The organism is Streptomyces incarnatus (assembly GCF_001027185.1).
In the GTDB taxonomy this organism is placed as follows: Bacteria; Actinomycetota; Actinomycetes; order Streptomycetales; family Streptomycetaceae; genus Streptomyces; species Streptomyces puniciscabiei.
This window is the reverse complement of the sequence record NZ_CP011497.1, coordinates 300,038-355,738: the sequence shown is the minus strand read 5'-3', so window position 1 is coordinate 355,738 and position 55,701 is coordinate 300,038. Positions and strand designations below refer to the sequence as shown.

The window sequence follows — 55,701 nt, the reverse complement described above, 5'->3', positions numbered from 1 at the left end:
CATCCTGACCAGGGCGCTTGTCACCGCCACGACCGCCGTCGCCCTGGCCGCCGGCAGCCTCGCCGCCGCGGGCACCAGCGTCGCCGCGCCCGCCGCCGCCCACCCGGCGGTGACCACCGGGGCCGTCACTCCGCAGGCGGTGAACAACCTCGGCCTGAACGCCACCCAGGCCAAGAAGGTGCAGCGCTGGCTGAGGACGTACTGGCACTACACCGGGGCCATCGACGGACAGCTCGGCCCCAACAGCTGGAAGGCCTTCCAGCGCTGCCTGAAGCAGTACTGGGGCTACACCGGCCCGATCGACGGCATCGTCGGCAAGGGCACGATCCAGGGCCTGCAGCGCCTGCTGAAGCAGTACTGGGGCTACACCGGCCCCATCGACGGCATCGCCGGCTCCGGCACCAAGGCCGCCTTCAAGCGGTTCGCCGACGGCCACTGAGGTCCTCGCCGAGCCGTGTGACCGGCTTGTCGTCCTCCGCCCGCCCCGGATCAGAACTCCGGGGCGGGCACAGGCCGTTCCCCGGTCCCGACCAACCCCTGCGCGAACCTCTCCCCGCTCCCGGCTTCAGGTCTCCCGCCGCGCCGTTCCCGCCCGCAGGCCGTGGACCTCGGCCCGCTGGTGCACCCAGGCCGGCGCGACCCGCACGCCAGAACGTTCAAGTGCGCTTGAAGCAAGTGCGTTCCGCGCGGTGACTCAGGGATGGAGCTTCTGCTGCGCGGCGAGCATGGCGACGAACTTCTCGATGCGGGCCGCCCGGGTCTGCGGCCTCTTGGCGTCCTGGATCCGGTACAGGATCGCGTACCGGTTGCGGCTGTCCAGCGTCGCGAAGAAGTCCCGCGCCTCCGGGGCCGCCTCCAGCGCCACCCGCAGGTCATCGGGCACGGTCGCCGTGCGCTGACCCTCGTACGCCGCCTCCCAGCGGCCGTCCGCCCTGGCCCGCTCCACCTCCCGCAGGCCGGCCGGGCGCATCCGGCCCTGCTCGATGAGCTCGGTGGCCTTCTCCCGGTTCACCTTCGACCACTTGCCGCCCGGCCGGCGCGGGGTGAAGCGCTGCAGCCAGTGCCGCTCGTCCAGCTTCTTCTTCTGCCCGTCGATCCAGCCGAAGCAGAGCGCCGACTCCAGCGCTCCCGCGTAGTCGACGCCGGCAAGGCCGGAGTCCCTCTTCGGGATCATCAGCCAGATGCCCGGCACGTCGGTGTGGTGCTCCTCCAGCCACCGCTCCCACGCCTCCTGCGTGGCGAAGGCCAGGACCGGATCGGCCCCGTTCCGTGCTCCACCCGTCTGCGCTGCACCCGGCATGGCCCACATCAAAACCCACCCCGGCGACCCGGTCAATCGGCAGGCACGCCGGTCCGCCGGTGACGCGCGGTGCCGCTCTCAGTCGGTCAGCTCCGGCTTGCCGAACAGCGCGGCGTAGCTCGACGGGAGCTGGCTGAGGACCTGGTTCAGCTCTCCTCCGCTGACGCTGTCGGCGACCGTGGTCAGCACGGCACCGGCGTCCCACTGGGCCGTGCGCGGCCTGCCCCCGACCCGCGCGGCGACCCGGCGGTGGAACTCCTCGATCCCGAAGCGCTCCGGCTGCGACTGCTTCGCGCCGGCCAGGCCGGGGCCGAGGGGCCCGGGCAGCTGGGAGGCGAGGTCCTCGATCTCTCCCGGGCCGATGCGCTGGGCCAGCACACCCAGCACGGCCTCCGTGACCTCCGCCGCTTCGTGCGGGCTGTCGTACTCGCCGCGCTCGCGTACACGGGCGAGGAACTCGTCGTACCTCATCGTCACCTCCACTTCCGCGCTTTCCCACCGCTGTGCTGTCTCCACGGCACCGAGCCGTCTCAAGGCGTCCGCCGACGACCACCTGGGCGTCGTCCGTACACCGCACTTCGTCCGCACACCGCACTTCTCGCTCCCAGTACCCCGCGCGTCAGGGGCTGCGCGGCAGAATCCGACGGTTTCGCTGCGTGAGAGCGCGGGCCGCGGTTACCCGGACGGTATGCCGAAGCTGCATCTTCCCGGGCGCCACCACGGCGGCGCCGACGGTTCGCGTGTGCCGGCGCCGGAGGAGGCCGGGCCGGGTCCGCAGGTGGAGCGGGCCGCGCCCGACACGCCGGCACACCTGCCCAGAGGGGCCTGGGGCGCCGTGCTGAAGGGTTCTCTGCGCGAGTTCAAGGACGACGAGCTGACCGACCGGGCCGCCGCCCTGACCTACTACGGGATCCTCGCCCTGTTCCCGGCGCTGCTGGTCCTGGTGTCGCTGCTGGGCATCGCCGGCCGGTCGGTCACCGACAAGGTGCTGGCCAACCTCAGGCACTTGGCGCCGGGCTCCGCCCGGGACATCCTCACCAGGGCCGTGGAGCAACTGCAGAACCACGCCGGCGCCGGCTCGGTCATGGCGGTCGTCGGGATCGTCCTGGCCGTCTGGTCGGCCTCCGGGTACGTGGCCGCCTTCGTCCGGGCCGCCAACGCCGTCTACGACATGCCGGAGGGCCGCCCGGTGTGGAAGATCCTTCCGGTGCGGGTCGGCGTCACCGTCGTACTGATGCTGCTCGCCGTGGCCGGTGCCCTGATCGTCGTCTTCACCGGCAGCCTGGCCCGGCACGCGGGGCAGGCGCTCGGTGTCGGCGACACGGCCCTGACGGTGTGGTCGATCGCGAAGTGGCCGGTGCTGGTCCTGCTGGTCACGGTGATGATCGCGATCCTGTACTGGGCGACGCCGAACGCCAGGGTCAAGGGCTTCAGGTGGATCACCCCGGGCAGCGTCCTCGCCCTGGCGATCTGGATGGCCGCCTCCGCCGGGTTCGCCTTCTACGTCGCCAACTTCGGTTCCTACAACAAGACCTACGGCACCATGGCCGGCGTGATCGTCTTCCTGGTGTGGCTCTGGATCAGCAATCTGGCGATCCTGCTCGGCCTGGAGTTCGACGCGGAGACCGTCCGCCAGCGGGCCATCGCCGGCGGACTTCCGCCCGGGGCCGAGCCCTACACCCAGCCGCGCGACACCAGGAAGTGGGACGAGGACGACGTACGCCGGCTGGACGAGACATGACCCGGGCCGCCGGGCGCGACGGGACGGGGCGCACCGGAGGCCGCTGCGGTACGGTGCGCCGCAGCGTACGGGCCGCCCCGCTCGCTCACGCCGCGTACCCGCCGTCCACGGAGAGCTCCGCTCCCGTCACGTACACCGCCTCCGGCCCCGCCAGGTGGGCCACCGCGGACGCCACCTCCTCGGCCGTGCCGAAGCGGCCGAGCGCGGTCATCGCCGCCTGACCGTCCGCGAAGGGACCGTCCGCGGGGTTCATGTCGGTGCCGGTCGGGCCCAGACGCACGACGTTCGCCGTGATCCCGCGCCCGCCCAGCTCGCGGGCCGGCGCCTTGGTCAGCCCGACGACCGCGGACTTGCTCATCGCGTACAGGGTGGCGCCAGGGCCCGGCGCCTGGTGGGTGACACAGCTGCCGACGCCGATGATCCGGCCACCCGGTGCCATGAGTGCGGCAGCGGCCCGCGCGGCCAGGAACATCCCGCGGATGTTCACGGCGATCAGGCGGTCCACTCCGTCGCACCGGCGTGACGCGACGAGAGCCGGCGGCGAACGGACCTCGACCGGGCGAGCGGCGGACGCCGTACCGCCGCGGACGGCGAACTCGCGCACCGGACGGTCATGCGTGTGGGCGTCGCCGGTCTGCTCAGCCACGCGCTGCCCCGAGCAACCGGAGCCGCGTGCCCGGGCCGTTCGGTCACCCGGCCGGTCTCGTGGAGCGGGCGCGCCGGTGGGCCGCGACGCGTTCCCGGGTCGCGCAGCGCCTGGAGCAGTAGCGGCGTTCGGGGCCGGGGCCCTGGGTGATGAAGACGTTCCCGCAGGCGGCCGACGCACAGATCCTGCCGGGAGGGAGCTGGCGGTCCCAGACGAGAACGGTCAGGGCCAGGCAGGACGAGGCGAGGAGCCACTCACCCCAGGGAGCGTCGTCGTCGTGGTCGAGATGGGGATGCCAGGGCGTGCCGCCGCCGTGCGAGGTGAGGCGAAGCGGCCCGGTGTGCTCGCCCAGCAGGCGGTTGAGGACGGCGGCGGCGTCGTCGGCGTTCTCGGCGGCGAAGACCTCCCGGAGCCGGAGCGCCGCCTCGCGCATCTGCGCGACATCCCTGGCGGTGAGGTCCACGGCACCCTTCTCGCCGTAGGCGCGGAGCACCTCCGCCACATGGCCCGGGTCGGGGCGGTCCGCCGCGAGCGCGTTGACGAGAGCGGCGGTGCGGCGGGCCATGGTCAGGACGGAATGCCGGGTGGACCAGTCGCCGTCGGCGCCGTTGCTGGGGGACACCACCGCACTGTAACGCATATTGCGGAGTTTTGAGTTACCTGCGTAACGTCACTCACGTGGCGAAGCGTTACGCGATGGTCCGCTATTTCGCGGGGGCGGTGGTGGCCCGCGTCGGGGACGAGATGTCAGGACCGGCGCTGCTGCTGGCGGGATACACCGTCGCGGGCTCGGCCTCCGAGGCGTCGGCGCTGCTCGCCGGCATCACGGTCGCGGCGGCGGCAGGTGGCCCCGTGCTCGGGGCGGTACTCGACAGACGACAGCGCCCGGGACGGCTGCTGGCCGTGGCGCTCGTCCTGTACGCGACAGGCCTCGCGGTGATCCTCACCGGGCTCGGCCGGCTGCCGTTCGGCGTCACCATGCTGATCGCCGTCCTCACCGGCCTGCTGGGGCCGGCGCTGTCCGGCGGCTGGACGGGCCAACTGCCGAGGGTGGCGGCGGGGGACCGGCTGCCACGGGCCAACGCGCTCGACGCCATGACGTTCGGCATGGCGAGCCTGTCCGGTCCGGTCCTGGCCGGCGGCCTGGCCGAGGCGCTGGGGACGTCGGCGGCCGTCGTGGTGTCGGCGGGGCTCATCGGTTCGGCGGCCCCCGCGGCGTGGACGCTTCCGGCGCGCGGGACGCGGGTGCCGCGAGCGCGGCCCGGTGCGCTGCTCGGCGACCTCGCGGCCGGTGCGCGGGTCGTCGTGGGAAATCCCCGGCTGGCCCGGGCGACCCTGGCCTCGGTCGTGTGCTGTGCCGCGCAGGGCATGCTCACGGCCTGCGTCCCGCTGCTGGGGGAACGTGTCCTCGGCGGTGCGGGACGCGGCGCCCTGCTGCTGTCCTGTACGGCTGTCTCGGCCCTGGCGGCCAACGCCGTACTGGCACGGTTCCCGCAGGGCATCGCCCCCGACCCGGTCATCTGGGCCGGCGCCCTGATCCAGGCCGGCGCGTTCGCGCTGGCGGCGACGGGCCGCCCGGCCACGCTCGTCCTGGCCCTGCTGCTGGCCGGGGCCGGTGAGGGGCCGCAGCTCACCGCACTGTTCGCGGTACGCCACCGGGAGGCCCCGGACCGCCTGCGCGGCCAGATCTTCACCACCGGCGCCAGCCTGAAGATCACCGCCTTCGCTGCGGGCGCGGCGATCGCCGGCCCACTGGCCACCTGGTCCCTTCCGGGAACCCTGGCCACGGCAGCGGGCGTGGCGGCCTGCGCGGCGCCGGCCTTCTTCGCCGTACCACTGCGCGCCGGCGAACCCGCCGAGGCGTCTCCGCGGCCGGAGTGATCGTGCTCCGCTTGATCCGGTTCCCGCTCACCCGCCCCTGTGCTTGACCCGGTTCCTGCTCACCCAGTCTCCGCTCGACCCGGTTCCCGCTGCACCCGGTTCCCGGCTGGTTCAGATCTCCGCCCGGGACCTAGGTAGCCGTTGCGCCGTCCGGAGAGGTGAAGTCCGCGAGACTGCGGAGATACGTCAGACCGGGGCGACCGGAGAGCCGGGTCTCGCCGACGACGGTGAACCCCGAACGGGCCAGTACGGCCCGCGACGCCGCGTTGTCGAGCCTGGCCGCGGCACGCAGCACCGTCAGCCCGTAGCGGTGGGCGGCCAGGCCGCAGATCTCCCGCACCGCCCAGGTGGCGAGCCCCCGGCCCGCGGCACGCTCCGCGATGCGATACCCGAGGTCGGCGCCGCCGTCCGCGACATCCACCAGGTTGATCCGCCCCAACACCTCGCCGTCGGTGCCCACCAGCACATGGAAGTAGCAGACACCGGCCTGCTGCTCGGCGAGCAGGGCGCGGTGCCGCTCGTCGAACCGGGCGAAGTAGTCATCGCCCCGGTCGGGGACGGACGCGGCGAAGTAGGCCCGGTTCTCCTGCTCGAAGGCCAACAGCGCGGGAGCATGAGCCGGACGGAGCAGCTGTATCTCGGGCATGGACGGCAATATAGGCAACTTGTATAAGCAACTTGTACGTGTAAACCATAACGATCTCGGCCCAGCCCTTGCATGCCCGCCGATCCGCCCTAGCCTCCGGACATGGCATTTCTCTCCAGTCGCCGCAGAAGGGTCCGCCTGGCTCCGGAGCTCGACGACCAGGACCTGGGCAAACTTCTGAAGTCACTCGTGGCGACCACCAGGACCGGCACCATCGCGACCAGTGACCTGTGTGTGGCGCAGATGTCCCGCCTCCTGGAGCAGGACCCCGGTGACTGGGACCGCCGGACGCACCGCATGGACGTCCTGGCGGAGTACCTCGTCGGATCACATCTGTCGCGGGCCTGGGTCACGCGCGAGCCCCGCAGCGCGGACGCACTCGTCCTGCACGCCTGGACCCAGGTCGCGCAGGCCCGCGCGCAGGGACACCTGGAAGACCCCGCCGGCACCGTGGAGACCTGTCTGCGCGCCGCCGAGATCGCCCCGGAAGACCCCACGCCCTGGGTGGCCCTCCTAGCCGCTGTCCGCATGGAGCGCCGTGCGCAGTCGCAGGTCTTCGGGGTGTGGAACGAGGTGCTCGCACGCGATCGCTGGAACCGCGAGGCCTATCTGAACATGCTGGCCTACCTCAGCCCGGACGAGGCGGGGTCGCGCATCCAGGTGCTGGAGTTCGTGGACACCCTGCGCGCCCGCATGCCCGCCAACGCGCCATGTGTGGCGACCGAACTCACCGCTCAGGTCCACCAGTACCACGCCATCCTGGGCCGCGGCGGGCTCGAGGCACTGGTCGCACGGAACCACTGGTCCCACGCCATGGCCGCGCAGGCCATCGACCGCGCGGCGCACACCTGGAGCCAGCCGGGGTTTCTCCGCCACGCCAAGGCACTTGCCGACCTCAACCTGCTCGCCTACGCACTGGTGGCCGCGGACCGGCGTGCCGAGGCGCGTGCCGTCTTCGAGCAGATCGGCGGTGTCGTCACCGCGTGGCCCTGGCGGACCGGCGGCGACCCGGTGACCGAGTTCGACCAGACGCGGCAGAAGGCCACGGCCGGTGTGTGAGCCGCACAAGGTCTTCTGACGGACCGTCACTCAACGGTTTACCGGCACCGACGGCAGCGAGGTCACCCGCGCCGGATCGCCCCGTCCGGAACTCGTCCACCCTTGCCGGTGCGGGACGGGGCGATGTGGCCACGGCTCACTCGGCAGCGTCGGGCCCGGACCCCTTCGTGTCCGCCGCCGCCGAATCCGACGCGGTGGCGAGGGTGTAGAAGACGGACGAGCCCTGCTTGCCGCGCTGGACGGCGTTGCGGGCCACGAGGTTCTCCAGAGTGGTGCGGATGACCTTGGTCTGGATCTCCCGGCCCGGATGTGCCTTGCCGAGCGCCTCGGCGACCTCCGCCGCGGAGCGGGGCTCCTGCTGTTCGGCCAGATGGCGCCGGACCAGTTCGATGAGGGTGGGCTGAGCGGACTGGCCGGTCGTCTTCTTCGCCGCCGGGACCTTCTTCGCCGCCGGGGCCTTCTCCGCTGCGGGCTTCTTGGTGGCCTGCCTCCTGCGGCCGGACGGCTCCGGGACAGCCGCCTTCTTCGGTGCCCGGCGCTTGTCGGACACGGTGGTGGTCTTCTTGCGCGGGGCCGGTACCACGGCGCCCTCGGCCGGGGCGGGTGCGCCGACCGAGGCAGCGACACCGAGCGCCTGCCGCATGTTCACCAGAATCGTCTGGTCGTGCTGCAGAGCCGCCAACTGCTCCTGAAGCGCCGCGATTTCGGCCGTGATGCGTTCCTGTTCCTTGACGTTGTGCTCGAGGTCGTTGGTCACCTGGCTGACGTACTGCGAGGTCAACTCGGTGACGGGGGCGGTGGGCTCAGGCATCTGTGGCTCCTATCGTGACTCTGGTGCGCTCCGTCGCCTGCGGCTCGGCAGGCGGGGAACGGGAGTTGTCCTGCGGGTCCCCCGACACATGGATGATACGGATGGGCCCGCGGGTTTCTACCGAGTGAACCCTGTGCGTTGCCCGGCGGTGTGCCGTTCCTCCCGCTGTCATCCCTCCGTGTCATCCCACAGTGTCCTCCCTCCGATGTGCCCTGCCGAGTCTCGTCGGGGCGGGCGCGGCAGCACTTCGGGCCATCGCACCGTCGTGGTACGGCTGTTGGGGCGGGCGAGTGCCGCCCAGGGGCACAAGGCAGCGGAGGACGAACACCTGAACCGGGACCTCGTGGCACCGGTGCTCCGTCGGCCCCGGAGCCGGGGCAATCCCGCTGCGCTAGCATCACGATCATGGCGGACTGGCAGATACGTCCCGCATCGACGGCGGACGTCGACGCGGTGGCCGAGCTGAGGGCCGTGGTGCTCAGAGCGGACCTGGAGCGTCTCGGGCGCTACGACGAACACCAGGTCCGGCAGCGGCTGCGGAACGAGTTCGCAGCGGAGCACACCCTGGTGATCGAGGCGGGCGGCGCCCTGGCCGGATGCGTGGCACTGCGGCCCGCGGCCGACGCCCACTGGCTGGAGCATTTCTACCTGGACTCGGGCCTGCAGGGCAGGGGCATCGGAACGGCCGTACTGCGGCTGCTGCTTCAGCGGTGCGACCGCGACGGCACCCGGGTCCGGCTGAACGTGCTCCGGGACAGCCGGGCCATACGGCTCTACGAACGGCACGGCTTCCGCGTCGAGACCGAGGACCCGGTGGATGTGTTCATGGTCCGCGAGCCGGAGTCCGCCGATGTGCGGGCAGGAGATGTCGAATACAGCCGGGGGACGCCATCGCCGCGCGGGCGTCACCACGTGTGCTCCGCACACGGTCGAGGTCTCTCGAAGTAGCCCTTCTCCAGACCTCGGAACTCGGCCATGCCGGATCCACCGGGAGCGGGCAGCCTGGCCCTGCTCGGATGCCCGCGGTGCGTTCCGGTGGTGCCTACAGAGGGTTCCCGCGCAGCCAGGTCAGCACCTGCTGGGCATGCTCGTTCGGCGGGAAGACCGGATGGAAGACATGCTCGATCACACCAGCGCGGAGGACCAGTGTCAGGCGCCTGAACAGCCGCATCCCCTGGACCTCGAAGGTGGGCAGACCGAGCGTGTCGGCCAGACTGAGGCCGGGGTCGGAGAGCATGTCGAAGGGGAGGGCCAGCCGCTCCACGACCTCGCGTTGATAGTCGGTGTCCTGGCTGGACAGCCCGTAGACACGGCCCGCGCCGGCTTCGAGCAGGTCCTGGAAGTGGTCGCGGAAGCCGCATGACTCGGGCGTGCAGCCACGGGCGCCGGGAATCGAGTTCCAGCCTTCCGGCAGGTCGGTGCCGGGCCGGCCGGTGAGCGGGTAGACGTAGACGACCGTGCGCCGGGGGCCGAACACGTCCAGGTGGACCGTACGGCCCGCCGTGTCGTGCAGCGCGAGGCCCGGCACCTTCATGCCCGGCAGGTGGTCCGCCGCGCCGTCGTCCTCGGGGACGGGCAGGTCCGCGGGCAGCGTCAGATAGTCCATGCTCCTGGTGGCCCTGCCCTCGGGCGGTACGACGCCGCTGCCCCGGTGGGCGGCGGCGTTCAGGTTGGCGATCAGCGTCGCGCGGCGGGCGGTCAGGGACTCGATGCGCTCGGTGAGTTCGTCGATGGCCTCGCGGTAGCCGGCGAGCGAGGCGGGGCAGTCGTCGGCGTGCGCGCGTCCGGCCGCCAGGCACTCGAGGAACGGCCGGGTGCGCTCGACGGGGATTCCGAGCCGGTGCAGCGTCCTGATCTCCCGCACGAGGCGTACGTGGTCCTCGCCGTAGTCCCGGTAGCCATTGGGCAGGCGCTCGGGTGCGATCAGCCCGAGCGACTCGTAGTACCGCACCGCCTTCGTCGTCGTATCCGCCCGACGCGCCAGCTCACTGATTCTCATGCCGTTCACCTCGCCCCCACGCTAAACCCTGCCCTCGGCGGCAAGGTCAAGGCGCCCGAGGGCGCGGCCCGACGTTCCCCGTGGCGCGAACAGGCGCTGGCCGGATCTGGTGGTGCCGACAGGTCAAGTGGCCGTCACACATGCCGCGGAGGGCGATGCGCGCCTGTTCCATGGCATGGTCCTCAGCTGCGCCTGGCCCGCACCAGCAGGACGCTCCACCCGTCTCGACCGCCGGTCCCGCGTCCGCCCGGGTGTGCCGTCACAGGAGGGGCTCCTCGGGCGGTGAGGCGGCTGCGTCCAGAATGCGTTCGCGTAGTCGGCTCTTGTCCTGGGACACGGTGTCCAGGACGATCTCGTTCCACACCTGGGCCAGCCGGTCGACCCTGTCGGTGAAAGCCTCGCGCAGCCGGTTCCGGAACAGCAGGAGAGCGACCGCCGCGACGGGGCGGAGGAACGAGCGGCCGCGGAGCGACAGCTCCAGCCGCACCTTCCAGCGGCCGGCGCCGTGCGGACGGGGCACCGCCCACACGGTGGCCTCGGCGAGTCGGTGCTCCAGGCGCGCCTCGAACGGCGTGCCGGAGACGTGCCGCCCCGCGGCAGCCTCCCACCACGCCCGCAGACCGACACGGGCCTCCCCGTGCACCCGCCGCAGCGACCCCCAACGGCCGAGCCCCCGTACGGATCCGCGCAGTTGGGCGGCGACAGGCCGCTCGATGCCCTGGAGCGCGCCCTCCACGACCGTGACCGTGCCTTCGTCCCCGAGGACGTGCTCCAGCCGCACCGCCGGATCGCTTCCCGCCCGCCGCTCGACGATCCGCAGCCGCTCCGGGTCCTGCCGCCGCCCGTCCTCGTCCTCGGCCTCGTACACCGCACCCGGTGCCAGATGTTCGCCCTCCACCAGCCGCACACCGGGCAGCGCACGCCCGTCGGGAAGCAGCACCTGCCCCGCCTCGGCACGGGTCCCGCGCACCACGTCGAAGAACACGACCACCGCCTCCTCGAACCAGGTACGGGGCACGGACGCGACGATCACCGAATGACTGATGCGGCTCATCGGTACACCATGGCTCGCACCGCGGCCCACGGGTAGGGGCGTGACGCGGCAGCCAGGCATCGAGGAGACGGGCGCGCTGGGCTCGTCCCCGGCGTACGCCGCGCGGGCGATGCCCGGGCTCGGAGGGCGTTGAAGCCCTCCCCGGGAACCGCCCTGCGAGGTCAGGAAGAGGCGCGGGCCAGCTGTCGCAGGACGTCCACGGCCTCCTCGGCCCGTTCGTAGGGCACGAAGAGGTGGTCGTGGTGGAAGCCCGCGACGACGTTGCAGCTCAGCTCCGCGTCGGCGAGGGCACGGGAGACGGCGGCGGTCAGCCCGATCGAGGCCAGCGCGGAGTGGACCCGCAGGGTGATCCAGCCGGCCACATAGTCGTACGCCATCCCCGCCGCGTCCGCCTCCGCCTGGGGCACGACGAGGGTCAGCCCCTCGTGTTCGGCCACCGTCACCACGGGGGTGACACCGGACGGCACGCCGCCCTCCGCCATGGTGAAGACATAGCGACCCGGATTCAGTTCCGGACGCATGCCGCTGAGCAGTGTCTGCAGATCAGTCTCGCCGGTCACGGACCCACCCTACGGGCCGCCCGGCCGCTCGCCGCGGAGGCGAGCGGTGCCGGTCATGGCGTCGCCACCGCCGCCCCGGTGGGAGTCAGCCGGATGCCGGTGTGCCGGCCGTCGTGCCGTCGCTGATGTGCAGCACCGCGTCCACCGCACCGAGTGTCGCCCGGTCGAGCGGGAAGTAGCCCTGCCTCGGGTGCGTGTCGGTCCGGGGACGGGCGGACGGGTCCGCCGCGGCCGGTTCCAGGCCCCAGGAGGTGATACGGCTCTGAAGGCGGCCCTCGTGGGTGTCCGGGGCGGGGTCCCGGAGCCCCAGAGCCGCACTGCGGCCCAGGCTGCCGGCGACGCAGACGTACCGCTCGCCGAGCAGAGACGCCACGATGGCGCCGGCACCCGACCACTGCGCACTCAGGTCATCGAGGCGCCACGCACTCGCGTTGCGCTGCAGGTGGAAGGTGTGCGCGAAGACCAGGGTCGCGCCCCGCTCCTCCTCCATGGCCCGGATGTCCAGGAGGTTCTGGGCCATCAGCGCGTCGCGGGCGGCGAGCAGCCCGGCTATCCGGGGACCCGGTTCCAGGGGCTGGGCCGACTGCTTGTGGTAGCGCAACAGGCCGAGGCCGGCGGTGAGGTGTGTCCTGGCCCTGAACCAGTCCTCGCGGGAGGTCGCCGCGATCAGTTCCGGGGCACGGCCGTAGAGCGCGACATACAGGTCGTCCGCGATGACCCGGAGCCGCTCGGCCTCGGCGGTGGCGCCGGGGGACATGGCGTGGTCCAGGACCGCCTCCGGCCGGCTCCACCGTGTGTCGTCGCCGGTGAGCGCCGCGAGGTCGAGGTCGAGCCCCAGGTAGTCGCGGGCGTGTTCCAGATAGGTGCGGGGGCTGGGTGCGCAGGTGTTCTCCAGCGGGGCGTCGAAGCCGTGGAAGGCCAGGCGTTCGGCCGGCGGCCGGTGCTGGTTGTGGTCGCGCATCCAGCTGACCAGCCGCCTGTTGGCGTCCTGGTCTCCGAAGCCGTGGGAGAAGCCCTCGCGCATGAGCGCGTCGAGGTTTCCGGCTCCTCCCTGGACGTAGTCGTTCACGGCGAGCGCCGCCACGCGGTCGCTCTCCAGGGCGATCGACCGGAAACCGTGCTCGGCCAGCTGGGCGAAGAGTTCGTTCCGGATCCGCCCGAAGGCCGGTTCCTGGTGTGTCGGCTCACCCAGGCCCAAGACCTGGCATGACGGGGTGACGAAGTCTCGGATGTCCTGACTCATGGGCCTCAATCGTATCCTTGAAAGGTCGGTTGAGACTTTGCCGGAGCTCCCTCCGCCATCTGAACCGTAAGCATGGTCAGAACCTGCGCTAAAGTCTCAACCGGTGAGCACCTTGCGACCGACCGACCTCGCGCGCGAGCACGGCATCTCGACCCAGGCCGTGCGCAACTACGAGCGGCACGGATTCATCCCGCCCGCCGAACGCACCCCCAGCGGCTACCGCGTCTACACCGAGGTGCACGCGGCAGCGCTCCGCGCCTACCTCTCACTCGTCCCGGCCTACGGGTACGCGGCCGCCGGCCAGATCATGAACGCCCTTCACCGGGACGAACTCGACGAGGCCCTGACGATCGTCGACCGCGGGCACGGCCTGCTGCTGCGCGACCGGGACACCCTCGCCGCGGTACGTGCCGCGGTGTCCCACCTGACGGCGGAGTCCGAGGCCACCCCGGCTCCCGCCCGGGATCCCGGTACCCGCACGGTCGGCGAACTCGCGCACCAACTCGGTGTGACACCCGCGACCCTGCGCAACTGGGAGGACGCCGGCATCCTCAGGCCCGCCCGGGACCCGGCCACCGGATACCGCGTCTTCGGCGCCGACGACATCCGTGACGCCGAGCTCGCCCACCTCCTCCGGCGCGGAGGTCATCTCCTGGACCACATCGCCGGCGTGGTCCACCAGATCCGCACGGCGGGCGGCACGGACGCGCTCGTCTCCTCACTGGAGGCCTGGCAGGACAAACTCACCGCACAGGGCCTGGCCATGCTGCACGCGGCCACGCGTCTCGACGCCTACCTGACGCACATCAGTCCCGATCCCGGTGCTCACAAGCACCGTGCACCCGAGCCGAGCTGACCGGGCCTTGTCGGCAGGGCGCCGAGGCCGTGATCCCAGAGTGATCCGCATGCCGGTAGCCAGCCGTACATGCCCTCGCCCACCGTCCCCTGACCGTCGAGGCCGTTGCCGAATTCGTCGCCCTGCCCCATGGGCCGCACGTCCCCGAAGACGTCGGCGCCGTTGACGAGGAGATACGGCGTCGCGGCTGGAACCGGCAGAACGAACCGGTCTGCGACTCCTTCCGACGCGTCCCTGGCCAACGGCCGTGGCTGTCCAGCTATATGGACGGCTGGCAGCAGCTGCCCGGATGGACCACCCGACCTGTGGTCCGGACCTGCCCCCGGCGGCCGACGAGGACGGCCTGGCCGAATGGATCACCGCACACGTCGACTGGTGACCACCGGCACCCGGAGGGCGCGGAACGGGCCGCCACCAGGCGCCGGTTGAGCACCGCGCCGAGACCTTCCGCCGGGTACCCTGCCGCAGGTGGGAGTCGGTACCGAACAGACCCGGCTGGTGGTGCTGCGCGGCAACAGCGCCTCGGGCAAGTCGTCCGTCGCGGCGGGCGTCCGCGACCGGTTCGGCCGTGGGCTGGCCCTGGTGGCACAGGACAACCTCCGCCGGGTCGTGCTGCGGGAGCGGGACCGCCCGGGAGCGGCGAACATCGGCCTGATCGACACCGTGGCCCGCTATGCCCTGGACGCCGGCTACCACGTGATCGTCGAGGGCATCCTGTACGCCGACCGCTACGGCGACATGCTCGCCCGGCTGCGTGCCGAACACCGGGGGCCGACCCACGGCTACTACCTCGACGTGCCGTTGGAGGAAACCCTCGCCCGCCACGCCACCAAACCGATCGCCGACCACGTGGGCGAGGCCGACCTGCGGGACTGGTACCGGCGGCGCGACCTGCTGCCCGGGGGAGTGGAGACGGTCATCGGCGCTGACAGCACCCTCGCGGAGACGGTCGAGCGCATCATGAGCGACACAGGGCTGGCCGGCCTTCCACCCCGAGCCTCCTGACCGCGCCCCTCCGTTCGCTGCCCGTTCCCGCCGACGGGCGCGCGACCGCCGCCGGGCTCCAGCGCCACCGCGGCGCACCGTCTCCTGCCGCAGGGCACCCGGCGTCCCACCCCTGGGTCGACGGAATCGCGTCAGGCGCCGGCTGCAGGAGCGTGGAAGTAGTGTCCCTTGTCCAGGTCTTCCAGCAGGCCCGGTTGGGTCGGCTTCCAGTCCAGCAGTTCGCGGGTCAGCGCGCTCGACGCAGGGACGTCGAGGCCGTAGAAGCCGGCCAGCCAGCCGAAGTGCCCGGCCGCCGCCTCGGGTGCCAGGGAGACCACCGGCACGTGGAGGTGCCGGCCGATCACCTCGGCCACATCGCGGAGCGCGATGCCCTCCTCCGCGACCCCGTGCAGCACCGATCCGGCCGGGGCGTGCTCGACAGCCAGGCGGAACAGACGCGCGGCGTCGAGGCGGTGGACGGCCGGCCAGCGGTTGGCGCCGTCGCCGAGATAGGCGGAGACGCCCTTCTCGCGGGCGAGGGCGACCAGCATCGCCATGAATCCGTTGTCTCCCTCGCCGTGACAGGTCGGCGAGAGCCGCACCACGGAGGAGCGGATCCCGCGTGAGGCGAACGCGAGGACCTCCTGTGCGGTGACGGCGCGGATGTGGACCGGTGAGCCGTCGGGCGTGGGCATGTCCCGCTCGGTCGCGGCCCGCCCGAGGGCGAGGCCGGCCAGGCCGGAGGCCAGGACGAAGGGCCGGCCGGTGCCCGCGAGCGCCTCGCCGAAGACGTCGACGGCGCGGCGGTCGGCCTCGGCGGCGCCCTTGAAGTCGCCGCCGAAGGCGATGTCGTGCTTGAAGGCGAGGTGGATCACCCCGTCCGACGCGGCGGCCGCGTCCCGCAGCAGGTCGAGGTCGTCGACGGTGCCGCGGACGACCTCCGCGCCCGCCGCGGTGAGCGCGGCGGCGGACGTCTCGGAGCGGGCGAGCCCGACGACCTGGTGTCCCGTGTCGATGAGTTCGGGTACGACGGCGGATCCGATCCAGCCGGAGGCGCCGGTGACGAAGATGCGCATGGGAGACCCCAGACGGTTGATGTCAGTGACTGTCATAGACGCTAGCACCTGATGTCAGTCTCTGTCATCACGTAGGATCCCGGCATGGGTAGATGGGAGCCGGACGCGCGAGGACGCCTGGCGCAGGCCGCACTGGAGCTCTATGCCGAGCACGGCTACGAGCAGACCACTGTGGCCCAGATCGCCAAGCGGGCCGGGCTCACGGAGCGGACCTTCTTCCGGCACTACGCCGACAAGCGCGAGGTCCTCTTCGCGGGCGCGGGCGAACTGGAGGAGCTGATCGTGCGGGCGGTCGCCGGCGCCCCGGAGACAGCGGTGCCGCTCGACGCGCTGTCCGCCGGGCTCGACGCGGCCGCCGAGGTGTTCGCCGACCGGCGGGAGTTCGCGCGCCGGCGCCATGCCGTCATCACCGCGAACGCCGAGCTCCGGGAGCGCGAGCTGATCAAATTCGCCTCGATGGCGGCCGCCCTCGCCGGTACCCTGCGCGGCCGTGGCGTCGCGGAGCCGACCGCGAGCCTCGCCGCCGAGGCGGGGGTCGCCGTCTTCAAGGTCGCCTTCGAACGCTGGATCGCACCGGGCGAGGAACGCCCGATGCGGCAGCTGATCCGGGAGTCACTGACCGAACTGAAGACTGTGGCCTCGGGCGTGTAGGCGACACCCGCAGCGGTGCTTGGTCCAGCGGACGGCTGAACTTCCCGCGGTGGGCGGCCGCCGGGGGCAGGCCTCAGGCCGGGCCCGGTCCGCCGCCGGCGACGGGAGCGATGACGAGGCCGGGCCGGGAGCCGGAGCACACCGGCGAACGGGAGCGGCACCGCCAGTGAGCACCGCACCCAGGATGGGCAGACGACTGGCGGAGGAACGGAAGCGGCACGGCGACTCCAGGGTGAGGCCGTAACTCGCCTGCTCGCGCCGGGACTTGGCTTGACGTCCCGATGGCTCATATAACGATCTACCGACGATCCGCACACTGTTTCATGGAACTCGGCACACTTTTCCATGGAACATACATACGATCCTGCCCATGAACAGAGCTGTGAAGATCGGCCTCGCCGGTACCTGCACCGCGCTGCTCGCCCTGGGGGGAATCGGTATCTACAACATCGTGCACAGCCTGGCCTCGGGCTCGGCGGGCGACACGGGCTCCCAGGACGCGCGCGCATTCGACCCTTCGGCGCTGTCGAGCACGCCCCCGTCGGACGCCGAGGCGGTGACGCGGGCCCGCGCGTTCCTGGACAGCTGGTCCCGCCGGCAGGTGGACGGCGCGGCCGGCGAGACCGACGTACCGGGCACGGCCGCGCAGGCGCTGCGCGACTACGCGAACGGACTGCACCTGAAGAAGCTGTCGTTCGGTCACATCGTGTCGGTGGGCCCCTCGTCGGTGACGGCGGGCGCGACCAAGGTCACCTTCGACGTGACCGCTCAGGTCGCGGGCGGGACCTGGAGCTACCCCAGCGCGGTGGCCGTGCTGAAGAGCACGAACGGCCACTCGGCGGTCCACTGGAACAACTCGGTGCTCTATCCCGGCCTGGACGACGGCCAGTCGCTGACCGCGGGCACGCTGCCGGCCGGCGCGGGCGGTACCAAGGTCGTGGCGAGCGACGGCAAGACCGATCTGTCGGGCTTCGCGTCACTGCGGGACATCGCGGCCACGATCGGAAAGAACGCCAAGCCCACGGGCGGCACCCCGGGCACGGGCGTGGCCGTCGTCGACGCCGGCGGAGCGGGCGTGAAGACGCTGAAGGTCTTCGTCAAGGGCCGTCCGGCGGTGGTCAGGACGACCATCGACGCCGGCCTGCAGACGGTGGCCGAGCGCGCCGTGCAGGATGCCCACCTGCAGCAGAAGCCCGCCGGTACCGTGGCACTGGACTGGCGCAACGGCCACATCCTGGCGATCGCGCACTCCGGCGACGACGGCGACATCGCCATCAACGGCATCAAGTCCCCCGGCTCCACGATGAAGATCATCACTTCCGCGGCTCTCTTCGACCGAGTCGGCCTCACACCCAGCAGCGCGGCTCCCTGTATGGATTCACAGCCGGCCAACAGTCAGTTGTTCCACAACGACCCTGGGGTGCGGGCCAATCCGGGCTCTACGATCGCTCAGGCGTTCACGGTGTCCTGCAACACGTCCTTCATCAAGGATGGTTTCCACTACCTCGTGCACGACGGGGACGCCTCCGCGCTGCACGACGAGGCCGTGAACGTCTTCGGCATGGGCAGCTGGTCCATCGGCGGGGGAGTCGGCACCACCGACCCGAGCATCCCGCCGGACGTGCAGGGCGGCGACCAGGCGGCCCAGTTCATCGGCCAGGGCAAGGTCACCGCCACGCCCCTGTTCATGGCGTCGGTGGCGGCCACCGTCCGGGGCGCCGGTTTCCAGCAGCCGGTCATCCTGCCGGGACAGCACCAGGAGGCGGCGGCCCGGCCCATCTCCGCCCGCACGGCCGGCTATCTGCAGTCGATGATGCGCGACGTGGCCACCAGCGGTACGGCGGCACCGCGCCTCGGCGGACTGGCGGGCGTCGGCGCCAAGACCGGCACCGCGGAAGAGGGCGACCACACCAACGGCTGGCTGACGGCCTACAACTCCCGCATCTCGGTCGCGGCGCTCGTCGAGGGCGGCAGCTCGGGCGTGGACTCCGCGGGCTATGTCGTACGACGGCTGCTGACCGGCAGCTGACCCCCGGCCTCTCGGCAGGGCGGTGACTCTTCCTGCCAGGGAGCCTCCGGTGGCGGCCGACGTGCCGCCACCGGCCGTCGCGGCCGGGCCGGCGCCACCGACGACCGGCGCGGGCGTGGCGGTGCGTCCCGCCGGTCGGACGCTCACCCGGTGACCAGGGCGAGGGTGAAGCCGTCGTAGCCCTTCGAGCCGACCGTCTGGAGGGTGGTGGCGGTCAACCGCGGGTGCCCGGCGATGAGTTCGGTGAAGCGGCGCACGCCCTGGACGCGCGGGTCGTCACTGCCCGCGTCGGTGACCGCCCCCTCGCGGACCACGTTGTCGCCGACGATGACGCTCCCGGGCCGGCTGAGCTTCAGGGCCCACTCGAGGTACTCGGGGTTGGAGGGCTTGTCGGCGTCGATGAAGACCAGGTCGAAGGGGCCGGCTTCCTCGGCCGCGAGCACGGGAAGCGTGTCCTGGGCCCTGCCGACGCGGATGTCGACGATGTGGTCCAGCCCGGCACGGGCGATGTTGGCGGCGGCGACGGCGGCGTACTGCGGGTCGCTCTCCAGGGTGACCAGGCGGCCGTCGTCCGGCAGGGCCCGGGCGAGCCAGATGGTGCTGTAGCCGCCCAGGGTGCCGATCTCCAGGATGCGGCGGGCGCCCCGGATCCGGGCCAGCAGGTGGAGCAGCTTGCCCTGGTTGGGGGCCACCTGTATCGCCGGGAGCCCCGCGGCGTCGCTGTCCCCGGCGGCCGAGAGCAGGGCGTCGTCCTCCGGCACGAGCAGCGCGTTGAAGTAGTCGTCGACGGCGGTCCACGTCTGCTGGGACATAGTGAGTTCCCTTTCGATACTTACCAAGTTCCGAAAGGGAACCTACTATCGGGATCCGGCGGCATGTCAACGGCTTTGTTCCGGGAGGGCGACGATGAGTTCACGGCGGGTGACCGACGACGCCTGCGGCATCGCGCAGGCCGCGGCGGTGGTGGGGGACTGGTGGAGCCTGCTCGTCCTGCGGGAGATCGCGCGCGGTCATGTGCGCTTCGACCGGCTCGCCGGCGAACTGGGTGTCTCCCGCAAGGTCCTCACCGAGCGACTGCGCGCCCTGACTGAGCACCATGTGCTGGAGCGCCGCCTCTACCAGGACCGGCCGCCACGCTACGAGTACGTGCTGACCGAACAGGGCCGCGGTCTCGTTCCGGTCCTGGTGGCGCTGCAGGACTGGGCCGACCGGTGGCTGCTGGGCGACGGCACGCTCACCGGGGAGGCCGCCGACCACGGCGCCGAGGCCCAGCGGGTCGCCTCGCTCGTCGGCCAGGCCGTGCCCGCCGGTCTCCGGCTGCCGGGAACCGACGGCCGCTCGCACGACCCGGTGGCCGCCGCCCCCCGCCCGACGGTGCTCTTCGCCTACCCGGCGGCCGGTGTCCCCGGCGTTCCGGCCGGCCTCGCCGGGCCGCCGATCCCCGGCAGCGCGGGCTGCACCCTGGAGAACCGCCAGTTCCGCGCCGCCTGGCCGCGGTTCGAGGCCGCGGGCATCGCCGTCCACGGTGTGAGCACCCAGACGCCCGGGGAACAGGCCGCCTTCGCGCGGGCCGAGGACCTGCCCTTCCCGCTGCTGTCCGACGCCCGGCTCCAGCTCACCGCCGGCCTGCGCCTGCCGACCTTCCGGGCCGGGCAGGACCTGCGCATCAAGCGACTCGTCCTCGTCGTCGGGCCCGACCGGACCGTACGGCACACGCTCTTCCCGGTCACCGACATCCCCTCCGCGGTGGAGCAGGCGTTCACGCTCGCCGCCGGGGACGCGACCGGGTGAGAAGCCGCTCCCCGTGAGACGCCGCTTCACTCGGTTGTGGACCCGGGCTATGCATGGACATGCGGGATGATGCATACTCTTCCTATGTCCAAGGTCCTCACTTCCCTTCCGGTCGGCGAGCGCGTCGGCATCGCCTTCTCCGGCGGTCTCGACACCTCGGTCGCCGTCGCGTGGATGCGCGACAAGGGCGCCGTCCCGTGCACCTACACCGCCGACATCGGCCAGTACGACGAGCCCGACATCGCCTCGGTACCCGGCCGTGCGACGACCTACGGTGCCGAGATCGCGCGCCTGGTCGACTGCCGTGCGGCCCTGGTCGAGGAGGGACTGGCCGCGCTCGCCTGCGGCGCGTTCCACATCCGCTCGGGCGGGCGTGCCTACTTCAACACCACGCCCCTCGGCCGCGCCGTCACCGGCACCCTGCTGGTCCGGGCGATGCTCGAGGACGACGTGCAGATCTGGGGCGACGGCTCCACCTTCAAGGGCAACGACATCGAGCGGTTCTACCGCTACGGCCTGCTCGCCAACCCGCACCTGCGGATCTACAAGCCCTGGCTGGACTCCGACTTCGTGACCGAGCTCGGCGGCCGCAAGGAGATGTCCGAGTGGCTGCTCGCGCACGGCCTGCCGTACCGCGACAGCACGGAGAAGGCGTACTCCACCGACGCCAACATCTGGGGCGCCACGCACGAGGCGAAGACCCTGGAGCACCTGGACACCGGCATCGAGACCGTCGAGCCGATCATGGGCGTACGGTTCTGGGACCCGTCGGTCGAGATCGCCGCCGAGGACGTGACGATCGGCTTCGACCAGGGCCGCCCGGTGACGATCAACGGCAAGGAGTTCGCCTCGCCGGTCGAGCTGGTCATGGAGGCCAACGCCATCGGCGGCCGGCACGGCCTCGGCATGTCGGACCAGATCGAGAACCGGATCATCGAGGCCAAGAGCCGCGGCATCTACGAGGCCCCCGGCATGGCCCTGCTGCACGCGGCGTACGAGCGCCTGGTCAACGCGATCCACAACGAGGACACCCTCGCCCAGTACCACACCGAGGGCCGCAAGCTCGGCCGCCTCATGTACGAGGGCCGCTGGCTGGACCCGCAGGCGCTGATGATCCGCGAGTCGCTGCAGCGCTGGGTCGGCGCCGCCGTCACCGGCGAGGTGACGCTGCGGCTGCGGCGCGGTGAGGACTACTCGATCCTGGACACCACGGGCCCGGCGTTCAGCTACCACCCGGACAAGCTGTCCATGGAGCGCACCGAGGACTCCGCGTTCGGCCCCTCCGACCGGATCGGCCAGCTCACCATGCGCAACCTCGACATCGCCGACTCCCGCGCGCGCCTGGAGCAGTACGCCGGCCTGGGCATGGTCGGCACCGAGCACCCGGCCCTGATCGGCGCGGCCCAGGCCGCCTCCACCGGCCTGATCGGCGCCATGCCCTCCGGCGGCGCCGAGGCGATCGCCTCCCGCGGGGAGGTCTCGGAGGAGGACCAGGCCCTGGACCGCGCCGCGATGGAGTCCGGCACGGACTGACCCCGGCCACCTCCCGTACACCCTCGGGCAGCGGGCCCCGTCGGTTCACCTCCGACGGGGCCCGCCGTCGTGCGCCGGCCGTCTGGAAAACTGGGCGCATGACTGTCGACAGGCGCGTGGCGGCGGAGCCGGCCGTGGCACCGGTCACCGCCGTCTCGGTGAGCCGGAGGGGCGCCCATGACCCGACCACCCTGGTGCGGGCCGCGCGCGGGGTGGGTTCCGGGCGCCTCTGGCTGGTGACGACGAACGACAACGTACGGGACCTGCGGTTCTACCAGCGCTACGGCTTCGACCTCGTCGCCGTCCACCGGGACGCCGTCGCCCGGTCCCGGGCGCTGAAGCCGACCATCCCGCGGCTCGGCATGGACGGCATTCCGATCCGGCACGAGCTCGAACTCGAACTGCGCCTCTCCTCAGGCGGTCCCGACGGCGGCCGCTGAGCCTCTCGTACCCTGTGTCCGTGCCGTCCCCCCGTCTGCGACGCGTCGCCGTCCTGGTGCTCGAAGGCGCCAAACCGCTCGATGTCGGGATCCCCGCGCAGGTGTTCACGACGCGGGCGAGCATGCCCTACGAGGTGCGGGTGTGCGGGGCGGAGCCCGGGCTCGTGGCGGGCGGTGACGGGCTGTCGTACCACGTCGCCCATGGACTCGACGCGCTCGCGTGGGCGGACATCGTCTTCATCCCCGGCTACCGCTTCCCCGACCGCGAGGATCCGCCACGGCCCGTCGTCGACGCGCTGCTCGCCGCCCACGCCGGGGGCACGCGGCTCGCCGCCATCTCGACGGGGGCCTTCGCACTCGCGGCCACGGGACTGCTCGACGGCAAGCGGGCGACCACGCACTGGCACTACGCGCGGGCCCTCGCCGCGAAGCACCCACTGGTCCGGGTCGACGAGAACGTCCTCTTCGTCGACGAGGGCACCGTGCTGACCTCCGCCGGAGCCGCCTCCGGTATCGACCTGTGCCTGCACATCCTGCGCAAGGACCTCGGGGTCGCCGTGTCGAACCACGCGGCCCGGCGCCTGGTCGCCGCCCCCTACCGCAGCGGGGGCCAGGCCCAGTACGTACCGCGCAGCGTGCCCGAGCCGCTCGGCGAGCGGTTCGCCGCGACCCGCGAGTGGGCGCTGCACCGCCTCGGCGAGCCGCTCACCCTCTCGGTGCTCGCCCGGCACGCCGCGGTCTCCCCGCGCACGCTCTCCCGGCGCTTCGTCGAGGACACCGGATACACGCCCATGCAGTGGGTGATGCGGGCCCGCATCGACCTGGCCCGGGAACTGCTCGAACGGTCCGAACGCAGCATCGAGCAGATCGCCGCCGACGTCGGCCTCGGCACCGGCACGAACCTGCGGACCCACTTCCAGCAGATCCTCGGCACCACCCCGAGCGAATACCGGCGCACCTTCACCCGGGGTGAATAGCGCCTGGCGCGATCCTTGCGAACCATGGCGCCCACGACACGGTCATGCGCGAACGCGGCACGCGACGCTGGTGGGGAACCGAGGGCAACCGAAGGGACACCACTCATGACTCGCATCGCCATCAACGGATTCGGCCGTATCGGACGCAATGTGCTGCGCGCCCTGCTCGAACGCGGCAGCGCCCTCGAGGTCGTCGCGGTGAACGACCTGACCGAGCCCGCCACCCTCGCCCGGCTGCTCGCCTACGACACCACGGCCGGCCGGCTGGGCCGTCCCGTCACCGTCGACGGGGACGCCCTCGTCGTCGACGGCCGTCGGATCACCGTCCTCGCCGAACGCGAGCCGTCCCAACTGCCCTGGGCCGACCTCGGGGTGGACATCGTCCTGGAGGCGACCGGCCGCTTCACCTCGGCGAAGGCCGCCCGGGCACACCTCGACGCGGGCGCGCGGAAGGTGCTCGTGAGCGCGCCGTCCGACGGAGCCGACGTCACGCTCGCCTACGGCGTCAACACCGGCGCGTACGACCCGGAGCTGCACACGATCGTCTCCAACGCCTCCTGCACCACCAACGCGCTCGCGCCGCTGGCCGCCGTGCTGGACGAACTCGCCGGGATCGAGCACGGCTTCATGACCACCGTGCACGCCTACACGCAGGAGCAGAACCTGCAGGACGGCCCGCACCGCGACGCCCGCCGGGCCCGCGCCGCCGCCGTCAACATCGTGCCGACCACGACGGGCGCGGCCAAGGCGATCGGCCTGGTGCTGCCGAACCTCGACGGCAAGTTGTCGGGCGACTCGATCCGCGTGCCCGTACCGGTGGGCTCGATCGTCGAACTGAACACGACCGTCGCCCGTGACGTGACCCGCGACGACGTCCTGGCCGCGTACCGCGCCGCGGCCGAGAGCCCGTTGGCCGGCATCCTGGAGTACTCGGACGACCCGCTCGTGTCCTCCGACATCACCGGCAACCCGGCCTCCTCGATCTTCGACTCCGCCTTGACCCGCGTCGACGGCCGGCACATCAAGGTGGTCGCCTGGTACGACAACGAGTGGGGCTTCTCCCACCGTGTCATCGACACGCTGGAACTGCTCGCCGGGCCGGCCTCCCGAGAAGGCTGAGGTCAGCGGCTCGGCAGGGGGGCAACACCCTGGCCTTCGTAGGGAAAGCCCCCCATCGGGTCCGGGGTCTGACCGGCTGTTCCGGCCGGCCGGGCGCGCCGAGACTCGACGGCATGACGATCTCCACTCATGCCTCGGCCGCCGCCGAGGCGTCCCCCGCGCGTGCCCGCACGTCCGGTTCCGGAGCCGGCAGCGACTTCGCCCGGCTGTCCCGGCGTATCGCCGAGGCGGGCCTGATGGAGCGGCGCCCCGGCTACTACACGGCGCGGCTCACTCTGGTGACCGCGCTGCTCGCGGCGGGCTGGGGCGCCTTCCTGGTGCTCGGCGACTCCTGGTGGCTGCTGGCGGTGGCGGCCTTCCTGGCCTTCTGCTTCGGCCAAGTGGCGCTGGTGGCCCACGACCTGGCGCACCGTCAGGTCTTCCGGCGCGGCCGGCCGAGCGAGACCTGGGGCAGGCTCTTCGGCAATCTCGGCATCGGCATGAGCTACGGCTGGTGGATGAACAAGCACACCCGTCACCACGCCAACCCCAACCACGAGGAACTCGACCCGGATGTCGCCCCGGACATCCTGGTGTGGTCCACCGCCCAGGCCCGCGACAGCCGCGGCCTGGCCCGGCTCATCGGGGGACACCAGGCGTGGCTGTTCTTCCCCCTGCTGACGCTGGAGGGCTTCAACCTGCACGTCGCGAGCGTGCGGGCGCTGCGCTCGCCCGCCATGAAGCACCGGGTACTGGAGGGCGTCCTGCTCCTCCTCCACCTCGCGGCGTACGTGTCCGCGCTGTTCCTGGTGCTGTCACCCGCCAAGGCGGTCGCGTTCCTCCTCGTGCACCAGTGCCTCTTCGGTGTCTACCTCGGCTGCACCTTCGCACCGAACCACAAGGGCATGCCCACGTTCAGCGGCGACGAACGGCCGGACTTCCTGCGCCGCCAGGTCCTCACCTCCCGCAACGTCCGCGGCGGCCGGCTCACCGATGTGATGCTCGGCGGGCTCAACCACCAGATCGAACACCACCTGTTCCCGAGCATGCCCGCACCCCATCTGCGCCGGGCCCGGATCATCGTCCGCGAGTACTGCGCGGAGATCGGCGTGCCGTACCACGAGACCGGCCTGATCCGGTCCTACCGCGAGGCCCTGACCCATATGCACCGGGTCGGAGAACCGATCAGGAGCCGGCGCAGGGCGCGCTGAGCACGGCGCACCGAAGGCGCACCGAAGGACCTTCGCCCGTCTCGTCCCGCGAGCGGCGTCACAGCCTCCACCACGCCGAGCAGGGCGAGATCCACCGGGAGTAGCTCGCCCGGCACCGGGGCCGGGCGCGTCGTCGTACGGCGCTCAGCTCGACGGCGCGACCAGGCCCGTCTCGTACGCGGTGATCACGAGCTGGACCCGGTCCCGGGCACCGAGTTTGCTGAGCAGCCGGGAGACATGAGACTTGGCGGTGGCCACCGTGATGAACAGGTCCTGCGCGATCTCGGTGTTGGACCGACCCCGTCCGACCAGGGTCAGCACTTCCCGCTCGCGCTCGGTGATGCCCTCGAGCAGTCGGGCGGAGTGCTCCGGAGCGGGCGTCCGGCGTTCGGCGAAGTCCGCGATCAGACGGCGTGTCACTCCCGGCGCGAGCAGCGCGTCGCCGGCGGCGACCACACGGATCGCGGCGAGGATGTCGTCCAGCGCCATGTCCTTGACGGCGAAGCCGCTGGCCCCGGCCCGCAGCGCGCCGTAGACATGGTCGTCCTCGTCGAACGTGGTGAGGATCAGCACCCGGCTCGACGCGTGGCCGGCCGTGATCCGGCGCGTGGCCTCGATGCCGTCCATGCCGGGCATGCGGATGTCCATGACCACGACATCGGGGCCGGTCTCCCGGACCCGCTGGACGGCCTCCTCGCCGGTGGCGGCCTCGCCGACGACCTCCAGGTCGGGGTGGTCGGCCATGAGGACCCGCAGCCCGGACCGTACGAGCTGCTGGTCGTCGGCGAGGACGATCCGGACGCTCATCGGGTCTCCACCGCGACACCGGCGGGTTCGGGCAGCGGCAGCCGGGCCACCACGCGGAAGCCGCCCTCGGGACGCGGTCCGGCGCTGAACCGGCCGTGCAGGAGGGCTGCCCGCTCCCGCATGCCGACGATGCCGAAGCCGTGGCCCGAGCCGTCCTTGGAGACCCCGCGCCCGTCGTCGACGACCTCCACGGACAGCTCCTCCTCCCCGTACGCGATGGTCACCGTGCAGTGCCCGGTGCCCGCATGCCGGACCACGTTGGTCAGCGCCTCCTGCACGATACGGTAGGCCGACAGGTCCACATCGGCCGGCAGCGGCCGCTGCTGCCCGCCGACGCGCAGCTCGACGCGTACCCCGGCCTGCGCGGTCGCCGTCGCCAGCCGTTCGACGTCCGCGAGACCGGGTGAGGGTGCGAGCGGCACTGGTGCCGCCGTCTCCGGCTCGGCCTGACGGAGCGCCACCAGCGTGCGCCGCAGGCCGGACAGGGTCTGCCTGCTGGTGCTCTCGATGGCCTGCAGGGCGTCGCGGGCCGCGTCCGGCTGCGTGTGGATGACCCGGCTGCCCACCCCCGCCTGGATCGCGATGATCCCGACGGAGTGCGCGATCATGTCGTGCAACTCCCGTGCGATCCGCAGCCGTTCGGCGGTGACCGCCTCGGCCACCTCCTGCGCGCGCAGCGCCGTCGCGTGCTCGCGGCGCTCGCGGCTCAGCAGCCCGAGCATGCAGGCCGCGGCCATCGCCAGCAGGCCGATCACCCCGTCTACGATCATCAAGTCCGGGCCGTGTGCGAAGAGGCCGATCGCCATCAACTGCACGAAGAAGGCCAGAGACACGGCGATGACGGATGCCCGGCGCCCGCAGGTGGCGACGATGTACCCCAGGACGAGGTCCGCCGCCAGGTACGCAAGGAACTGGCCCTGAGAGAACAGGGTCAGGCTCGCGACGGTGGAGCGGCTGGGGACGACCACCACGGCGGTGGCACCGAGCAGCGTCAGCGCCAGGGCCGTCAGCGGCGTCCGCCGCAGCACTCCGACGAGCAGGCTCACCGCCGGCAGCGACCCCACGGCGAGCAGGGGGCCCGAGTTCCGTGGCGCGCCCGTCGTCAGGAGCAGCAGCAGGAAGACGTACAGCACGCCCCCCGCCCAGGCCGTGAGCGCCGCTCTCGGCACCGCCGACGCGCCCTCGCGGCGGTCGCGTGGCGCTGCGGAGGACGCGGAGACGGCCGGGCGCTCGGTGGTGGGCATGCCGCGAGACTAACCGGCCGCCCCGGTCCCCGGCATCGGCCCCGGGACGTACACCCGTGGGCCAGTCCGCCCCGCCCTTTGCCACCCACGGCCTCATGCCGGCACGGGGCGCCTCCGGGCACCGTTGTCGCCGTGATCGAAGTCAACGAACTCACCAAGCGCTACGGCGGCAAGACGGCCGTCGACCGACTGACCTTCACCGTGCGGCCGGGACAGGTCACCGGCTTCCTCGGCCCCAACGGAGCCGGCAAGACCACCACGCTGAGGCTGATCCTCGGCCTCGACACACCCACCGGCGGCTCCGCCACGGTCGGCGGGGCCGACTTCCGCGGCCACCCGCGGGGCCTGCGGCACGCCGGCGCACTCCTGGACGCCGGCCAGGTGCACGGCGGACGCAGCGCGGCGGCCCACCTGTCCGCCCTGGCCCGCAGCAACGGCATCCCGCTGCGGCGGGTCGAGGAGGTGCTTCAGGAGGTCGGGCTGGCGGAGGTCGCGCGGCGGCGCATCGGCGGCTTCTCGCTGGGGATGAAGCAACGCCTCGGTATCGCCGCCGCCTTGCTCGGTGACCCACCGGTGCTGCTGTTCGACGAGCCGATCAACGGCATGGACCCGGAAGGCGTTCTCTGGGTACGGCACCTCTTCCGCCGACTGGCCGACGAGGGGCGTGCGGTCTTCCTCTCCAGCCACCTGATGTCGGAGATGGAGAACACCGCCGACCAGCTGGTCGTCATCGGACGGGGCCGGCTCATCGCCGCCGAGTCGCTGGAGGCCTTCGCCGCCCGCGGTACGCGCCGCGGTGTCGTGGCGGGCAGCACGCTGGCCGCTGAGTTGGCGGCGGTGCTGACCGCCGCCGGCGCATCGGTGCAACCGCGGGGCCCGGCGGGCGCCGGGCGTCTCGCCGTGACCGGGCTGCCCGCGGACCGGATCGGAGCGCTCGCCCTGGAACACCGGATCCCGCTCTACGAGCTGACCACGAAAACGGCCTCACTGGAGGAGGCGTTCATGGAACTCACCGCCGACAGCGTCGAATACCTGGCAGGACAGCCCCGATGACCACACTCACCACGTCCTCGCCCGCCCGCTTCGGTGACCTGATCGCCGCCGAGTGGATCAAAACGCGGTCCCTGCGCTCCACTTGGTGGACGATCGCGCTCGCCGTCCTGTTCGTGATCGGCTCCGCCGCCGTGGCGGCACTCGCCGACTACCGCAACCTGGCTGCCGCCGGCCCGCCCGCGCACCGGCCCGCCGACTTCCTCCCCTTCGACGCGTTTCCGGAGCCCGGCTACCTGACGCTGATGCTCGTCGCCGGCGGCGTCGGCGCCATCACGGTCGTCAGCGAGTACAGCAGCGGCCTGATCCGCACCACCACCGTGGCCGTCCCGGCCCGAGGCCAGGTGGTAGTGGCCAAGGCGACCGTCACCGCGGCTGTCTGGACCGTCGTGGGTACGGCAGTCGCCACCGGCTCCTTCCTCGTCTCCCAGGCCATCCTGGACGGTCGGCACGCAGGAGTCCCGATCACGCACCCCGGCGTAGCGCGGGCGCTGGTGGTGTCCGCCCTGCTGGCCCCCGTCTGCGCACTGACCGGGCTGGGCCTGGGCGTGCTGATCAGGCACGGCGCGGCGACCATGGCCACCTCCGCCTTCACGCTGCTGATGCTGCCCACGGTCTTCTCCCAGACCAAGCGGTGGTCCGCCGACGTCAACCACCTCATGGTCGTCAGCGCCTGGCACCGCCTGGTCCAGAACTGGGCACCGGACCCCGACGCCCCCATGTTCAGCGCCACGGTCCCCGGTTCCTGGGCCGTGTACGCACTGTGGCCGCTGACCGCCGTGGCCGTCGCCGTACTCGTCATCGGGAAGCGGGACGTGTGAAGCCGGATCCGACACCACCGGAAGAAGCGACAGAGGAAGCGATGTCCGGTCCGCGGCACGCCTCGCAGCCCGTGACTCGCGCCCGATTCTCGATGATCTCTTACCGGTGTCTTCACGGTCACGCCCGGTCCGCTGCATACCGTTTCCGTGGTGGGTGGCTGCCGATGGTGGAGGCCCTCGATCAGGTGTGGAGGAACGGATGACGGCTGGTCGCCGTGCCGTGCTGGCCGTCATGGCGGGCGGACTGCTCGCCGGCTGCACGGGCACGAAGAACGGCGGCGGCACCTCCGCCGCCTCCTCGTCCGGCCCGGCGGGGACGGGCGCGGGCGAGGCGGCCACGCCAACCCCGGGTGCCCACCCCTCGGCCGCGGCCTCCGCCGCGCGGCCTGCCGTCACCCGCGCGGAGATCGTGGCCCGCTACGGGCGCAGCGCGCCGCACACCTGGGGTTTCGACGCCCCGGGCGTGGTCCACACCCTGCCGCACACGACCCGCGACGTCGCGCTGACCTTCGACGCGTGCGGCGGCCCGGGCGGCAGCGGTTATGACCGGGCGCTGGTCGATTTCCTCCGCGCACGGCACATCCCGGCGACGCTGTTCATCAACTCCCGCTGGATCGACGCCAACCCCGCGGAGTTCCACCGGCTGGCCGCCGACCCGCTGTTCGAGATCGCCAACCACGGCACCCGGCACCGCCCGCTGTCCGTCACCGGCCGCTCCGCGTACGGCATCCCCGGTACCCGTGGCGCCGGCGAGGTGTACGACGAGATCGCCGGGAACCAGGCCAAGCTGACCCGCCTGCTCGGCGCTCCGCCGCGGTTCTTCCGGTCTGGCACCGCGTACTGCGACGACGTCGCGGCCCGCATCGTCACCGACCTCGGGGAGCGCTTCGTGAGCTTCTCCGTCAACGGTGACGGCGGCGCCACCTTCACCGCCGAGCAGGTCCACGCCACCGTCGCCTCGGCGCGGGCCGGTTCCGTCGTGCTGTGCCACATGAACCACCCCGAGGGCGGCACCGCACGAGGCATCGCGAGTGCCGTCCCGCACCTGCTGGCCACCGGCCACCGCTTCGTCCGCCTCTCGGACGCCCTGCACTGGACTTGATGTGCACCCGGGCGCGGACCGGCGTACCGAACGTGACCAGTCGTAGCGCGCCGTCATCACCCAGGCGACGCGTGCCCTGACCGGCGGATTCCCCGCTGCTGCCCACAATCTCGGCTGCCCATGTCTTCCCACCACTCGTCACCGGGTCCCCAACGGATCACAATGTGTCCCACAGCCAGACCGGCCGCCGGGAGACGTCATGAGCGCATCAGCAGAGCCAAGGGTGTCCGGCCTCGAGGTCCGGTCCATCGACTACGTCCCCCTGGACGAGCGGCACGGCAAGCTCTGGCACCTGGGCCCGCTGTGGTTCATGTCCAACGCCCAGATCGCGACCCTGGCCGTGGGACTCATCAGCATCACCGAGGGCGGCAACCTGATCTGGTCCCTGCTGGCCATCGTGGCCGGCACCGTCATCGGCACCTTCTTCATGGCCTTCCACTCGGCGCAGGGACCCCAGCTGGGTCTGCCGCAGATGATCCAGTCGCGGCCCCAGTTCGGCTACGTCGGCGCCCTCCTGGTGTGGCTCTTCGCCTATGTGCAGTACGCGGGGTTCAACGTCTTCAACAGCATCCTCGCCGCCGACTCCCTGCACACCACCCTGCACGGCAGCGTCAAACTGTGGGTGGTCGTGGTCACCATGGTGGCGCTCGTTGTCGCGCTGGTGGGCTACGACATCATCCACAAGGCCGAGCGGGTGCTGACGTACACCTTCCTGGTCGTCTTCGGGATCTTCACCGTCGGTGTCCTCGTCACCCTGCACTATCCGGCGGGCTCCTTCGACCTCGGCGCCTTCAAGTGGACGCCGTTCCTCGCGCAGTTCGGCGTGGTCGCCGGCTACCAGATCAGCTGGGCCATCTACGTCTCCGACTACTCGCGCTACCTCCCGCCGGACGTGACGGTCCGCAAGACCTTCTACTGGACGTACTTCGGCTCCGCGCTCGGCGGCATCTGGCTGATGGTCCTCGGCACGCTGCTCGCCGCCTGGGCCGGCAAGGACTTCGAGACGATCAAGTCGATCAACGCGGCCGGTGACAAGGTGTTCGACGGCTTCGGCGCGATCGTGCTGCTCTTCGCCGCACTGGGCCTGGTGTCCGTCACCGCGCTGAACATGTACGGCGGTTCGCTGACCCTCATCAGCGGCATCGACTCGTTCAAGCGGGTGCGGCCGACCTTGGGCGTACGCCTGCTGACCATCGGACTGACCGCGGCCCTCTCCCTGGTCGGCGCACTGGCCGCGACCTCCCACTTCCTCGAGAACTTCAACAACTTCCTGCTGCTGGTGCTCTACCTGTTCATCCCGTGGACCGCGGTGAACCTCATGGACTACTACGTCGTGCGCCGCGGCCACTACGCGATCGCGGAGATCTTCAACCCCCATGGCATCTACGGCCGTTGGGGCTGGCACGGCATCATCTCCTACCTGGTCGGCTTCGCCGCCATGATCCCGTTCTTCTCCGTCGGCACCCTGTACGTGGGGCCCGCCGCCAAGGCGCTCGGCGGCGCCGACATCTCGTTGTTCATCGGCCTTCCGGTCTCCGCGCTGCTGTACTGGTGGCTGACCCGCTCGATCGACGTGGCCGCCGAGACCCGCATCGCCCAGGCCGAGGCGGAGGCACTGGAACAGGCGGCCCACGAGCACCGCGAACCCTGACCGACCCCGCGCCTGGTGGTGTGCGGCGGCCCGGCCCCGCTGGGCCTGGCCGGCTTCGCCCTGACCACGTTGATGCTCCCGATCAGCAACACCAACCTGCTGAAGCAGGCCGGCGCCATTGATCTTCACCGCCTTCATGTCCGTCGCCGCGCTGCGGGTCAGCGTCGCCGTGCCGGCGGTGCTCGCCCCGCTCATGCTCACCTACCTCTTCCTGGCCGTCGGCGCCTTCCAACCCGGCGCGCAGCCGCATGCCATGACCCAGGTCGGCGGATGGTTCGGCATCCTCACGGGAGTCCCGGCTCCCGTCGGCGCTCGCCCGCCCGGGACAATCCTCGTCATGAACGACGACATGGCTGACGCTCGGAGCCGACTGGCCAGGATCGAGCGACTGCTGGAGAGCGGGGAACGCGAACTGATCCCCGCCTGGCGCCGGGCGACCCGCGGTGAGCCGCGCTGGACGGTGACGGCGGTGATCCTGGCCGCCGTCGCCCTGCAGCTGATCCTGCCGCACCGCCTCATCCTCCTCCGGACCGTCTGGGCGCTGCCCGCCCTGGAGCTGGTGCTGCTGGCCGGACTGATCGCGGCCAACCCCCGGCGCGTGGAGCCCCGTACCCGCCTGCTGCGGTACCTGGGGCTGGCCCTGACCTGCGTCATCAGCCTGGCCAACGGCTGGGCGGCGCTGCGGCTCGTGGGGGACCTGGTGAGCGGCGAAGGGGGTGACAGCGCGGTCCCGCTCCTGCTGACCGGTGGTGTCATCTGGGTCACGAACGTCATCGTGTTCGCCCTGTGGTACTGGGAGTGGGACCGGGGCGGCCCCATGGCCCGGGTCGAGGGGCAGCACCAGTTCCCCGACTTCCTCTTCGTACAGATGCAGAGCCCGGAACTGGCCCCGCCCGACTGGGAACCGGCGTTCCTGGACTACCTCTACCTCTCCTTCACCAACGCCACCGCCTTCAGCCCGACCGACGTCATGCCGCTGTCCCGCTGGTCCAAGATGCTGATGATGCTCCAGTCATCGGTGTCCCTGGTGACCGTGGTCCTCGTGGTCGCCCGGGCGGTCAACATCCTGAAGTGACACCTCCTCGACGAGGCGACCCGCCGCCGGATCAGTCCAGGAGCCGGAGCAGGACGGCGGCCTCCGCGCGGAGCTGTGCGGCCCGGTCGGCCTGAGCGGGCGCCGTGAACTGCTCTGCGAGCGCGAGCCGTTCGTCGGCTTCGGCTCGCACGATGTCGGTGATGTGCTGTTCGCTCAGCTCACGCCGGGCAGCCTCGGTGGCGCCGACACCGAGCGGTACCTGTTCGATGGCCGAGCCGCGCAGCTCGGCCGCGCCCACCGGTACCGCCTCGGCGTTGTCCACCGCGGCGAGCGTCGAACGCAAGGCGCTCACCGCGACCTTGTCGCGGGCCCGCATCGCTTCTCGCAGGGCCTGACGCATATGAAGGCGCAGAGACATACGGGCGACCCTACGGCCCGTTCCCGGGGCCCTCAACGGAATATCCGGTGGACGTGTCACATCCTGGCGGGTTGGTCCGTCAGATGTGCAGTCAGCTGCGAGAGCGGAGGAGAAGTCGTATGTCAGCAGATGAGGCAACGCGTAACAAGGCGACCGCCACACGTTTTCACGAGGCTCTGAGCACCAGGGACCTGGAGCTCATCTCGAAGACGATCGATGAGCTCGTGGCGCCCGACGTGCAGTTCCACGCACCGGTCCCGATGGGCATGACGGGAACGCAGGCCCTGAAGCAGGTGTGGGCGGTGCTGCTTCGCGCCTTCCCCGACGTTCACGTCGCGGTCGAGGATGTGATCGCCGAGGGGGACAGGGTCGTGGCCAGGAACACGGTGACCGGGACCCACCGGGGCGAGTACCGGGGGATGCCGCCGACCGGCAGGTCCGTCACCTACGGCGAGATCTTCGTCTTCCGTTTCGAGGGCGGCCGGATCGCCGAGATCTGGGGCGTGGTCGATGTCTTCTCACAGCTGCGCCAGCTGGGGGCCGTCTCGTAAGGCCGCCGCGCTACCGCGCCAGAGCGGCCACACCGTCGATCTCGACACGCACGCCCTCACGCACCAGATGGGTGACGACGGTCGTCCGGGCCGGAAACCGCGGGCAGTCCGCGAAGAACTCGCGGTACACCTGGTTGACCGCGGCATACCGCGAGCTGCTCAGCCGCGGGGACCGGGCGGTGAGCGCCATCCGGGCCGGCCTCCGCGACGCGAATCCCGCCGTCAGGGAGGGCTGCTGCAGGCTTCTCGACCACCTGGTCGACACCGACTCGATGGGCGAACTCGTCGCCATGGCCGGCGATCCCGACGCCCGCGTCAGGATCGCCGCGTTCCATGCCCTGGCCTGCGACCGGTGCAAGGGTGACACCTGTGCGCCGGGCCCGGACCGGGTCCTCGAGCCCGCGCTGCACCACCTGGCCGCGGGTCCCGACCCGCACGTCCGGGCCATGGCCGTCGAGCTGGTCGGCACGTTCGCATGCTCCGACGCACGCGCCGCCGCTGCCTTGGGGGAGTCCCAGGCCAACGACCCGAGTCCCGCCGTACGGAAGAAGGCGGGCTGGTACGCACCGGGAGGGCCGATCCACGCACGAAGGCAGCGCGGCCCGGCGACATCGGCCCATCACCCCGAATGATCCACGCGTCTGCCCGAGTTCTTGCGCCGTCATCGGCGTTCCCCGCGCTCAGAGACTGGTCAGCAGGCCGTCGAGGGGAGCGGGCACGCGATCGGGGGCGAGGGCCTCGACGAGGACCCGGCCGTAGCGGATCTTGCGCCCCTTCTTCGTGCCGAGGAAGCGCCGCAACTGCTGGTGCGCGGTGCGGCCCTGCTGCGCGGGCTGGCGCGAGAAGGTCTGCAGGGACCGCAGTTCGCCCTCCGCCCGGACGAGCTCCCGCACCCGTGTCACGCCCAGCGCGCGGATGAGCTCGTCCTCCAGATCCGCCGCACAGACGAAGAATCCGTGCGGTGCCGGGCCGGCCCCGTCCAGGGCGCGGGCGTAGTAGCCACGCTCGGCCTCGTCGCACAGTCCTGTGAGCCGCAGGCCCAGGCCGGATGCCCCGAGGAGCCGGGCGAAGCGCCCTACGCTCATCGCACCGCCGATCGGCAGGACACAGACGCCTTCGGCCGCCAGGTTCCGGCCGCGGCGCGCGGCCAGTGCGTCGACCGCTGCGACGTCGCTCAGCCCTTCGAGCAGGACGGCGGCCCGTACGTCCAGTCGCGCGGCCAACTCGCGCGCGGGGTCGCCGGGGCCGCCGCCCGCCCATGCGACGACCGCCTCCCGGAACGACGCCATGTCAGCCATGGGTCGAGTCTCCGCCCTTTCCGGCCACCGTGGTAGGGAATTTCCCCCGGCCGTCGATCGTCCGGATGCGAAACTGCCTGAAACGCCGCCGTGTACCCGAACCACCGACCTGAGGACGTGACCATGATTCTGGTGACCGGCGCGAGCGGGAACGTCGGCAGCGCTCTGCTCGCCCGCCTCGCCGCCGACGGCGTGCCCGCCCGCGCGGCCTACCGTGATCCACGGACGACGGCCCGGGTGATCGAGTCGGGCGGTCACGCGGTGACGCTCGACCTGGCGGTCCCGGATACGCTCGCACCCGCACTCCACGGCATCGACACCGTGTTTCTGGTCGGCGCCACGAGCCCCGACCAGACGACGCACGAACTGAACATGGTGCGGGCCGCCCGTGCGGTGGGTGCCCGGGTGGTCAAGCTGTCGGTCTGGCGGGCCGACGAGGGACTGACGCCGATCGCCCGGCTCCATCGGCCCGTCGAACAGGCACTGGTGACCTCGGGGCTGCCCTGGACGATCCTGCGGCCCAACTTCTACCTGCAGAACTTCCTGCGCCAGCCGTCGATCCGGACCGCCGGGGAGTTCAGCCTGCCGCTGATCAACGCACCCATCAGCTTCATCGACGCCGGCGACATCGCCCGGGTCGCCGCACACGTGCTCACCACCGAGGGCCACGACGGTCGCGTCCACGATCTCACCGGGCCCGAGGCGCTGACCTACGCCGAGGCCGCGGAGGAGTTCTCCCGCGTTCTCGGCAGACCGGTGCGCCATGTCGGCCTGCCCGACGACGAGGCGCGCGCGGTCATGCTGCGTCGTGGCCTGCCGGAGTTCCACGCCGACGCGTTGATCGGAGTGGCCCGCGCGTACCGCGACGGCGGTGCCGGGACGGTCACTTCGACCGTGCCCGACCTCACCGGCCGTGCGGCGCTCGGGTTCGCCGAGTTCGTGCGCAGGAACCGCGACTTCTTCGACTGACTCCCGTGGATCAGCGGGAGGGGGGAAGGGCCTGAAGCATTTTCCGTGCCGTGACGGCCGCGTCGTAGTCCGCGCTCACGCCCGGAACCAGGATGATGTCACCCTCGATGTGCCGGGCGCGCAGCGGCGCGATGGCCTGGTACGCCTCCGAGTCCCACCAGGCGCGTGCGTCGGAGATCGACGGGAAGCCGATCACGACGACGTGCCCGGGCCATGCGCCCTCCTTCACCTCGTGCGGATCGCCGTGTACGAGGAACCGGCCGCCGTACGGTTCGAAGGTGGCGGTGATGCGGGCGATGTACTCGGCGATCTCCGGGTGCGGAGCGGCTTCCCGCAGGTGCGCGATCGCGTAGGCGGTCATGGTGTCCTCCGTTGTGTCGGCTGCTGTGCTGTGCACGATCCTGCCGTCGACGCGTACCACGGTCGATGACCTGCGGGGTAATCGAGGCGCGGAACCGATCCGGGCCTGGCCCGGGGGGCGGGGGGCTGAATCCAGCCACCGCGGGCGTCTCCAGCCACCGCAGCCGTATCCGTCCATCGCCCTGACATGGTGTTTTACAGTGGCTGACAGCAAGTACGGCGATCACATCTGGGAGGAACGCGCGAACATGCCGACTGAAACGCTCGAGTTTCAGGTGGAGGCCCGTCAGCTGCTGCAGCTGATGATCCACTCGGTCTACTCCAACAAGGATGTCTTCCTGCGGGAGCTCGTCTCCAACGCCTCCGACGCGCTGGACAAGCTGCGTCTGGAGAAGCTGCGGGACGACTCGCTGGACGCCGACGTGTCCGATCTGCACATCGAGATCGACATCGACAAGGACGCCCGCACCCTCACCGTGCGGGACAACGGCATCGGGATGTCGTACGACGAGGTCGGGCAGCTCATCGGCACCATCGCCAACTCCGGCACCGCGAAGTTCCTCCAGGAGCTGCGGGAGGCCAAGGACGCGGCGGGCGCGGAGGGGCTCATCGGCCAGTTCGGCGTCGGGTTCTACTCCGGCTTCATGGTGGCGGACGAGGTCACCCTGGTCACCCGGCGGGCCGGCGAGAGCCACGGCACCCGCTGGACGTCGCGCGGCGAGGACACGTACACGCTGGAGCCGGTCGACGACGCGCCGCAGGGCACCTCGGTCACCCTCCACCTCAAGCCGGCCGACCCCGAGAACCAGCTCCACGACTACACCTCCCCGTGGAAGATCAGGGAGATCGTCAAGCGCTACTCGGACTTCATCACCTGGCCCATCCGGATGGTCCCGGAGCGGGGCGAGGGCGAGGAGCCGCGTGAACCCGAGACGCTGAACTCGATGAAGGCGCTGTGGGCGCGGTCGCGGGACGAGGTGTCCGACGATGAGTACCACGAGCTGTACAAGCACATCGGGCACGACTGGCGCGACCCGCTGGAGACGATCCGGCTGCAGGCGGAGGGCACCTTCGAGTTCCAGGCCCTGCTCTTCCTTCCCGCGCACGCACCGCACGACCTGTTCACGCGGGACTTCCGGCGCGGCGTGCAGCTGTACGTCAGGCGCGTCTTCATCATGGACGACTGCGAGGCGCTGCTGCCGCCGTACCTCCGCTTCGTCAAGGGTGTCGTCGACGCGGCCGACCTCTCGCTCAACGTGTCCCGCGAGATCCTCCAGCAGGATCGCCACATCGAGATGATGCGGCGCCGGCTGACGAAGAAGGTCCTGTCCACGGTCAAGGACATGATGGCCAAGGACCGGGACCGGTACACCACGTTCTGGCGGGAGTTCGGCACCGTCCTGAAGGAGGGGCTGGTCACCGACCCGGAGAACCGCGACGCCATCCTCGCCCTCGCCTCGTTCGCCAGCACGCACGACGACACCGAGCCGACCACGCTCAAGAGTTACGTGGAGCGGATGAAGGACGGCCAGGAGGACATCTACTACCTCACCGGCGAGTCCCGACAGAGCATCGAGAACTCCCCGCACATGGAGGCTTTCCGGGACCGGGGCATCGAGGTGCTGCTGCTCACCGACCCCGTCGACGAGGTGTGGGCGGACGCGGTCGGTGAGTACGAGGGCAAGAAGCTGCGGTCCGTCGCCAAGGGGCAGATCGACCTCGACGCAAAGGACGACGGCACCTCCGAGGGCGAGCGGGAGAAGCGGAACGAGGACTACGCTGGCCTGCTGGGCTGGATGAAGGAGCAACTGGACGAGGACATCAAGGAGGTGCGCCTGTCCTCCCGCCTGACCGTCTCCCCGGCCTGTGTCGTCTCCGACGCGAACGACCTGACCCCGGCGCTGGAGAACATGTACCGCGCGATGGGCCAGGAGGTGCCGCGCGCCAAGCGGATCCTCGAGCTCAACCCGGGCCACCCGCTGGTGAAGGGCCTCAACCAGGCGTACCAGGAGCGCGAGGACCGCACCGGGCTCACCGAGACCACGGAACTCCTGCACGGGCTCGCGGTACTCGCCGAGGGCGGCCAGCCCAAGGACCCCGCCCGCTTCGTCAAGCTGATGGCGGACCGCCTGGAACGCGCGCTGTAACGGCGGCACCGCCGGACACCGGCGGCCTGTTCCGGGACACGGGGCAGGCCGCCGACGGCCACTGAGGAAGCGACGGGCACTGAGGGCACAGACGATCAACGCCCTGGCCGACACCCACCGCCACCCGGTGGACAAACATGAGGTCTCGCCTAGACTGGGTATCCAGAGATGGAAAATCGGTCCAAGAACTCTGGGAGAGGCTTCCCATGGAAGCGGCGGAGGCCGACGAGCACCTCATCCATGAGGCCGAGAAGATCGCCGTGGCGTTGGGGCGCATGTTCCCGGGGCTGTGCGAGGTGGTGCTGCACGACCTGCGGGATCCCGAGCATGCGATCCGGGCGATCGAGAACAACCTCTCCGGCCGCGGGGTCGGCGACTCCGCCACGGAGCTGGGCCTGGCCCGCATCGCGGACCCCGGCTACCCCAGCGTCATCCAGAACTACCCCAACCAGTTCCCCGACGGCCGCCCCGCGAAGAGCACGTCCATCGGCATCAGGAACGCCGCGGGGGAGTACATCGCGGCGCTCTGCCTGAACCTGGACGTGTCCGTGCTGTCACCGGTGACCCTCGCCCTGTCCAACCTGGTGGCCACGGACACCGAGCACCGCGAACAGCCCCTGGAGACCCTGCGGGACCGCACCGCCCGCGAGCTGCGTCAGGCGGTCGAGGCACGTGCCGCGGAGCGCGCCGCGACTCCCCGATCGCTGAGCCGGGAGGACAAGAAGGCGCTCGTACGGCAGTTGCAGCGGGACGGCTACTTCGACTCGCGCGATGCCGCACAGACCATCGCGGACCTGCTGGGTGTGTCCCGGGCGACCGTCTACAACTACGCGAAGCAGCACAGCGGTTGAGGAGTCCCGCTGGACATTGCCGAGCAGGCTTCGTCCGGCCGGTGACCACCACCCGGAAAACCGATGTCGGCGGCATCCTCGGCTCGGCTAGCGTCGGCCCTGTGACTCCAGCAGATCTCGCGGCCGTCATCTCCGACGGCATTCGCACGGCCATCCAGTCCGGACACATCTCGGGGAAGGTGCCCGAGGAGATCCGCGTGGAGCGCCCCCGGCACCGCGCCCACGGCGACTACTCGACCAATGTCGCCCTGCAACTCGCCAAGTCCGCGGGCCTGCCCGCCCGGACCGTCGCCGAGGTACTGGCGCCGCTGGTGAGCGCGGCCCCCGGAGTCGCGAAGGCCGAGGTCGCCGGCCCCGGGTTCCTCAACATCACGCTGGAGACCGCGGCGATCGGCGCCCTGGCACGGGACATCGTCCTGGCCGAAGACGCCTACGGCCGCACCGACCGGCTGGCCGGCCTGCGGCTCAACCTGGAGTTCGTCTCCGCCAACCCCACCGGCCCGGTGCACATCGGCGGAGCCCGCTGGGCGGTCGTGGGCGACGTCCTCGCCCGGCTGCTCGAGGCCGCGGGCGCCGAGGTGTCGCGGGAGTACTACTTCAACGACGCCGGCGTACAGATCGACCGCTTCGCCCGCTCCCTGCTCGCCGCCGCACGGGGCCTGCCGGTGCCCGAGGACGGCTACAGCGGCGCGTACATCGAGGAGATAGCGGACGCGGTGCTGCGGCACCACCCCGGCGCCTTGGACCTGCCGGAGAGCGAGTCCGCCGCCGTGTTCCGGACGGTGGGCACGGAGCTGATGTTCGAGGAGATCAAGACCTCGCTCGCCGCGTTCGGAACCCACTTCGACACCTACTTCAACGAGAAGGACCTGCACGACCGGGGAGACCTGGACGCCGCCGTCACCCGGCTGCGGAACGGCGGCCATGTCTACGAGGCCGACGGCGCGCTCTGGCTGCGCACCACGGACTTCGGCGACGACAAGGACCGGGTCCTGGTGAAGGGCGACGGCTCCTGGACGTACTTCACCGCGGACTGCGCCTACTACCTGAACAAACGCTCCCGGGGCTTCGAACGGGTCGTCATCATGCTCGGCGCCGACCACGTCGGCTACGTCGGCCGGATGCGGGCCATGGCGGCGTGTTTCGGCGACGACCCGGACCGGCACCTGGAGATCCTGATCGGCCAACTGGTCAACCTGGTCAAGGACGGCAGGCCGGTGCGGATGAGCAAGCGGGCGGGTACGGTCCTCACCCTGGACGACCTGACCGAGGCGGTCGGCGTCGACGCCGCGCGGTACGCGCTGGCGCGGGCCGGCGTGGACTCGATGATCGACCTGGACATCGACCTGCTGACCCGGCAGTCGAACGACAACCCGGTCTACTACGTCCAGTACGCGCACACCCGGCCCTGCTCCGTACTGCGCAAGGGGAGGCAAGCCGGGATCGACAAGGGTGCGCCGCAGGACTTCGACCCCGCCCTGCTCACCCACGGACGGGAGGCGGACCTGCTGGCCACGCTGGCCGAGTTCCCGCAGGTCGTGGCCACCGCGGCCACGCTGCGCGAGCCACACCGGGTGGCGCACTACCTGGAGGCGCTGGCCGGCACGTACCACCGCTTCTACGACGCCTGCCGGGTCCTGCCGCGGGCCGGCGAGACCCCGGACGACCGTACCCGGGCCCGGCTGTGGCTGACGGAGGCGAGCAGACTGGTGCTGCGCAACGGGCTGCACCTTCTCGGTGTCTCCGCACCGGAACGGATGTGAGCCGGCCCGGCAGACGTCACGAGGCCGGTCGGAAGATGCCGGTGACGACGTCGGCCGGCGCCGTCGCAGGTGCCTCGACGTACCACTCGCGGCCGAGCAGCCACCCGAAGACAGGGGCCGGGATCCGGGTCAGCACCTTCATCACCGGAGCAAGGCGGCCCGTGCCCGACACCTGCGAACGATGAGCGGCGAGAGCCGCCTGTTTCCGCGCCGCGAACCGGCGCACATCCACGGTGTGGGTGATGGCCGCGCGCGAGCTGTAGGCGGTGCGCACCATGTCCGGGTCGTACCGCCACGGAATCCTCAGCACGCGCACCAGCTTCACCAGGCGCGCCACCACGTCGCGGGGGATGGTCGCCTCCAGCACACGCGGCACCCCGGCGAGTTCGGCGGCACGCCTGCCGACCTCGTGCACCCTGACGTGGTCGCGGTGGCCGTACCCGCCCTGTGCGTCGTAGCTGAGCAGCAGGTCCACCCCTTCCTCGCGGAGGATGGCGGCCAGCCGCTCGGCCGCCTCCTCCGGATCGGCCCGCATGAAGCGCGCCCGGTCCGGCGGATCCGGACAGAGCACCGCACCGTGGCCGCTGTCCGCGTACCCCAGATGCGCGACACGCCGCACGCCCAGCACGGCCGCACTCGCCCGAAGTTCGTCCAGCCGTGGCGCCCCGCCCTCCGGCACGGCGTCCATGAGCCCGTCCGTGGCGACCACGATGACTACACGATGCCCCTCGGCGGCGGCGCGCGCGAGCGTGCCTCCCGTCAGGAGCACCTCGTCGTCCGGATGCGCGTGAAAGGCCAGCAGGGTTGCCATGCACCCATCCTGGACCACGACTTGCGCGGAATGCCGTGTTCTGCGGCCTGACCAGCTGTCAGGAGGCGGAAGTCTTTGCCCGGGGCGATGCGTTTCTTGGGCTGAACGCGGTGTGACGGTCCGCTTGCGTACATGTTCCGGCTCTCGGATGTCGGTGCACGACACGCACCCGCTAGCCCGCTCGACACAGTCCGAGGAGAAGCCATGTCCAGACGTCCGGCCCACCCCGCACGCACCGTCACGGCGGCCGCGGCCGCGCTGGCCGCGGTCGGCGCGCTCACCGCCGCGGCCGCGCCCGGTCCGGCGCACGCGTCCGCCCACCCGCACCCGGCGGCCCGGCATGTGCTGCTGCTGTCCGTCGACGGGCTGCACCAGTCCGACCTCGCCTGGTACATCGCCCGTCACCCCCATTCGGCGCTGGCCCGGCTCACCGCCGCCGGCGTGCAGTACACCCACGCGGCGACCACCAACCCCTCCGACTCCTTCCCGGGCATGGTCGGCCAGCTCACGGGCGGCGACCCGGGCACCACGGGCGTCTACTACGACGACACCTACAGCTCCGCCCTCCTCCCGCCCGGCACGACCAAGTGCACCGGCGTCAAGCCCGGCGCCGAGGTCGACCTCACCGAGGACCTCGACAAGAACCCCGACTCCCTCGATGCCGGCCAGGGCCTGAGCGGCCTGCCCGGCAGCATCCTGCACATGACCGGCGACCCCACCAGCCTCATCGACCCGGCGAAGCTCCCGGTCGACCCGAAGACGTGCACACCGCTCTACCCGCACTCCTACCTGCGCGTGAACACCGTCTTCGATGTGGTCCGCACGGCCGGACTGCGCACCGCGTGGTCCGACAAGCACGCCGCCTACGACATCCTGAACGGGCCGTCCGGCAAGGGCATCCAGGACCTGTTCACGCCCGAGATCAACAGCAAGGCCATCGGCTACGCCGCGGGTGACTGGACGAAGGACAACGCCGCGACCGAGCAGTACGACGGGTACAAGGCGCAGGCCGTGCTCAACGAGATCGACGGCTACGACCACAGCCGTACCCACGAGGTCGGCACCCCCGCGGTCTTCGGCATGAACTTCCAGTCCGTCTCGACCGCCCAGAAGCTGCCCGACTCCGATGGTCTGCCGGGCGGTTACCAGGCGAAGGGCGTGCCCGGCCCGCTCCTGGTGAAGAACCTCGACTTCGTGGACCGGCAGGTCGGCGCCTTCCTCACCGAACTCCGCGAGCGGCACCTCGCCGACAGCACCACCGTCATCCTGTCCGCCAAGCACGGACAGTCGCCCACCGATCCCAAGGCGCTGACCCGCATCGACGACGGTCCCCTGCTCGACGGCCTCAACTCGGCCTGGAAGGCGGCCCACCCGGGCTCCGGTGACCTGGTCGCCCACGCGGTGGACGACGACGCCATGCTGATCTGGCTCACCGACCGCTCCCCGGCCGCCACCGACTTCGCCAAGGCCTACCTGCTCGCCCGGTCCGGCACGGGCAACGACATCGACGGCGGGGCCAGGCCCTTCACGGCGAGTGGTCTGCGGACCCTGTACGCGGGTGCGGACGCCGCCCGGTACTTCCACGCCCGGCCGGGCGACTCCCGCGTGCCCGACCTGGTCGGCGTCACCCAGTACGGCGTCGTCTACACCGGCGGCAAGGGCAAGATAGCCGAGCACGGAGGCGCCCACGCCGACGATCTCGACGTCCCGCTCGTCGTCTCCGGCGCCACCACCCCGCGCGGCGTACGCGTCGACGGACGGGTGCACACCACGCAGATCGCCCCGACCATCCTGCGGCTGCTGGGCCTCGACCCGCGGGACCTTGAGGCCGTCCGTATCGAGCGCACCCGGGCGCTGCCCGTGAGCTGACCTCAGCCGATACGGCGTCAAATCTCCATATTCGGGATGTAAACGGCCGCTACGGTAAAAGTTATGGATTGCTCCCGGATCCGTAATGCCATGCGCGTCAACGCGGCAGAACGGGACGAAGGCTGCAGGGTGTGGCTGCGCGGCCGACCGGCCGCCGACCCGTGCATCCTCGCGAAGGGGGACCCTGTGTCCGCTTCTTCTTCCGTCCGCCGTATCACCGCAGCCACCGCAGTGGCCGCCGCCCTGGTCGGCGCCGCGGCGCTTCCCGCCGCGGCGGCCGGACCCCAGCCGGGCCGTACGCACCGGGCAGAGGTGTACATCAGCGGCGTACAGCACGCCTGGCAGGGCCGGGACGCCCGGTCCAACCGTTCGCTGAACGAGCAGTGGGTGGACATCACGAACAACACCCGCCGGGCGATGAACCTGGACAGCTGGACGCTGTCCGACCGGGACGGCCACACCTACACCTTCCGCCACGTGCTGCTCGCGGGCCGGGCCACCGTCCGCGTGCACACCGGGGTCGGCCGGGACACCAGGACCGACCTGTACCAGGACCGCCGTACGCGCGTGTGGGACGTCAACACCGACACCGCCACCCTGCGCGACGCGCGCGGCCGCCTCGTCAGTGTCTTCGCCTGGGGCAGCGGCCACCGTGCCGTGGACACCGACCGCCGCCACGCGGCCGGATGGCACCACACCGGTCTCCGCCACCACGGCGTCGTCCAGCACCTCCACCACACCCCCGACCACGCAGGCGGCCACCGGCACTGACCCGCCACCGGCACTGACCCGCCCACCCGCGGCGCACGCCCGGGGCGCACTCCTGCCGGCGCATCCGCACGGACCCAGCCCCGGTCGGCCTCCCCGCCGACCGGGGCTGTCCCCTGCCCGGCACCCGGCACCGGACACCCGCGGACCGCGGTCAGCGCCCTGGCTGCGTGCTCACACCCTGCTCCCGAGCCCTGTGCGCCGGGTGTAACTCCCGCTGATCAGGCCCGGAGACACCTCCGAAATGAGCGGTTCGTACGGTCGCGAAGAGTGAGGTCGGGTCGAGCACAGGAGAGGGAGGCGCCCGTGGCCGCGCCGGGCTCGCAGAGCGAGGGCACGACGAAGGTGCGCACGGTCTGCTCGTACTGCGGCGTCGGCTGCGGCATGGTCCTCGACATCGGCAGGGGGCCGGACGGGCGGCGTACGGTCCTGAAGGCGACGGGCGACAAGGAGCACCCGGCGAACTTCGGCCGGCTGTGCACCAAGGGCGCGACCACCGCCGACATGCTCGCCGCACCGGGCCGGCTGACCACCGCCCTCGTCCGCCGGGACCGCGGCGAGGAGCCACGGCCCGCGCCCCTGGCGGACGCCGTCGCCGAGACCGCCCGCCGGCTGCGCGCGATCATCGACGAGCACGGCCCCGACGCGGTCGCCCTCTACGTCTCCGGACAGATGAGCCTGGAGGCGCAGTACCTGGCGAACAAGCTGGCCAAGGGCTTCCTGCGCACCAACCAGATCGAGTCCAACTCCCGGCTGTGCATGGCGAGCGCCGGCACCGGTTACAAGCTGTCGCTGGGAGCGGACGGTCCGCCCGGCTCGTACCAGGACTTCGACAAGGCCGACGTCTTCTTCGTCATCGGCTCCAACATGGCCGACTGCCACCCGATCCTCTTCCTGCGGATGATGGAGCGGGTGAAGTCGGCGGGCGCCAAACTCATCGTCGTGGACCCCCGGCGCACCGCCACCGCGGACAAGGCCGACCTCTTCCTGCAGATCCGGCCCGGCACCGACCTCGCCCTGCTCAACGGGCTGCTGCACCTGCTGCACGCCGACGGCCACACCGATCCCCGCTTCATCGCCGCGCACACCGAGGGCTGGGAGGCGATGCCCGCCTTCCTCGCCGACTACCCGCCCGCCACCGTCGCCGAGATCACCGGCGTCCCGGAGGACGACATCCGCCGGGCCGCAGGGCTGATCGGCGAGGCGGGGGAGTGGACCAGTTGCTGGACGATGGGCCTGAACCAGTCCACGCACGGCACCTGGAACACCAACGCCCTGGTCAACCTGCACCTCGCCACCGGCGCGATCTGCCGCCCGGGCTCCGGCCCCTTCTCCCTGACCGGCCAGCCCAACGCCATGGGCGGCCGGGAGATGGGCTACATGGGCCCCGGCCTCCCCGGGCAGCGCTCCGTCCTCGTCGACGCCGACCGGGCCTTCGTGGAGGAGCTGTGGGAGCTTCAGCCGGGGACCCTGCGGGCCGACGGGGTCGGCAGGGGCACGGTCGAGATGTTCCGGAGGATGGCCGACGGGCAGATCAAGGCGTGCTGGGTCATCTGCACCAACCCGGTCGCTTCCGTCGCCAACCGCAAGACGGTCATCGAGGGCCTGGAGGCCGCCGAGTTCGTCGTCACCCAGGACGTGTTCGCCGAGACGGAGACGAACGCGTACGCCGATGTCGTCCTGCCCGGCGCGCTGTGGACCGAGACCGAGGGCGTCCTGGTCAACAGCGAGCGCAACCTCACCCTGGCCCGGCCGGCCGCCGACCCGCCCGGCGAGGCGACGGCGGACTGGCGGATCATCGCCGCCGTGGCCCGCGAGATGGGTTACGAGAAGGGGTTCGCGTACGACAGCGCCGAGGAGGTCTTCGAGGAGATCAAGCGCGCCTGGAACCCGGCGACCGGCTGGGACCTGCGTGGAGTGAGCTACGAGCGGCTGCGTGAGACGCCCGTGCAGTGGCCGGCGGCGAGCACGGACGGCCCCGACCGCAACCCGATCCGGTACGTCGGCGACGACGGAACGGCCGGCGCGCCCACCTTCCCGACCGCGAGCGGCCGCGCGGTCTTCCACGCCCGTCCGCACATCCCGCCGTCGGAGATGCCCGACGACGACTACCCGTACGTCCTCAACACCGGCCGCCTGCAGCACCAGTGGCACACCCTGACCAAGACGGCCAAGGTGGCCAAGCTGAACAGGCTGAACCCCGGACCCTTCGTGGAGATCCATCCGCAGGACGCGGCCGAACTGGGCCTCGCCGAGGGGGACTCGGTGGAGGTCGCCTCGCGGCGCGGGCGGGCCGTGCTGCCCGCGGTCGTCACCGACCGGGTGCGGCCGGGCTGCTGTTTCGCCCCGTTCCACTGGAACGACCTGTTCGGCGAGTACCTCAGCGTCAACGCGGTGACCCATGACGCGGTCGACCCGCTGTCGTTCCAGCCCGGGTTCAAGATGTGCGCGGTCTCACTGACCAAGGCGGCCACCCCGGTGACGGTGCGGGCCCCGGCCCTGACCGGCACCCTGGCCACGACCTCGACCGAGGTCGCACCGCCGTCCACTGTGCTGTCCGCCGCGCCGTCCACCGTGTCCGCTCCCGCCGTGTTCGGGCTGGAACCCGCGCCGCCGCCGGTCCTGGCCGAGCACGAGCGCCGCTATCTGACCGGCTTCCTCGCCGGCATCCCGTCCGGCTTCCCGGGCGTGCCGGTGCTGCCGCCGGACGCCCCGTTCACCGCCGAGCACGCCCTGTGGGTGAACGGCGTACTGGCCGGGATGTACTCCAGGACCGAGGCGCCACCCGCCACCGCGCACGGCCCGGGTGGCAGCGTGCCGCCGGCCGCCGGCTCCGTCCGCCGTCAGGTCGTGGTCCTGTGGGCGTCGCAGACCGGGAACGCGGAGGACTTCGCGAGCGCGGCGGCGGAGCGGCTCACCGCGGACGGCCATCCCGCCTCCCTCCTGCCCATGGCGGAGGCGGACCCCGCCGCACTGCCGTCCGACGCCGACCTGCTGCTCATCACCTCCACCTTCGGCGACGGCGACGCCCCGGACAACGGCACCGGGTTCTGGGACGCCCTCGCGGCTGCCGACGCCCCGCGCCTGAAGGGCAGGCGCTACGCGGTCCTCGCCTTCGGCGACTCCTCCTACGACGACTTCTGCGGGCACGGCCGCCGCCTCGACCGGCGCATGGCAGAACTCGACGCGATACGGCTGGCCCCGCGCACCGACTGCGAACCGGACTACGAGACGGCGGCCGGAGCCTGGCTCGACCAGGTGCTCACCGCGTTGCGGACCACCGACGGGCCCGCGCCCGCCCCGGCCGCCACCTCCCTCTCCGCAGCCCCCGCGGCCGTCCGCCCGAGCCGCCGTGCCGCCCCCGTCACCGCCCGCCTCACCGGGAACCGGCTGCTCAGCCTGCCGGGCGCGGGCAAGGAAGTCCGCCGCTTCACCTTCGACACCCGCGAAAGCGACACCCCGCTGGTCTACGAGGCCGGGGACGCCCTGGCCGTCCACCCCGTCAACCAGCCGGACCTCGTCACGGAGTGGCTCGCCGTGACCGGCCTGGACGCGGATGCCGCCGTGCGGATCAAGAACGTCGGAGAGGTGCCGTTCGCCGAGGCCCTGCTGCGCCACCTGGACATCACCCGCATCACCCCCGACCTGCTGCGCTTCGCCGCCGACCGCACCCGTGACCCACGTGAGCTGCGCAAGCTCCTGCGGCCGGACAACAAGGGCGAGCTGGCACGGTGGTCCTGGGGACGCCAGGCCGTCGACGTGGTCGCCGAGTCCGGGATCCGGGCCGGGGCACAGGAGTGGGCCGACCTGCTGGGGCGCCTGCAACCCCGCATGTACTCCATATCCTCCAGCCCCCTCACCGACCCCCACCTGGTGTCGCTGACCGTCTCCGTGGTGCGGTACGAGAACCTGGACGGCCGGCCCCGCCAGGGTGTCTGCTCGCCCTTCCTCGCCGACGCCGAGCCCGGAACCCCGGTGCCGGTCCGCGTCCAGCGGGCACCGCACTTCCGTCCGCCCGCGGACCCCGCCACACCGGCGGTGATGGTGGGCCCCGGCACGGGCATCGCGCCGTTCATCGGCTTCCTTCAGGACCGCCGGGCCCGTGGCCACCGCGCCCCGAACTGGCTGTTCTTCGGCGAACAGCACCGCGCGACGGACTTCTACTACGAGGAGGAGCTGACCGCGTTCCTGGCCGGGGGCACCCTCACCCGGCTGGACACCGCCTTCTCCCGCGACCAGCGCGCCAAGGTCTACGTCCAGGACCGGATGCGCGAGCACGGTCCGCTGCTGTGGTCCTGGCTCCGCGACGGCGCCCACTTCTACGTGTGCGGCGACGCCTCCCGCATGGCCAAGGACGTCGACCAGGCCCTCCGCGAGATCGCGGTCGTCCACGGCGGCCTGGACGAGGCGGAGGCGGCGGCGTACGTCAAGCAGCTGGCGACCGAGAAGCGGTACGTACGGGACGTGTACTGAGCCGGCCCGTACGAGCGTCGGTCATGCCTGATCCCCGCATTTCACCCGGTCGTGCCGTACCCCGATGCCCGCCGTCGCTCCGTGGGGGACTAGCGTCGTCCCGTCATGGATCCGAGCCGGTTCTTCCCTGTCGGGCCGAAGGAGGACGATCTGCATGGATGGTCACGCGATGACCGGACTGTCGGCGGGCCAGCTCCCCGAGCTGACCACGGGACGTCTGCTGTCCACGTGGCACCTGGACGTCCCCGCGCTGCTGCTGGTCATCGCCCTGGGCGTCCTGTACGGCTGGGGCGTCGCGCGGCTGCGCGGGCGCGGCGAGCCCTGGCCGCCCGCCCGTGCCGTCGCGTTCGCGCTGCTCGGCCTGGGCGCTCTGGTGGTGGCCACGATGTCCGCCCTGGCCGTCTACGACCATGTGCTGTTCTGGCCGGCCGCCGTGCAGAACATCCTGCTCGACCTCGTCGCACCCCTGGGCCTCGCCCTCGGTGACCCGCTGCGGCTCGCCGTCGAGGCCCTGCCGGAGGGCGCCGCGGGACGAGTGCGCCGGGCCATGACCGGCCGCCTGGTACGGGTGCTGACGTTTCCGCTGGTCAGCACGGCCCTGGTACTCGGCACCGAGCTGACGGTGTATTTCACGCCGTACTTCGAGACCGCCCTGCGCGTGGGCTGGCTGCACGAGCTGATGTATCTGCACCTGCTCGCGGCCGGCAGTCTGTTCGTCGTACCGGTGCTGACCCATGAGGAGGCGCTGCCCGCCTGGTGCACCCACCCGGTGCGAGCGGCGCTGGTGTTCCTGGACGGGATCGTCGACGCCGTCCCGGGGGTCGTGGTGATGACGCACAGCACGCTGATCGCGGGCGCCTGGTACCTGCACCACGCGCCGGCCTGGTCCCCGGACGTCCAGCACGACCAGCAGATCGGCGGCGGCGCCATGCTCAGCATCGCCGAGCTGGTCGCGCTGCCGTTCCTGCTGGCGCTGCTGTTCCAGTGGGCGCGGGCGGAGCGGGTGCAGACCGCGGCCCTCGACCGCCGCCTCGACGCGGAACTCGCCCCCGTCGCGGCGCCTTCCCCCGACCGGGCTCAGGCAGCCGCTCCCGAACGCGTTCGCCCCTGGTGGGAGACCGAACAGAACGAGGTGGCCGCCAGGATCAGGAGCCAGCACCGGGAGAAGTGAGCCTTCCATGATCGCGGGTGCACGGTTCGGCTCCCGCCGAACGGTCGGGCTTCTACCGTCGGCCGCATGGAGAACGCACCGCACCGGGCCGGGCACGACGGCGGCCACCTGACCATCACACCGAGCATCCTCTACTTCGGCACCCCCGTCGTGCTGCTGACCACCGAGAACGCCGACGGCACCGTCAACCTGGCGCCGATCTCGTCGGCCTGGGCCCTGGGGCAGGTGGTGGTGCTGGGGCTCGGCAGACAGGGCCAGACCGGTGCGAACCTGGCGGCCCGGCCGGAACTGGTCATCAGCCTGCCCGAACCAGGGCAGTGGGCGGCCGTCGAGCACCTGGGCGAGCTCACCGGCCGGCCCGCGGCGGCCGGGCACGGACCGCGCCGCGCCCGTTACGAGCCGGACAAGTTCACGGCATCCGGCTTCCGGGCCCAGGCCTCGCACACGGTCCGCCCGCCGCGGGTGGCCGAATGCCCGATCCAGCTGGAGGCGCGGGCCGCCCGGGTGGGCACCGACACCGCCGGGGACTTCCTGATCGTCGAGGCCCGGGTGCTGAAGGTCCACGCCGACCCGCGCCTGGTGGTCCCCGGAACCCAGCACATCGAGCCCGCCGCCTGGAGTCCGCTGATCTACAACTTCCGGCACTACTTCGGCCTCGGCCCCGAACTCGGCCACAGCGGCATCTCCGAAACGCCCGGCAGGAAGCCGGAAGCCGCCGACGGGAGTAGAATATTCATCGACCGGTGAATTCTCTGACCGGATGAACCGGATGAAGCCGGATGAACGAATGGTCTCGTGAAGGGCAGGACCGCCATGGAACAGACCACGTGCTGCATCGTGGGAGGCGGCCCCGCGGGCATGGTGCTCGCCCTGCTGCTGGCCCGCTCCGGTGTCCCGGTGACCGTCCTGGAGAAGCACGGCGACTTCCTGCGCGACTTCCGCGGCGACACCGTCCACCCCTCCACCCTGGCGCTGCTGGACGACCTCGGCCTGGCCGAGCGCTTCGCCGAGCTGCCGCAACGCCGGGTGCGCACCGTGCAACTGCCGGTCGGGACCGACGGCGCGGCGGTCACGGTCGGGGACCTCTCGGTCCTGCCGGGCCCCTACAACTACGTGGCCATGGTCCCCCAGTGGGACCTGCTCGACCTGCTCGCCGACGAGGCCCGGCGTGAGCCGTCCTTCGAGCTGCGCATGAACACGGAGGCGACCGGCTTCCTGATCGAGTCCGGACGGGTCAACGGGGTCCGCTACCGCACCACGGACGGCCGCACCGGCGAACTGCGCGCCCTGCTCACCGTCGCCTGCGACGGCCGCGGATCACTGGCCCGCACCCGCCCGGAGCTGCGCCTGCGCCGCTTCCCCTGCCCGATGGACGCCTGGTGGTTCCGGCTGCCGCGCCGGGACAGCGACCCGCAGGGGCTCTACGGCAGCGCCGGTGACCGCTTCCTGACCGCGATGATCGACCGCGGCGACTACTGGCAGTGCGCCGGCCTCATCCCCAAGGGCACCGACACCCAGCGCCGCGCCGCCGGCCTCGACCGCTTCCTGGCCGACTTCACGGCGGCCGTCCCCTGGATCGCCGACCGCGCGCACGCCCTGCGCTCGTGGGACGAGGTCAAGCTCCTCGACGTACGCCTGGACCGGCTGCGCCGCTGGCACCGGCCCGGCCTGCTGTGCATCGGCGACGCCGCGCACGCGATGTCCCCGGTCTTCGGCATCGGCATCAACCTCGCCGTCCAGGACGCCGTGGCCGCCGCCCGCCACCTCACCGAGCCACTGCGCCGGGGCAGGGTCGAGCCGCGTGACGTACGCCGGCTGCAGCGCCGCCGCCGTCCCACCACCGTCGCCACCCAGACCCTCCAGCGGATGGCCCACGCCCGCATCATCGCGCCGATCCTGGAAGGCCGGCCGCCCCTCGGACGCGAGCAGCGGGCCCGGCGTGTGGCACGGCTGCTCGCCGAGAGGCGGTGGATGCGCCGGCTGCCCGCCTACTTCATCGGCTACGGCGCGCTCAGGGAACGGCCGCCCGACTCAGCCGTCCGCCGGACCCGGACGGGCACTGCAGCCGGGGTGTCCCCTGGAAATCACCGGAACTGAAATCGCCCGGACGTCCCTGTCCTTTCGGCGTCGGCTCGTTCGTCGTGAAGGTAGACACGCCGGACAGGCAGGACCACCGAGGAGGCCACCATGAAGTACGTACTGCTGCTGACCCGCGGCGCCTGGCAGGAGGAGGGCTCCGACCAGGAGCGGGCGGAGGTCTTCGGCGGGATCATGGAGTGGTTCACGAAGTACCGCGCCGACGGGACGATCGTCGAGGCGAACCAGCTGAGCGAACCCGGCACCGCCACCACGGTCGTGGTCGAGCAGGGCCGCTCCACCCTGATCGACCGCCCGCTGCTGGAGGCCAAGGAGGCGATCGGCGGGTACGCGATCGTCGAGGTGCCCGACCTGGACGCCGCCTTGAAACTGGCGGCGAGCTTCCCGGTGCCCGACGGCAAGGTGGAGGTGCGACCGATTGTCGAGCGCTGACCCGGCAGGCGCCCGGGACACCCGGTCGCTGATCGAGCGGGTCTTCCGCGAGGAGGCGGGCCGGCTGACCGCCAGCCTGGTCCGCCTCCTGGGCGACTTCGACCTGGCCGAGGAGATGGTCGGCGAGGCCGTCGTCGAGGCGCTGCGGCGCTGGCCGGACACCGGACCGCCCCGGCGGCCCGGAGCCTGGCTGCTGACCTGCGCGCGCAACAAGGCCCTCGACCGCATCCGCCGCGAGGCCCGCTTCCAGGACCGGCTCCCGCACCTCGCGGCCCGCATCGAGGCCCTGCCGGAGACCGCCGAGCGCGAGCCCGACGACCGCCTCCGGCTGATCTTCACCTGCTGCCACCCGGCGCTGGACCCGGACGCACAGGTCGCGCTGACGCTGCGCGCCGTCGTGGGCCTGACCACCGCCGAGATCGCGCGGGCGTTCATGGTGCCCGAGGCCACCCTCGCCAAGCGGGTGACCCGGGCCAAACAGAAGATCGCCGCCGCCGGCATCCCCTACCGCGCGCCCGAGCCCGAGGAGCGTGCCGCACGACTGCCCCAGGTCATGCGCGTGGTCTACCTGGTGTTCAACGAGGGCTGCTTCACCACCGGGGGAGACCTGGGAGTACGGCGGGAACTGGTCGACGACGCCGAATGGCTCGCCGCCCTCCTCGCCGGCGCGCTGCCCCAGGAGCCGGAACCCCTCGCCCTGCTCGCCCTCATCCGCCTGCACGCGGCCCGCTGGCCCAGCCGCCTGGACCCCGGGGGGCGGCTGGTTCCGCTCGCCGAACAGGACCGTACGCGATGGGACACCCGGCGCATCCGCAGCGCCACCGCCCTGATCGAGCGGGCGGCCAGGTTCGGCATGCCGGGCCCGTACCAGATCGAGGCCGCCATCGCCGCCGTACACTGCGAGGCGCCAGGCTGGAAGGAGACCGACTGGCCTCAACTCCTCCGGCTGTACGACATGTTGCTGGCCGTCGACCCGTCACCGGTGGTACGCCTGAACCGCGCGGTCGTGCTCAGCCACACCGACGGCCCGGCCACCGCGCTGGCCGAGGTCGAGGCTCTGTCCGGTCCATTGGGTCGCTACCACTTGTTCCACGCCACCCGCGCCGCGCTCCTGCGCGACCTCGGCCGCGACACGGAGGCCACCGAGGCCGACCGCCAGGCCCTCCGCCTCACCACCAACCCCGCCGAACGCTCGCTGCTCACCGCCCGCCTGGAGCCGTAGGCACCACGCGGGCCGTTGCTCGTTCGGGTGCGTGTCCCGTGCGGGATCCGGCCCGGGTGACCAGGCTTGACCTCGCGATGTGTCTCCTCGGGAAGGTGGAAGAACATGCCGGCGTACGTCGCCCTGCTCAGCTGGACTGATCAAGGTGTCCGAAACTTCAAGGACACCGCGAAGCGAGCCGAGACCTTCGAGTCGGCGGTGCAGAAGCTTGGGGGAAAGCTCCTGAGTCTCTACTGGACCGTCGGTTCCTACGACCTCGTGGCCATTGTCGAGGCGCCCGACGACGAAACGGCCGCTGCAGCACTTCTGCAGCTCGGTGGAGTGGGCAACGTCCGTTCCACGACCCTGCGGGCTTTCGGCCGAGAGGAGATGGAGCGCATCGTCGCCAAGGCGGCCGGCTGATGGCGTGCCGGCACGGGTCTGACAGGCCCCCGCCAGTCCGTGTCGGCTTACGCGCCGGGAGGGCGGAAGGAGACCTGCCGGCGGGCGGCCTCGTCGATCTCGTCGACGGTGAGGAGGGGAGTGGCCCGGGTGTGGAGTGCGCCGCTGGCCTTGACGCTGAGGCTGACGGCGGCCATGGAGACCGGGTCGGGGAAGTCGAGGATGCACACGAGGTCGTCCTCTCCGAAGGCGAAGTACATGGCCTCGACCGTCCCGCCCAGCCCGGCGACGACGTGGTCGACGGCGGCCCGGCGGCCACTCGCGCCTTCCTCGAGCAAGCCCTTCGTCCCCTCGGGCGTGTAGGTGGCCTGGATGAGGAACTTCGGCATAGGGACGCTCCTGCCCGTGACGTGTCCGGTACGCAGAACGGCCTTCCCGCTGTCACCGCGGCCGCCGATCAACGAAGGTCGGATTCACCCGTAAGGCAGATGCGCGTGCCGCGGCAGGACGGGCAGAGTTCACGACCTGCCGTCGACCTCCCGCACCAGCTCCATGGCCCTGCCCAACGTGTCGAGCCGGGCTCGGAGCGTCTGCCCGGCCGGGTACGGGCGCACGGTGTCCACCCCGGCGGCGCGCCACACCCGGAGCCGGTCGCGCACCATGGCTTCGGTGCCGATCAGCGTCGTGACGAGGACCAACTCGTCCTCCCCAGCGCCGCCGCGCCGTCCTGGTCTCGCTGATCCTGTCGCCGAACGCGCGTCCGGCCGGTTCAGCGTCCGGCCGGTTCAGCTGAGGGCCAGGCGCATGAGTGTCAGGTCGAGCC

55 protein-coding genes and 2 pseudogenes (2 of these 57 only partly in view) are annotated in these 55,701 nt (G+C 71.6%); 35 read left to right on the top strand and 22 right to left on the bottom strand.

Annotated features, from left to right (window positions below; all coding sequences use genetic code 11):
* Positions 1-439, top strand: partial view of a peptidoglycan-binding domain-containing protein gene (locus ABB07_RS01650; protein ID WP_208896880.1) — the 3' portion only. The gene continues 11 nt to the left of window position 1, outside the view; the window shows 439 of its 450 coding nt (coding positions 12-450); the start codon falls outside the window, past its left edge; the stop codon is at positions 437-439.
* 255 nt (positions 440-694) lie between these two features.
* Here ABB07_RS01650 and ABB07_RS01645 read toward each other — a convergent pair whose 3' ends face one another.
* A complete protein-coding gene (locus tag ABB07_RS01645; RefSeq protein WP_208896879.1) occupies positions 695-1,300 on the bottom strand; it encodes a YdeI/OmpD-associated family protein in 606 nt (201 codons plus the stop codon).
* 78 nt (positions 1,301-1,378) lie between these two features.
* Entirely contained in the window at positions 1,379-1,771 is a 393-nt protein-coding gene (locus tag ABB07_RS01640) for a DUF2267 domain-containing protein (protein WP_208896878.1), read from the bottom strand.
* A gap of 217 nt (positions 1,772-1,988) precedes the next feature.
* Here ABB07_RS01640 and ABB07_RS01635 point away from each other — a divergent pair, with 217 nt between their 5' ends.
* A complete protein-coding gene (locus ABB07_RS01635; RefSeq protein WP_208896877.1) occupies positions 1,989-3,041 on the top strand; it encodes a YihY/virulence factor BrkB family protein in 1,053 nt (350 codons plus the stop codon).
* 85 nt (positions 3,042-3,126) lie between these two features.
* Here the strand turns inward: ABB07_RS01635 and ABB07_RS01630 are convergent.
* Together ABB07_RS01630 and ABB07_RS01625 are read right to left on the bottom strand one after the other, a co-directional pair.
* Positions 3,127-3,546 (bottom strand): annotated as a pseudogene (locus ABB07_RS01630) (SDR family oxidoreductase); the annotation flags it as partial.
* Between the two features lie 184 nt (positions 3,547-3,730).
* Positions 3,731-4,327: a CGNR zinc finger domain-containing protein gene (locus ABB07_RS01625; RefSeq protein ID WP_208896876.1), complete on the bottom strand. Its 597-nt coding sequence runs from the start codon at positions 4,325-4,327 to the stop codon at positions 3,731-3,733.
* Between the two features lie 56 nt (positions 4,328-4,383).
* Between ABB07_RS01625 and ABB07_RS01620 the strand changes: the two genes are divergently transcribed.
* Positions 4,384-5,568 carry an MFS transporter gene (locus tag ABB07_RS01620; protein WP_208903220.1) on the top strand — a complete coding sequence of 395 codons (1,185 nt, stop codon included), beginning with the start codon at positions 4,384-4,386 and terminating at the stop codon, positions 5,566-5,568.
* Positions 5,569-5,698: 130 nt separating this feature from the next.
* Here ABB07_RS01620 and ABB07_RS01615 read toward each other — a convergent pair whose 3' ends face one another.
* A complete protein-coding gene (locus ABB07_RS01615; RefSeq protein ID WP_208896875.1) occupies positions 5,699-6,214 on the bottom strand; it encodes a GNAT family N-acetyltransferase in 516 nt (171 codons plus the stop codon).
* A 102-nt stretch (positions 6,215-6,316) separates the two neighbouring features.
* On the opposite strand from ABB07_RS01615, the gene ABB07_RS01610 reads away from it, so the two are divergent.
* Positions 6,317-7,273: a hypothetical protein gene (locus ABB07_RS01610; RefSeq protein ID WP_208896874.1), complete on the top strand. Its 957-nt coding sequence runs from the start codon at positions 6,317-6,319 to the stop codon at positions 7,271-7,273.
* A 136-nt stretch (positions 7,274-7,409) separates the two neighbouring features.
* Here the strand turns inward: ABB07_RS01610 and ABB07_RS01605 are convergent, their stop codons facing one another.
* Entirely contained in the window at positions 7,410-8,084 is a 675-nt protein-coding gene (locus ABB07_RS01605; protein WP_208896873.1) for a BlaI/MecI/CopY family transcriptional regulator, read from the bottom strand.
* A gap of 405 nt (positions 8,085-8,489) precedes the next feature.
* Here ABB07_RS01605 and ABB07_RS01600 point away from each other — a divergent pair.
* A pseudogene (locus ABB07_RS01600) lies at positions 8,490-8,924 on the top strand (N-acetyltransferase family protein); the annotation flags it as partial.
* Between the two features lie 202 nt (positions 8,925-9,126).
* On the opposite strand, the gene ABB07_RS01595 reads toward ABB07_RS01600, so the two are convergent.
* The 4 genes from ABB07_RS01595 to ABB07_RS01580 form a co-directional block, all read right to left on the bottom strand.
* A complete protein-coding gene (locus tag ABB07_RS01595) occupies positions 9,127-10,083 on the bottom strand; it encodes a MerR family transcriptional regulator (RefSeq protein WP_208896871.1) in 957 nt (318 codons plus the stop codon).
* Between the two features lie 259 nt (positions 10,084-10,342).
* On the bottom strand, positions 10,343-11,137 hold the full coding sequence (locus tag ABB07_RS01590; protein WP_208896870.1) for a hypothetical protein: 795 nt from the start codon (positions 11,135-11,137) through the stop codon (positions 10,343-10,345).
* 161 nt (positions 11,138-11,298) lie between these two features.
* Positions 11,299-11,697, bottom strand: coding sequence for an ACT domain-containing protein (locus tag ABB07_RS01585; RefSeq protein WP_208896869.1), 399 nt, complete (start codon positions 11,695-11,697; stop codon positions 11,299-11,301).
* Between the two features lie 85 nt (positions 11,698-11,782).
* Positions 11,783-12,940, bottom strand: coding sequence for an erythromycin esterase family protein (locus ABB07_RS01580; RefSeq protein ID WP_208896868.1), 1,158 nt, complete (start codon positions 12,938-12,940; stop codon positions 11,783-11,785).
* Positions 12,941-13,043: 103 nt separating this feature from the next.
* Between ABB07_RS01580 and ABB07_RS01575 the strand changes: the two genes are divergently transcribed.
* Positions 13,044-13,796, top strand: a complete 753-nt coding sequence (locus ABB07_RS01575; RefSeq protein ID WP_208896867.1) for a MerR family transcriptional regulator — start codon at positions 13,044-13,046, stop codon at positions 13,794-13,796.
* A gap of 459 nt (positions 13,797-14,255) precedes the next feature.
* A complete protein-coding gene (locus tag ABB07_RS01570) occupies positions 14,256-14,801 on the top strand; it encodes an AAA family ATPase (RefSeq protein ID WP_208903219.1) in 546 nt (181 codons plus the stop codon).
* A 131-nt stretch (positions 14,802-14,932) separates the two neighbouring features.
* Here ABB07_RS01570 and ABB07_RS01565 read toward each other — a convergent pair whose 3' ends face one another.
* Positions 14,933-15,856, bottom strand: coding sequence for an SDR family oxidoreductase (locus tag ABB07_RS01565; RefSeq protein ID WP_208903218.1), 924 nt, complete (start codon positions 15,854-15,856; stop codon positions 14,933-14,935).
* Positions 15,857-15,940: 84 nt separating this feature from the next.
* Here ABB07_RS01565 and ABB07_RS01560 point away from each other — a divergent pair, with 84 nt between their 5' ends.
* Positions 15,941-16,507, top strand: a complete 567-nt coding sequence (locus ABB07_RS01560) for a TetR/AcrR family transcriptional regulator (protein ID WP_208896866.1) — start codon at positions 15,941-15,943, stop codon at positions 16,505-16,507.
* 370 nt (positions 16,508-16,877) lie between these two features.
* Entirely contained in the window at positions 16,878-18,536 is a 1,659-nt protein-coding gene (locus tag ABB07_RS01555) for a penicillin-binding transpeptidase domain-containing protein (protein ID WP_208896865.1), read from the top strand.
* Positions 18,537-18,679: 143 nt separating this feature from the next.
* Here the strand turns inward: ABB07_RS01555 and ABB07_RS01550 are convergent, their stop codons facing one another.
* Entirely contained in the window at positions 18,680-19,348 is a 669-nt protein-coding gene (locus ABB07_RS01550; protein WP_208896864.1) for an O-methyltransferase, read from the bottom strand.
* Between the two features lie 94 nt (positions 19,349-19,442).
* On the opposite strand from ABB07_RS01550, the gene ABB07_RS01545 reads away from it, so the two are divergent.
* From ABB07_RS01545 to ABB07_RS01520, 6 genes are all read left to right on the top strand, one after another.
* Complete coding sequence (locus tag ABB07_RS01545; protein WP_208896863.1) at positions 19,443-20,327, top strand: winged helix-turn-helix transcriptional regulator; 885 nt, start codon at positions 19,443-19,445, stop codon at positions 20,325-20,327.
* 84 nt (positions 20,328-20,411) lie between these two features.
* Positions 20,412-21,860 (top strand): argininosuccinate synthase, encoded by a 1,449-nt coding sequence (gene argG / locus ABB07_RS01540; RefSeq protein WP_208896862.1) that lies wholly within the window; start codon positions 20,412-20,414, stop codon positions 21,858-21,860.
* Positions 21,861-21,958: 98 nt separating this feature from the next.
* Entirely contained in the window at positions 21,959-22,300 is a 342-nt protein-coding gene (locus ABB07_RS01535) for a GNAT family N-acetyltransferase (protein WP_208896861.1), read from the top strand.
* Between the two features lie 20 nt (positions 22,301-22,320).
* Complete coding sequence (locus tag ABB07_RS01530) at positions 22,321-23,277, top strand: GlxA family transcriptional regulator (protein WP_208896860.1); 957 nt, start codon at positions 22,321-22,323, stop codon at positions 23,275-23,277.
* A 105-nt stretch (positions 23,278-23,382) separates the two neighbouring features.
* Positions 23,383-24,396: a type I glyceraldehyde-3-phosphate dehydrogenase gene (gene gap / locus ABB07_RS01525; RefSeq protein WP_208896859.1), complete on the top strand. Its 1,014-nt coding sequence runs from the start codon at positions 23,383-23,385 to the stop codon at positions 24,394-24,396.
* 113 nt (positions 24,397-24,509) lie between these two features.
* A complete protein-coding gene (locus ABB07_RS01520) occupies positions 24,510-25,586 on the top strand; it encodes a fatty acid desaturase family protein (protein ID WP_208896858.1) in 1,077 nt (358 codons plus the stop codon).
* 144 nt (positions 25,587-25,730) lie between these two features.
* Here ABB07_RS01520 and ABB07_RS01515 read toward each other — a convergent pair whose 3' ends face one another.
* Together ABB07_RS01515 and ABB07_RS01510 are read right to left on the bottom strand one after the other, a co-directional pair.
* Positions 25,731-26,393 carry a response regulator gene (locus ABB07_RS01515; protein ID WP_208896857.1) on the bottom strand — a complete coding sequence of 221 codons (663 nt, stop codon included), beginning with the start codon at positions 26,391-26,393 and terminating at the stop codon, positions 25,731-25,733.
* Entirely contained in the window at positions 26,390-27,637 is a 1,248-nt protein-coding gene (locus tag ABB07_RS01510; RefSeq protein ID WP_208896856.1) for a sensor histidine kinase, read from the bottom strand. The genes ABB07_RS01515 and ABB07_RS01510 overlap by 4 nt, the downstream gene beginning before the upstream one ends.
* Positions 27,638-27,769: 132 nt before the next feature.
* Here ABB07_RS01510 and ABB07_RS01505 point away from each other — a divergent pair, with 132 nt between their 5' ends.
* From ABB07_RS01505 to ABB07_RS01485, 5 genes are all read left to right on the top strand, one after another.
* Positions 27,770-28,690, top strand: coding sequence for an ABC transporter ATP-binding protein (locus ABB07_RS01505; protein WP_208896855.1), 921 nt, complete (start codon positions 27,770-27,772; stop codon positions 28,688-28,690).
* Positions 28,687-29,508, top strand: coding sequence for an ABC transporter permease (locus tag ABB07_RS01500; RefSeq protein ID WP_208896854.1), 822 nt, complete (start codon positions 28,687-28,689; stop codon positions 29,506-29,508). The genes ABB07_RS01505 and ABB07_RS01500 overlap by 4 nt, the downstream gene beginning before the upstream one ends.
* 199 nt (positions 29,509-29,707) lie before the next feature.
* Entirely contained in the window at positions 29,708-30,610 is a 903-nt protein-coding gene (locus ABB07_RS01495; RefSeq protein WP_244189167.1) for a polysaccharide deacetylase family protein, read from the top strand.
* A gap of 199 nt (positions 30,611-30,809) precedes the next feature.
* Positions 30,810-32,261, top strand: a complete 1,452-nt coding sequence (locus ABB07_RS01490) for a purine-cytosine permease family protein (protein ID WP_208896852.1) — start codon at positions 30,810-30,812, stop codon at positions 32,259-32,261.
* Positions 32,262-32,379: 118 nt separating this feature from the next.
* Positions 32,380-33,336 carry a GPR1/FUN34/YaaH family transporter gene (locus ABB07_RS01485; RefSeq protein ID WP_208896851.1) on the top strand — a complete coding sequence of 319 codons (957 nt, stop codon included), beginning with the start codon at positions 32,380-32,382 and terminating at the stop codon, positions 33,334-33,336.
* A gap of 31 nt (positions 33,337-33,367) precedes the next feature.
* Here ABB07_RS01485 and ABB07_RS01480 read toward each other — a convergent pair whose 3' ends face one another.
* Entirely contained in the window at positions 33,368-33,673 is a 306-nt protein-coding gene (locus tag ABB07_RS01480; protein ID WP_208903217.1) for a GatB/YqeY domain-containing protein, read from the bottom strand.
* Positions 33,674-33,834: 161 nt separating this feature from the next.
* Between ABB07_RS01480 and ABB07_RS01475 the strand changes: the two genes are divergently transcribed.
* A complete protein-coding gene (locus tag ABB07_RS01475) occupies positions 33,835-34,266 on the top strand; it encodes an ester cyclase (RefSeq protein ID WP_208896850.1) in 432 nt (143 codons plus the stop codon).
* A gap of 10 nt (positions 34,267-34,276) precedes the next feature.
* On the opposite strand, the gene ABB07_RS01470 is transcribed toward ABB07_RS01475, so the two are convergent.
* Entirely contained in the window at positions 34,277-34,456 is a 180-nt protein-coding gene (locus ABB07_RS01470) for a RidA family protein (protein WP_208903833.1), read from the bottom strand.
* On the opposite strand from ABB07_RS01470, the gene ABB07_RS01465 reads away from it, so the two are divergent.
* Positions 34,446-34,898 carry a HEAT repeat domain-containing protein gene (locus ABB07_RS01465; RefSeq protein ID WP_244189166.1) on the top strand — a complete coding sequence of 151 codons (453 nt, stop codon included), beginning with the start codon at positions 34,446-34,448 and terminating at the stop codon, positions 34,896-34,898. The two genes, ABB07_RS01470 and ABB07_RS01465, sit on opposite strands and share 11 nt — an antisense overlap.
* Before the next feature lie 48 nt (positions 34,899-34,946).
* Here the strand turns inward: ABB07_RS01465 and ABB07_RS01460 are convergent, their stop codons facing one another.
* The gene (locus ABB07_RS01460; protein WP_208896849.1) at positions 34,947-35,564 is read right to left on the bottom strand and encodes a TOPRIM nucleotidyl transferase/hydrolase domain-containing protein; all 618 of its coding nucleotides are present in this window, start codon (positions 35,562-35,564) and stop codon (positions 34,947-34,949) included.
* Positions 35,565-35,687: 123 nt separating this feature from the next.
* Between ABB07_RS01460 and ABB07_RS01455 the strand changes: the two genes are divergently transcribed.
* A complete protein-coding gene (locus ABB07_RS01455; protein WP_208896848.1) occupies positions 35,688-36,533 on the top strand; it encodes an SDR family oxidoreductase in 846 nt (281 codons plus the stop codon).
* 10 nt (positions 36,534-36,543) lie between these two features.
* On the opposite strand, the gene ABB07_RS01450 is transcribed toward ABB07_RS01455, so the two are convergent.
* The gene (locus ABB07_RS01450; RefSeq protein WP_208896847.1) at positions 36,544-36,894 is read right to left on the bottom strand and encodes a DUF1330 domain-containing protein; all 351 of its coding nucleotides are present in this window, start codon (positions 36,892-36,894) and stop codon (positions 36,544-36,546) included.
* Positions 36,895-37,141: 247 nt separating this feature from the next.
* On the opposite strand from ABB07_RS01450, the gene htpG reads away from it, so the two are divergent.
* From htpG to argS, 3 genes are all read left to right on the top strand, one after another.
* A complete protein-coding gene (gene htpG / locus ABB07_RS01445; protein WP_208896846.1) occupies positions 37,142-39,040 on the top strand; it encodes a molecular chaperone HtpG in 1,899 nt (632 codons plus the stop codon).
* A 206-nt stretch (positions 39,041-39,246) separates the two neighbouring features.
* Complete coding sequence (locus ABB07_RS01440; RefSeq protein WP_208896845.1) at positions 39,247-39,891, top strand: helix-turn-helix transcriptional regulator; 645 nt, start codon at positions 39,247-39,249, stop codon at positions 39,889-39,891.
* Positions 39,892-39,992: 101 nt separating this feature from the next.
* Complete coding sequence (gene argS / locus ABB07_RS01435) at positions 39,993-41,654, top strand: arginine--tRNA ligase (protein ID WP_208896844.1); 1,662 nt, start codon at positions 39,993-39,995, stop codon at positions 41,652-41,654.
* Positions 41,655-41,670: 16 nt separating this feature from the next.
* Here argS and ABB07_RS01430 read toward each other — a convergent pair whose 3' ends face one another.
* Positions 41,671-42,465, bottom strand: a complete 795-nt coding sequence (locus ABB07_RS01430) for a PIG-L deacetylase family protein (protein ID WP_208896843.1) — start codon at positions 42,463-42,465, stop codon at positions 41,671-41,673.
* Between the two features lie 204 nt (positions 42,466-42,669).
* On the opposite strand from ABB07_RS01430, the gene ABB07_RS01425 reads away from it, so the two are divergent.
* The 9 genes from ABB07_RS01425 to ABB07_RS01385 all read left to right on the top strand — a co-directional run bounded on the left by ABB07_RS01425 (position 42,670) and on the right by ABB07_RS01385 (position 54,899).
* Positions 42,670-44,334: an alkaline phosphatase family protein gene (locus ABB07_RS01425; RefSeq protein WP_208896842.1), complete on the top strand. Its 1,665-nt coding sequence runs from the start codon at positions 42,670-42,672 to the stop codon at positions 44,332-44,334.
* A gap of 186 nt (positions 44,335-44,520) precedes the next feature.
* Positions 44,521-45,105, top strand: a complete 585-nt coding sequence (locus ABB07_RS01420) for a lamin tail domain-containing protein (protein WP_244189165.1) — start codon at positions 44,521-44,523, stop codon at positions 45,103-45,105.
* Between the two features lie 303 nt (positions 45,106-45,408).
* Positions 45,409-49,575 carry a bifunctional nitrate reductase/sulfite reductase flavoprotein subunit alpha gene (locus tag ABB07_RS01415; protein WP_208896841.1) on the top strand — a complete coding sequence of 1,389 codons (4,167 nt, stop codon included), beginning with the start codon at positions 45,409-45,411 and terminating at the stop codon, positions 49,573-49,575.
* 154 nt (positions 49,576-49,729) lie between these two features.
* Positions 49,730-50,746: a cytochrome c oxidase assembly protein gene (locus ABB07_RS01410; protein WP_244189164.1), complete on the top strand. Its 1,017-nt coding sequence runs from the start codon at positions 49,730-49,732 to the stop codon at positions 50,744-50,746.
* Positions 50,747-50,812: 66 nt separating this feature from the next.
* A complete protein-coding gene (locus ABB07_RS01405; protein WP_208896840.1) occupies positions 50,813-51,493 on the top strand; it encodes a flavin reductase family protein in 681 nt (226 codons plus the stop codon).
* A 66-nt stretch (positions 51,494-51,559) separates the two neighbouring features.
* Entirely contained in the window at positions 51,560-52,843 is a 1,284-nt protein-coding gene (locus ABB07_RS01400; RefSeq protein WP_208896839.1) for an FAD-dependent oxidoreductase, read from the top strand.
* A gap of 90 nt (positions 52,844-52,933) precedes the next feature.
* A complete protein-coding gene (locus ABB07_RS01395; RefSeq protein WP_208896838.1) occupies positions 52,934-53,275 on the top strand; it encodes a YciI family protein in 342 nt (113 codons plus the stop codon).
* Positions 53,262-54,497 (top strand): RNA polymerase sigma factor, encoded by a 1,236-nt coding sequence (locus ABB07_RS01390; protein ID WP_244189163.1) that lies wholly within the window; start codon positions 53,262-53,264, stop codon positions 54,495-54,497. Before ABB07_RS01395 ends, ABB07_RS01390 begins: the two co-directional genes overlap by 14 nt.
* A 105-nt stretch (positions 54,498-54,602) precedes the next feature.
* Entirely contained in the window at positions 54,603-54,899 is a 297-nt protein-coding gene (locus ABB07_RS01385) for a GYD domain-containing protein (RefSeq protein WP_208896837.1), read from the top strand.
* A 47-nt stretch (positions 54,900-54,946) separates the two neighbouring features.
* On the opposite strand, the gene ABB07_RS01380 is transcribed toward ABB07_RS01385, so the two are convergent.
* The 3 genes from ABB07_RS01380 to ABB07_RS01370 form a co-directional block, all read right to left on the bottom strand.
* Positions 54,947-55,267, bottom strand: coding sequence for a GYD domain-containing protein (locus ABB07_RS01380; RefSeq protein WP_208896836.1), 321 nt, complete (start codon positions 55,265-55,267; stop codon positions 54,947-54,949).
* Positions 55,268-55,396: 129 nt separating this feature from the next.
* The gene (locus ABB07_RS01375; protein ID WP_425264671.1) at positions 55,397-55,576 is read right to left on the bottom strand and encodes a hypothetical protein; all 180 of its coding nucleotides are present in this window, start codon (positions 55,574-55,576) and stop codon (positions 55,397-55,399) included.
* Between the two features lie 87 nt (positions 55,577-55,663).
* Positions 55,664-55,701, bottom strand: partial view of a GNAT family N-acetyltransferase gene (locus tag ABB07_RS01370; protein WP_208896835.1) — the 3' portion only. It continues 484 nt past the right edge of the window; 38 of the gene's 522 nt are visible here — the last part of the coding sequence; its start codon lies beyond the right edge, outside the window; it ends in the stop codon at positions 55,664-55,666.

Coding starts and splice junctions, on each gene's coding strand:
- ABB07_RS01385 (WP_208896837.1), top strand. CDS start 54,603: ATGCCGGCGTACGTCGCCCTGCTCAGCTGGACTGATCAAGGTGTCCGA.
- ABB07_RS01490 (WP_208896852.1), top strand. CDS start 30,810: ATGAGCGCATCAGCAGAGCCAAGGGTGTCCGGCCTCGAGGTCCGGTCC.
- ABB07_RS01615 (WP_208896875.1), bottom strand. CDS start 6,214: ATGCCCGAGATACAGCTGCTCCGTCCGGCTCATGCTCCCGCGCTGTTG.
- ABB07_RS01480 (WP_208903217.1), bottom strand. CDS start 33,673: ATGCGGGCCCGCGACAAGGTCGCGGTGAGCGCCTTGCGTTCGACGCTC.
- ABB07_RS01440 (WP_208896845.1), top strand. CDS start 39,247: ATGGAAGCGGCGGAGGCCGACGAGCACCTCATCCATGAGGCCGAGAAG.
- ABB07_RS01430 (WP_208896843.1), bottom strand. CDS start 42,465: ATGGCAACCCTGCTGGCCTTTCACGCGCATCCGGACGACGAGGTGCTC.
- ABB07_RS01535 (WP_208896861.1), top strand. CDS start 21,959: ATGACTGTCGACAGGCGCGTGGCGGCGGAGCCGGCCGTGGCACCGGTC.
- ABB07_RS01635 (WP_208896877.1), top strand. CDS start 1,989: ATGCCGAAGCTGCATCTTCCCGGGCGCCACCACGGCGGCGCCGACGGT.
- ABB07_RS01565 (WP_208903218.1), bottom strand. CDS start 15,856: ATGCGCATCTTCGTCACCGGCGCCTCCGGCTGGATCGGATCCGCCGTC.
- ABB07_RS01595 (WP_208896871.1), bottom strand. CDS start 10,083: ATGAGAATCAGTGAGCTGGCGCGTCGGGCGGATACGACGACGAAGGCG.
- ABB07_RS01555 (WP_208896865.1), top strand. CDS start 16,878: ATGAACAGAGCTGTGAAGATCGGCCTCGCCGGTACCTGCACCGCGCTG.
- ABB07_RS01400 (WP_208896839.1), top strand. CDS start 51,560: ATGGAACAGACCACGTGCTGCATCGTGGGAGGCGGCCCCGCGGGCATG.
- ABB07_RS01470 (WP_208903833.1), bottom strand. CDS start 34,456: ATGGCGCTCACCGCCCGGTCCCCGCGGCTGAGCAGCTCGCGGTATGCC.
- ABB07_RS01455 (WP_208896848.1), top strand. CDS start 35,688: ATGATTCTGGTGACCGGCGCGAGCGGGAACGTCGGCAGCGCTCTGCTC.
- ABB07_RS01450 (WP_208896847.1), bottom strand. CDS start 36,894: ATGACCGCCTACGCGATCGCGCACCTGCGGGAAGCCGCTCCGCACCCG.
- ABB07_RS01395 (WP_208896838.1), top strand. CDS start 52,934: ATGAAGTACGTACTGCTGCTGACCCGCGGCGCCTGGCAGGAGGAGGGC.
- ABB07_RS01510 (WP_208896856.1), bottom strand. CDS start 27,637: ATGCCCACCACCGAGCGCCCGGCCGTCTCCGCGTCCTCCGCAGCGCCA.
- gap (WP_208896859.1), top strand. CDS start 23,383: ATGACTCGCATCGCCATCAACGGATTCGGCCGTATCGGACGCAATGTG.
- ABB07_RS01500 (WP_208896854.1), top strand. CDS start 28,687: ATGACCACACTCACCACGTCCTCGCCCGCCCGCTTCGGTGACCTGATC.
- ABB07_RS01405 (WP_208896840.1), top strand. CDS start 50,813: ATGGAGAACGCACCGCACCGGGCCGGGCACGACGGCGGCCACCTGACC.
- ABB07_RS01425 (WP_208896842.1), top strand. CDS start 42,670: ATGTCCAGACGTCCGGCCCACCCCGCACGCACCGTCACGGCGGCCGCG.
- ABB07_RS01610 (WP_208896874.1), top strand. CDS start 6,317: ATGGCATTTCTCTCCAGTCGCCGCAGAAGGGTCCGCCTGGCTCCGGAG.
- argG (WP_208896862.1), top strand. CDS start 20,412: ATGTCCAAGGTCCTCACTTCCCTTCCGGTCGGCGAGCGCGTCGGCATC.
- ABB07_RS01580 (WP_208896868.1), bottom strand. CDS start 12,940: ATGAGTCAGGACATCCGAGACTTCGTCACCCCGTCATGCCAGGTCTTG.
- ABB07_RS01620 (WP_208903220.1), top strand. CDS start 4,384: ATGGTCCGCTATTTCGCGGGGGCGGTGGTGGCCCGCGTCGGGGACGAG.
- ABB07_RS01545 (WP_208896863.1), top strand. CDS start 19,443: ATGAGTTCACGGCGGGTGACCGACGACGCCTGCGGCATCGCGCAGGCC.
- ABB07_RS01590 (WP_208896870.1), bottom strand. CDS start 11,137: ATGAGCCGCATCAGTCATTCGGTGATCGTCGCGTCCGTGCCCCGTACC.
- ABB07_RS01625 (WP_208896876.1), bottom strand. CDS start 4,327: ATGCGTTACAGTGCGGTGGTGTCCCCCAGCAACGGCGCCGACGGCGAC.
- ABB07_RS01560 (WP_208896866.1), top strand. CDS start 15,941: ATGGGTAGATGGGAGCCGGACGCGCGAGGACGCCTGGCGCAGGCCGCA.
- ABB07_RS01460 (WP_208896849.1), bottom strand. CDS start 35,564: ATGGCTGACATGGCGTCGTTCCGGGAGGCGGTCGTCGCATGGGCGGGC.
- ABB07_RS01475 (WP_208896850.1), top strand. CDS start 33,835: ATGTCAGCAGATGAGGCAACGCGTAACAAGGCGACCGCCACACGTTTT.
- ABB07_RS01515 (WP_208896857.1), bottom strand. CDS start 26,393: ATGAGCGTCCGGATCGTCCTCGCCGACGACCAGCAGCTCGTACGGTCC.
- ABB07_RS01410 (WP_244189164.1), top strand. CDS start 49,730: ATGGATGGTCACGCGATGACCGGACTGTCGGCGGGCCAGCTCCCCGAG.
- ABB07_RS01605 (WP_208896873.1), bottom strand. CDS start 8,084: ATGCCTGAGCCCACCGCCCCCGTCACCGAGTTGACCTCGCAGTACGTC.
- ABB07_RS01645 (WP_208896879.1), bottom strand. CDS start 1,300: ATGCCGGGTGCAGCGCAGACGGGTGGAGCACGGAACGGGGCCGATCCG.
- ABB07_RS01495 (WP_244189167.1), top strand. CDS start 29,708: ATGACGGCTGGTCGCCGTGCCGTGCTGGCCGTCATGGCGGGCGGACTG.
- ABB07_RS01640 (WP_208896878.1), bottom strand. CDS start 1,771: ATGAGGTACGACGAGTTCCTCGCCCGTGTACGCGAGCGCGGCGAGTAC.
- ABB07_RS01550 (WP_208896864.1), bottom strand. CDS start 19,348: ATGTCCCAGCAGACGTGGACCGCCGTCGACGACTACTTCAACGCGCTG.
- ABB07_RS01520 (WP_208896858.1), top strand. CDS start 24,510: ATGACGATCTCCACTCATGCCTCGGCCGCCGCCGAGGCGTCCCCCGCG.
- ABB07_RS01380 (WP_208896836.1), bottom strand. CDS start 55,267: ATGCCGAAGTTCCTCATCCAGGCCACCTACACGCCCGAGGGGACGAAG.
- htpG (WP_208896846.1), top strand. CDS start 37,142: ATGCCGACTGAAACGCTCGAGTTTCAGGTGGAGGCCCGTCAGCTGCTG.